This window comes from Pseudorhodoferax sp. Leaf265 (genome assembly GCF_001422365.1).
Classification (GTDB): domain Bacteria; phylum Pseudomonadota; class Gammaproteobacteria; order Burkholderiales; family Burkholderiaceae_C; genus Pseudorhodoferax.
Window position 1 is genome coordinate 279,255 of sequence record NZ_LMMT01000037.1, and the last position, 54,325, is coordinate 333,579.

At 70.7% G+C, this 54,325-nt stretch carries 55 protein-coding genes (1 of these 55 running past the window's edge); 29 read left to right on the plus strand and 26 right to left on the minus strand.

Features of this window, described 5'->3' with window-relative positions:
• Position 1: 1 nt before the first annotated feature.
• From ASF45_RS26805 to ASF45_RS26830, 6 genes are all read left to right on the plus strand, one after another.
• On the plus strand, positions 2-670 hold the full coding sequence (locus ASF45_RS26805) for a response regulator (protein ID WP_056670738.1): 669 nt from the start codon (positions 2-4) through the stop codon (positions 668-670).
• Positions 667-2,010, plus strand: a complete 1,344-nt coding sequence (locus ASF45_RS26810; RefSeq protein WP_056670741.1) for a HAMP domain-containing sensor histidine kinase — start codon at positions 667-669, stop codon at positions 2,008-2,010. Before ASF45_RS26805 ends, ASF45_RS26810 begins: the two co-directional genes overlap by 4 nt.
• Before the next feature lie 173 nt (positions 2,011-2,183).
• Positions 2,184-2,828: a hypothetical protein gene (locus ASF45_RS26815; RefSeq protein WP_056670744.1), complete on the plus strand. Its 645-nt coding sequence runs from the start codon at positions 2,184-2,186 to the stop codon at positions 2,826-2,828.
• 107 nt (positions 2,829-2,935) lie between these two features.
• A complete protein-coding gene (locus ASF45_RS26820) occupies positions 2,936-3,322 on the plus strand; it encodes an SDR family NAD(P)-dependent oxidoreductase (RefSeq protein WP_056670747.1) in 387 nt (128 codons plus the stop codon).
• A gap of 26 nt (positions 3,323-3,348) precedes the next feature.
• Positions 3,349-4,212, plus strand: coding sequence for a cytochrome b/b6 domain-containing protein (locus ASF45_RS26825; protein ID WP_056670750.1), 864 nt, complete (start codon positions 3,349-3,351; stop codon positions 4,210-4,212).
• Complete coding sequence (locus ASF45_RS26830; RefSeq protein ID WP_056670752.1) at positions 4,209-4,988, plus strand: molybdopterin-binding protein; 780 nt, start codon at positions 4,209-4,211, stop codon at positions 4,986-4,988. The genes ASF45_RS26825 and ASF45_RS26830 overlap by 4 nt, the downstream gene beginning before the upstream one ends.
• A gap of 335 nt (positions 4,989-5,323) precedes the next feature.
• Here the strand turns inward: ASF45_RS26830 and ASF45_RS26835 are convergent, their stop codons facing one another.
• The 5 genes from ASF45_RS26835 to hpaH form a co-directional block, all read right to left on the minus strand.
• Positions 5,324-5,707: a response regulator gene (locus ASF45_RS26835; protein WP_369802172.1), complete on the minus strand. Its 384-nt coding sequence runs from the start codon at positions 5,705-5,707 to the stop codon at positions 5,324-5,326.
• Between the two features lie 208 nt (positions 5,708-5,915).
• Complete coding sequence (locus ASF45_RS26840; RefSeq protein ID WP_056670755.1) at positions 5,916-6,863, minus strand: fumarylacetoacetate hydrolase family protein; 948 nt, start codon at positions 6,861-6,863, stop codon at positions 5,916-5,918.
• Entirely contained in the window at positions 6,863-7,735 is an 873-nt protein-coding gene (locus tag ASF45_RS26845) for an extradiol ring-cleavage dioxygenase (RefSeq protein WP_056670758.1), read from the minus strand. The genes ASF45_RS26840 and ASF45_RS26845 overlap by 1 nt, the downstream gene beginning before the upstream one ends.
• A 13-nt stretch (positions 7,736-7,748) precedes the next feature.
• Positions 7,749-9,227 (minus strand): aldehyde dehydrogenase family protein, encoded by a 1,479-nt coding sequence (locus ASF45_RS26850; RefSeq protein WP_056670761.1) that lies wholly within the window; start codon positions 9,225-9,227, stop codon positions 7,749-7,751.
• A 16-nt stretch (positions 9,228-9,243) separates the two neighbouring features.
• The gene (gene hpaH, locus ASF45_RS26855; RefSeq protein ID WP_056670764.1) at positions 9,244-10,047 is read right to left on the minus strand and encodes a 2-oxo-hept-4-ene-1,7-dioate hydratase; all 804 of its coding nucleotides are present in this window, start codon (positions 10,045-10,047) and stop codon (positions 9,244-9,246) included.
• Between the two features lie 127 nt (positions 10,048-10,174).
• On the opposite strand from hpaH, the gene ASF45_RS26860 reads away from it, so the two are divergent.
• Positions 10,175-11,149, plus strand: a complete 975-nt coding sequence (locus ASF45_RS26860; protein ID WP_056670768.1) for a LysR family transcriptional regulator — start codon at positions 10,175-10,177, stop codon at positions 11,147-11,149.
• Between the two features lie 120 nt (positions 11,150-11,269).
• Here ASF45_RS26860 and ASF45_RS26865 read toward each other — a convergent pair whose 3' ends face one another.
• From ASF45_RS26865 to ASF45_RS26925, 13 genes are all read right to left on the minus strand, one after another.
• Positions 11,270-11,989: a PA1136 family autoinducer-binding transcriptional regulator gene (locus ASF45_RS26865; protein WP_056670771.1), complete on the minus strand. Its 720-nt coding sequence runs from the start codon at positions 11,987-11,989 to the stop codon at positions 11,270-11,272.
• A 1-nt stretch (position 11,990) separates the two neighbouring features.
• A complete protein-coding gene (gene hchA / locus ASF45_RS26870; protein ID WP_056670774.1) occupies positions 11,991-12,839 on the minus strand; it encodes a glyoxalase III HchA in 849 nt (282 codons plus the stop codon).
• A gap of 296 nt (positions 12,840-13,135) precedes the next feature.
• Positions 13,136-14,119 (minus strand): tripartite tricarboxylate transporter substrate binding protein, encoded by a 984-nt coding sequence (locus ASF45_RS26875; RefSeq protein WP_056670778.1) that lies wholly within the window; start codon positions 14,117-14,119, stop codon positions 13,136-13,138.
• Positions 14,120-14,181: 62 nt separating this feature from the next.
• The gene (locus ASF45_RS26880) at positions 14,182-15,417 is read right to left on the minus strand and encodes an SDR family NAD(P)-dependent oxidoreductase (RefSeq protein WP_369802173.1); all 1,236 of its coding nucleotides are present in this window, start codon (positions 15,415-15,417) and stop codon (positions 14,182-14,184) included.
• Between the two features lie 13 nt (positions 15,418-15,430).
• The gene (locus ASF45_RS26885) at positions 15,431-15,961 is read right to left on the minus strand and encodes a nuclear transport factor 2 family protein (RefSeq protein ID WP_056670781.1); all 531 of its coding nucleotides are present in this window, start codon (positions 15,959-15,961) and stop codon (positions 15,431-15,433) included.
• Positions 15,958-16,332: a VOC family protein gene (locus tag ASF45_RS26890; protein ID WP_056670784.1), complete on the minus strand. Its 375-nt coding sequence runs from the start codon at positions 16,330-16,332 to the stop codon at positions 15,958-15,960. The genes ASF45_RS26885 and ASF45_RS26890 overlap by 4 nt, the downstream gene beginning before the upstream one ends.
• Positions 16,333-16,415: 83 nt before the next feature.
• Complete coding sequence (locus ASF45_RS26895) at positions 16,416-17,189, minus strand: SDR family NAD(P)-dependent oxidoreductase (protein WP_056670787.1); 774 nt, start codon at positions 17,187-17,189, stop codon at positions 16,416-16,418.
• Positions 17,182-19,338, minus strand: a complete 2,157-nt coding sequence (locus ASF45_RS26900; RefSeq protein WP_056670790.1) for an acetate--CoA ligase family protein — start codon at positions 19,336-19,338, stop codon at positions 17,182-17,184. The genes ASF45_RS26895 and ASF45_RS26900 overlap by 8 nt, the downstream gene beginning before the upstream one ends.
• Positions 19,339-19,367: 29 nt before the next feature.
• Entirely contained in the window at positions 19,368-20,129 is a 762-nt protein-coding gene (locus ASF45_RS26905) for an enoyl-CoA hydratase/isomerase family protein (protein ID WP_056670793.1), read from the minus strand.
• On the minus strand, positions 20,126-21,238 hold the full coding sequence (locus ASF45_RS26910; RefSeq protein WP_056670794.1) for an acyl-CoA dehydrogenase family protein: 1,113 nt from the start codon (positions 21,236-21,238) through the stop codon (positions 20,126-20,128). The genes ASF45_RS26905 and ASF45_RS26910 overlap by 4 nt, the downstream gene beginning before the upstream one ends.
• A 190-nt stretch (positions 21,239-21,428) precedes the next feature.
• Positions 21,429-22,625: an acyl-CoA dehydrogenase family protein gene (locus ASF45_RS26915; protein ID WP_056670797.1), complete on the minus strand. Its 1,197-nt coding sequence runs from the start codon at positions 22,623-22,625 to the stop codon at positions 21,429-21,431.
• Between the two features lie 21 nt (positions 22,626-22,646).
• Positions 22,647-23,588: a flavin reductase gene (locus ASF45_RS26920; RefSeq protein ID WP_056670800.1), complete on the minus strand. Its 942-nt coding sequence runs from the start codon at positions 23,586-23,588 to the stop codon at positions 22,647-22,649.
• Between the two features lie 25 nt (positions 23,589-23,613).
• Positions 23,614-24,705 (minus strand): LLM class flavin-dependent oxidoreductase, encoded by a 1,092-nt coding sequence (locus tag ASF45_RS26925; protein ID WP_056670804.1) that lies wholly within the window; start codon positions 24,703-24,705, stop codon positions 23,614-23,616.
• Positions 24,706-25,041: 336 nt separating this feature from the next.
• Between ASF45_RS26925 and ASF45_RS26930 the strand changes: the two genes are divergently transcribed.
• Positions 25,042-25,956 carry a LysR family transcriptional regulator gene (locus ASF45_RS26930; protein WP_056670807.1) on the plus strand — a complete coding sequence of 305 codons (915 nt, stop codon included), beginning with the start codon at positions 25,042-25,044 and terminating at the stop codon, positions 25,954-25,956.
• 1 nt (position 25,957) lies between these two features.
• Here ASF45_RS26930 and ASF45_RS26935 read toward each other — a convergent pair whose 3' ends face one another.
• Together ASF45_RS26935 and ASF45_RS26940 are read right to left on the minus strand one after the other, a co-directional pair.
• Positions 25,958-26,926, minus strand: coding sequence for a tripartite tricarboxylate transporter substrate binding protein (locus ASF45_RS26935; RefSeq protein ID WP_056670810.1), 969 nt, complete (start codon positions 26,924-26,926; stop codon positions 25,958-25,960).
• Between the two features lie 18 nt (positions 26,927-26,944).
• Positions 26,945-27,832: an SMP-30/gluconolactonase/LRE family protein gene (locus ASF45_RS26940; protein WP_056670980.1), complete on the minus strand. Its 888-nt coding sequence runs from the start codon at positions 27,830-27,832 to the stop codon at positions 26,945-26,947.
• Positions 27,833-27,938: 106 nt separating this feature from the next.
• Between ASF45_RS26940 and ASF45_RS26945 the strand changes: the two genes are divergently transcribed.
• On the plus strand, positions 27,939-29,153 hold the full coding sequence (locus ASF45_RS26945; RefSeq protein ID WP_056670813.1) for a CaiB/BaiF CoA-transferase family protein: 1,215 nt from the start codon (positions 27,939-27,941) through the stop codon (positions 29,151-29,153).
• 131 nt (positions 29,154-29,284) lie between these two features.
• Positions 29,285-30,250 carry a tripartite tricarboxylate transporter substrate binding protein gene (locus ASF45_RS26950; protein WP_056670816.1) on the plus strand — a complete coding sequence of 322 codons (966 nt, stop codon included), beginning with the start codon at positions 29,285-29,287 and terminating at the stop codon, positions 30,248-30,250.
• 226 nt (positions 30,251-30,476) lie between these two features.
• On the opposite strand, the gene ASF45_RS26955 is transcribed toward ASF45_RS26950, so the two are convergent.
• Complete coding sequence (locus ASF45_RS26955) at positions 30,477-31,142, minus strand: PEP-CTERM sorting domain-containing protein (protein ID WP_056670818.1); 666 nt, start codon at positions 31,140-31,142, stop codon at positions 30,477-30,479.
• A gap of 19 nt (positions 31,143-31,161) precedes the next feature.
• A complete protein-coding gene (locus ASF45_RS26960; RefSeq protein WP_056670821.1) occupies positions 31,162-33,333 on the minus strand; it encodes a phosphocholine-specific phospholipase C in 2,172 nt (723 codons plus the stop codon).
• Positions 33,334-33,762: 429 nt separating this feature from the next.
• On the opposite strand from ASF45_RS26960, the gene ASF45_RS26965 reads away from it, so the two are divergent.
• The 4 genes from ASF45_RS26965 to ASF45_RS26980 are packed head-to-tail and all read left to right on the plus strand — an operon-like array spanning position 33,763 to position 37,060.
• Positions 33,763-34,731, plus strand: coding sequence for a ferritin-like domain-containing protein (locus ASF45_RS26965; protein ID WP_369802174.1), 969 nt, complete (start codon positions 33,763-33,765; stop codon positions 34,729-34,731).
• A gap of 59 nt (positions 34,732-34,790) precedes the next feature.
• A complete protein-coding gene (locus tag ASF45_RS26970; protein WP_082551295.1) occupies positions 34,791-35,720 on the plus strand; it encodes a ZIP family metal transporter in 930 nt (309 codons plus the stop codon).
• Positions 35,721-35,753: 33 nt separating this feature from the next.
• The gene (locus ASF45_RS26975) at positions 35,754-36,401 is read left to right on the plus strand and encodes a sigma-70 family RNA polymerase sigma factor (RefSeq protein WP_200932218.1); all 648 of its coding nucleotides are present in this window, start codon (positions 35,754-35,756) and stop codon (positions 36,399-36,401) included.
• On the plus strand, positions 36,398-37,060 hold the full coding sequence (locus tag ASF45_RS26980; RefSeq protein ID WP_056670823.1) for a ChrR family anti-sigma-E factor: 663 nt from the start codon (positions 36,398-36,400) through the stop codon (positions 37,058-37,060). Before ASF45_RS26975 ends, ASF45_RS26980 begins: the two co-directional genes overlap by 4 nt.
• Positions 37,061-37,088: 28 nt before the next feature.
• Here the strand turns inward: ASF45_RS26980 and ASF45_RS26985 are convergent, their stop codons facing one another.
• Positions 37,089-37,769 (minus strand): alpha/beta hydrolase, encoded by a 681-nt coding sequence (locus ASF45_RS26985; RefSeq protein WP_056670826.1) that lies wholly within the window; start codon positions 37,767-37,769, stop codon positions 37,089-37,091.
• Positions 37,770-38,080: 311 nt separating this feature from the next.
• Here ASF45_RS26985 and ASF45_RS26990 point away from each other — a divergent pair, with 311 nt between their 5' ends.
• Both ASF45_RS26990 and ASF45_RS26995 read left to right on the plus strand, forming a co-directional pair.
• Positions 38,081-38,320: a hypothetical protein gene (locus tag ASF45_RS26990; RefSeq protein ID WP_056670829.1), complete on the plus strand. Its 240-nt coding sequence runs from the start codon at positions 38,081-38,083 to the stop codon at positions 38,318-38,320.
• Between the two features lie 24 nt (positions 38,321-38,344).
• Positions 38,345-38,875, plus strand: coding sequence for a DUF1003 domain-containing protein (locus ASF45_RS26995; RefSeq protein WP_056670832.1), 531 nt, complete (start codon positions 38,345-38,347; stop codon positions 38,873-38,875).
• Positions 38,876-38,920: 45 nt separating this feature from the next.
• On the opposite strand, the gene ASF45_RS27000 is transcribed toward ASF45_RS26995, so the two are convergent.
• Positions 38,921-41,341 carry a catalase gene (locus ASF45_RS27000; RefSeq protein WP_156473191.1) on the minus strand — a complete coding sequence of 807 codons (2,421 nt, stop codon included), beginning with the start codon at positions 41,339-41,341 and terminating at the stop codon, positions 38,921-38,923.
• 158 nt (positions 41,342-41,499) lie between these two features.
• On the opposite strand from ASF45_RS27000, the gene ASF45_RS27005 reads away from it, so the two are divergent.
• The gene (locus ASF45_RS27005) at positions 41,500-42,138 is read left to right on the plus strand and encodes an isochorismatase family cysteine hydrolase (protein WP_056670838.1); all 639 of its coding nucleotides are present in this window, start codon (positions 41,500-41,502) and stop codon (positions 42,136-42,138) included.
• 83 nt (positions 42,139-42,221) lie between these two features.
• On the plus strand, positions 42,222-42,356 hold the full coding sequence (locus ASF45_RS36870; RefSeq protein WP_255357811.1) for a hypothetical protein: 135 nt from the start codon (positions 42,222-42,224) through the stop codon (positions 42,354-42,356).
• A gap of 111 nt (positions 42,357-42,467) precedes the next feature.
• Here ASF45_RS36870 and ASF45_RS27010 read toward each other — a convergent pair whose 3' ends face one another.
• Positions 42,468-43,196: a sulfite exporter TauE/SafE family protein gene (locus tag ASF45_RS27010; protein WP_056670841.1), complete on the minus strand. Its 729-nt coding sequence runs from the start codon at positions 43,194-43,196 to the stop codon at positions 42,468-42,470.
• A 264-nt stretch (positions 43,197-43,460) separates the two neighbouring features.
• Between ASF45_RS27010 and ASF45_RS27015 the strand changes: the two genes are divergently transcribed.
• The 11 genes from ASF45_RS27015 (at position 43,461) to ASF45_RS27065 (ending at position 54,090) form a co-directional block, all read left to right on the plus strand.
• Positions 43,461-44,486, plus strand: a complete 1,026-nt coding sequence (locus ASF45_RS27015; RefSeq protein WP_082551296.1) for a sulfonate ABC transporter substrate-binding protein — start codon at positions 43,461-43,463, stop codon at positions 44,484-44,486.
• 21 nt (positions 44,487-44,507) lie between these two features.
• Entirely contained in the window at positions 44,508-45,467 is a 960-nt protein-coding gene (locus ASF45_RS27020; protein WP_056670844.1) for a sulfonate ABC transporter substrate-binding protein, read from the plus strand.
• Positions 45,468-45,496: 29 nt separating this feature from the next.
• The gene (gene ssuD, locus ASF45_RS27025) at positions 45,497-46,684 is read left to right on the plus strand and encodes an FMNH2-dependent alkanesulfonate monooxygenase (RefSeq protein WP_056670847.1); all 1,188 of its coding nucleotides are present in this window, start codon (positions 45,497-45,499) and stop codon (positions 46,682-46,684) included.
• A 15-nt stretch (positions 46,685-46,699) separates the two neighbouring features.
• On the plus strand, positions 46,700-47,557 hold the full coding sequence (ssuC, locus tag ASF45_RS27030) for an aliphatic sulfonate ABC transporter permease SsuC (RefSeq protein ID WP_056670850.1): 858 nt from the start codon (positions 46,700-46,702) through the stop codon (positions 47,555-47,557).
• 168 nt (positions 47,558-47,725) lie between these two features.
• A complete protein-coding gene (locus ASF45_RS27035) occupies positions 47,726-48,694 on the plus strand; it encodes an aliphatic sulfonate ABC transporter substrate-binding protein (protein WP_056670997.1) in 969 nt (322 codons plus the stop codon).
• On the plus strand, positions 48,691-49,476 hold the full coding sequence (locus ASF45_RS27040; protein WP_056670853.1) for an ATP-binding cassette domain-containing protein: 786 nt from the start codon (positions 48,691-48,693) through the stop codon (positions 49,474-49,476). The genes ASF45_RS27035 and ASF45_RS27040 overlap by 4 nt, the downstream gene beginning before the upstream one ends.
• A 26-nt stretch (positions 49,477-49,502) precedes the next feature.
• Positions 49,503-49,718 carry a molybdopterin-binding protein gene (locus tag ASF45_RS27045; protein WP_056670856.1) on the plus strand — a complete coding sequence of 72 codons (216 nt, stop codon included), beginning with the start codon at positions 49,503-49,505 and terminating at the stop codon, positions 49,716-49,718.
• A 41-nt stretch (positions 49,719-49,759) separates the two neighbouring features.
• Complete coding sequence (locus tag ASF45_RS27050) at positions 49,760-50,644, plus strand: MurR/RpiR family transcriptional regulator (protein ID WP_056670858.1); 885 nt, start codon at positions 49,760-49,762, stop codon at positions 50,642-50,644.
• A 184-nt stretch (positions 50,645-50,828) separates the two neighbouring features.
• The gene (locus tag ASF45_RS27055; RefSeq protein ID WP_056670861.1) at positions 50,829-51,674 is read left to right on the plus strand and encodes a nidogen-like domain-containing protein; all 846 of its coding nucleotides are present in this window, start codon (positions 50,829-50,831) and stop codon (positions 51,672-51,674) included.
• Positions 51,675-51,970: 296 nt separating this feature from the next.
• The gene (locus ASF45_RS27060) at positions 51,971-53,419 is read left to right on the plus strand and encodes an MFS transporter (protein WP_082551297.1); all 1,449 of its coding nucleotides are present in this window, start codon (positions 51,971-51,973) and stop codon (positions 53,417-53,419) included.
• Positions 53,420-53,430: 11 nt separating this feature from the next.
• Positions 53,431-54,090 carry an aspartate/glutamate racemase family protein gene (locus tag ASF45_RS27065; RefSeq protein WP_056670864.1) on the plus strand — a complete coding sequence of 220 codons (660 nt, stop codon included), beginning with the start codon at positions 53,431-53,433 and terminating at the stop codon, positions 54,088-54,090.
• On the opposite strand, the gene ASF45_RS27070 is transcribed toward ASF45_RS27065, so the two are convergent.
• Positions 54,087-54,325 carry the 3' end of an anti-sigma factor domain-containing protein gene (locus ASF45_RS27070; RefSeq protein WP_056670867.1) on the minus strand. Its footprint extends 469 nt past the window's final position, so the window shows 239 of its 708 coding nt (coding positions 470-708); the start codon falls outside the window, past its right edge; the stop codon is at positions 54,087-54,089. The two genes, ASF45_RS27065 and ASF45_RS27070, sit on opposite strands and share 4 nt — an antisense overlap.

Here is a 54,325-nt window from a genome sequence, read left to right on the forward strand (position 1 = left end):
CATGCGTGTACTGCTGGTCGAGGACGACGAGATGATCGGGCAGAGCCTGCGCGAGGCCCTGACGCGCCAGGGCTGGTCGGTGGACTGGGTCAAGGACGGCCTGCTGGCCCAGAGCGCCCTGGCCGACGGGGGCTATGCCTGCGTGCTGCTGGACCTGGGCCTGCCACAGCGCGATGGTGTGGAGGTGTTGCGCCGCGCTCGCGCGGCCGGCGAGACCACGCCGGTGCTGGTGCTGACAGCGCGCGACGGACTCGACGACCGCGTGGACGGCCTGGACCTGGGCGCCGACGACTACCTGGTCAAGCCCTACGAGCTGCGCGAGCTGCTGGCCCGCATGCGTGCCGTGATCCGGCGCCGCGATGGCGCGGCGCAGTCGCTGATCGGCGAGGAGGGCGTGCTGCAGCTGGACCTGGGCACGCGCGAAGTGCTGGTCGGCGGCGTGCGCTCGCAACTGTCCGCCCGTGAATTCGCGCTGCTGCACGCGCTGATGGAGCGATCCGGCGCCATCCTGTCGCGCGAGCAACTGGAGGACCGCATCTATGGCTGGGGCGAAGAGGTGAGCAGCAACGCGGTGGACGTGCTGATCCACGGCATGCGCCGCAAGCTCGGGCCGGACACCATCCGCAACGTGCGCGGCCTGGGCTGGCGTGTGGTGGCGCCCTCGCCATGAGCTGGCTGTTCGGCGCCGGCCGCATGCGCTCGATCCGCGGCACCCTCATGGCCTGGCTGGTGCCCACCTTCCTGGCGGTTGCGCTGGCCTCCGCGGGGCTGTCGTACCGCATGGTCACACACATGGCGGCCGGTTTCCTGGACGACCAGATGGTGCAACTGGGCGACGCGATGGCCCGGCAGGGCCATCCCGGCCAGGCGCCGGAACTGGGCGCCGAAGGCGTGCACGGACGCGGTCTGTACGTGCTGCAATTCTTCGGCGCCGACGGGCAGCCCCTGATGGCGTCCTGGGACGGTGTGGTGGCGCGGCGCATGCCGCACCCGGGCCTGCAGGACCTCGAGGACGGCGGGCAGCGCTGGCGGATCTACGCCGCCGCGACGCGGGATGGCCAGATGGTCCAGGTGCTGCAGAGCGGCAGCTTTCGCGCCAACCTGGCCTTCGGCCGCGCTGGCGAAGCCGCCTTGCCGGTGCTGGTCCTGCTGCCACTGTCGATGCTGGTGCTGTGGGGCGTGGTGCGTGCCATCTCCAGCCGGCTGCGCGGCATCGGGCAGCAGGCGGCGCAGCAGGACGCGCAGAGCATCGCCGAGCTGCCGCTGGAGCGCGTGCCCGAGGAGATCCGCCCGCTGGTTGCGTCCTTCAACCACCTGCTGGCGCGGCTGCGCGACAGCTTTGCCGCGCAGCGCCTGTTCGTGCAGGACGCAGCGCACGAGTTGCGCACGCCGATCGCGGCGGTCGGGCTGCAGCTGGAGAACCTGCGCGAAGACCTGGCCGCGGGGCCGGCGGCGCAGCACTTCCAGCAGCTGGAGGCGGGTGTTGGCCGCGCCAAGCGGCTCGTGGACCAGTTGCTCAGGATGTCGCGCCAGGAGGCGGCCGCGGCGGACAGCAGCGCCAGCGTGGATGTGCAGGCACATGTACGCGAGAGCATCCACACGCTGATCGCGCTGGCGGACCAGCGCCGCATCGACCTGGGCCTGGTCGCGCCCGAGGGCCTTAAGCCGCTGCGGCTGGGCTGCAGCGCCGGCGACCTGCGCAGCGCGCTGGACAACCTCATCGAGAACGCGCTGCGCTACACACCAGAAGGCGGCGTGGTGGACGTGCGCCTCGTGCACGCAGCTGGCCGCACCGTGGTGGAAGTGGTCGACACCGGCCCCGGCATCGCACCCGAGTTGCTGGGCCGGGTGTTCGACCGCTTCTACCGCGTGCCCGGCAGTGCCCCGGGCGGCAGCGGCCTGGGCCTGGCCATCGCGCAGGCCGCGGCGCAGCGCTGTGGCCTGAAGCTGAGCCTGCACAACCGGGACGACCGCAGCGGACTCATCGCGCGGCTCGAATCTGCGGGCTGAGGTTCGGCTAACGCCGGGCTAAGAAATCCCTAAGCGTCCGCTAAAGGGCGCTCCCTACAGTGAGAACCACGGTGATGCAGCCCCGCATCACCGCACCGCGGTGCCATCGAGGCCATGGCCTGGTGGCGCCGCGCCTCACCCATCTGCGACCCCGGTCGCACAGGAGAAAACCCATGCACATCGAACGCCACACCAAGTCCCTCCACCGCGTGCTCGCCGGTGCGCTGCTCGCCCTCGGTACGTTCGCCAGCCTCGGCAGCGCCGTCGCCGCCGAGCCGGCCGCGCGGAAGATCCGCGTGCGCGGCACCGTCGTCGCGCTGGCCGGCGAGCAGCTGCAGGTCAAGGCGCGCGAGGGCAACGCCGTCAGCATCGCGCTCAAGCCGGGCTGGTCCGTGGCCGCGGTCGCCAAGGCCAGCGTCAACGACATCAAGCGGGGCGATTACGTCGGCATCGCCTCGCTGCCCAAGTCGAAGGGCGGCGACGGCGCCCTGGAAGTGCTGATCTTCCCGCCGCAGATGAAGGGCCTGGGCGAAGGCAGCTTCGGCTGGGACCTCCAACCCAACAGCTCCATGACCAACGCCACCGTGGCCGATGCGGTCAAGTCGGTGCAGGGCAGCGTGGTGACCGTCAGCTACCACGGCCAGGACAAGAAGATCTCCATCCAGCCGGACACACCGGTCGTCACGCTGGCACCGGCCACGGCCGAGGACCTCCAACCCGGGGCCGTGGTCTTCGTGCCCGCCGAGAAGGCCGCAAACGGCGTCATCCGTTCCGGCCAGGTGATCGTGGGCAAGAACGGCGTCGTCCCGCCGATGTGATCGGGCTGGCCGGCCGGCATGCGCTGTGCCCCGGCTGGCCTGTTGCGCTGCACTCCTCCTGTTCCCCAACGCAATCCAACTGTCGAACCATGCTTTTGAATTCAGACATGCACGGCAAGGTCGTGGCCATCGCCGGCGCGTGTAGCCCTGCCGGCGCGTGCACTGCACGGTCGCTCGCCACCAAGGGCGCCATGCTGATGCTGGGGGACCAGAGCCTGTCCGAGTTGCACGCGCTGGTGGCCCGGATCGCAGAGGAGGGCGGATGCGCGCAGTACCGCGCCGCAGACCCGGCGCGCCAGGCCAGCATCGACATGCTGGTCGACCACACCCTTGATGCCTATGGGCGCATCGACCTGCTGTTGAACCTCGGTGCGGAGCTCGGCCAGCCGCTGGTCGAGCGAGCTGGCATCGGCCGCGGCCGCGCGAGGCCTTCAGCACAGTCCACGACCAATACGATGGATTCACCTCCACGGCGTCGCCTGCTTCAGTCCTAGGCCACGACCGTCCCGAAACGATTGCCATGCATCCTCCTCCAGTGCCCCATGCCGTGGCCCACGCGCTGCCGGCCCGGCGCCAGTTCATCCGGCGGCATGCGCTAACCGTGCGCATCACCCACTGGCTCAACGTGTTGTGCCTGTCCTTCCTGCTGATGAGCGGGCTGCAGATCTTCAACGCGCATCCGCGCCTGTACTGGGGCAAGTACGGCGCCGATGCGGACCGGTCCTGGATCGCCATCGGCGCCACGCAGCAAGGCGATGCCGCGCAGGGCTTCTTCGAGATCGGCCCATTGCGCATCGAGACGACGGGCGTGCTCGGCGTCTCCGACAAGAACGGCACGGCGACCGCCCGGGCATTCCCGGCCTGGCTCACGGTGCCGTCCTACCACGACCTGGGCGCGGGCCGGCGCTGGCACTTCTTCTTCGCCTGGCTGCTGGTGTTCAACGGGCTGGTCTATCTGGTGCACGGGTTCTGGCGGCGGCACTTTCGGCGCGATCTGCTGCCCAGCCGCGACCAGATGGCGCCGCGCCACCTGTGGCAGGAGATCCGCGACCATGCGCGCCTGCGCTTCGCCCAGGGCAACGCCGCGCGGCGCTACAACGCGCTGCAAAAGCTGAGCTACCTGGCGGTGGTTTTCGGGCTGTTGCCGATGGTGGTGCTCACCGGGCTGACGATGTCGCCCGGCCTGGATGCGGCGTTCCCGTTCCTGGCCGACCTGTTCGGCGGCCGGGCCTCCGCGCGCAGCCTGCACTTCATCAGCGCCTTCCTGTTGTTGCTGTTCGTCGCCGTGCACGTGGCGATGGTGATCGCCTCGGGATTCTGGAACAACCTGCGGTCCATGCTCAGCGGCCGCTACGCGATCACGCACGACGGAGGAAAGACATGAGCGCAACCCACTTCTCACGCCGCCGCCTGCTGATGGGACTGGCCAGCGCTGCGGGCGCCCTGGCGCTCGCGGGCTGCGACGGCCTGGCCCAGAACGCGCAGGTGGACGGCGTGTTGCGGCAGACGGAGAAGCTGACCCTGCGCGGCCAGCGCCTGCTGCTCGGCCGGCATGCTCTGGCGCAGGAGTTCAGCGAAGCCGATCTCTCGCCGGTGTTCCGAGCCAATGGCACGCAGATGCCGGAGTCCGATGCATATGCCCAGCTGCTGGAGCGTGGTTTCGAGGACTGGCACCTGCAGGTGGACGGCTTGGTCGAGCGCCCGCAGCGCCTGTCCCTCGCGCAGCTGCGGGGCTTCGCGTCCCGCACGCAGATCACACGGCACGACTGTGTGGAGGGATGGAGCGCGATCGGCAAATGGCAGGGCGTGCCGCTCGGCCTCGTGCTCGATGCCGCTGGCGTCAGGCCTGGCGCACGCTATGTCGTGTTCCACTGCGCGGACGAGCTGGAGCGAACGCTGGACGGCAGCGGCCGCTACTACGAGAGCATCGACCTCATCGATGCCTACCACCCGCAGACACTTCTGGCCTACGCCATGAACGGCAAGGACCTGCCGGTGGCGCACGGGGCGCCGCTGCGGCTGCGGGTGGAGCGGCAGCTCGGCTACAAGCAGGCGAAGTACCTGATGCGCATCGAGGTCGTCGATGCGTACAGCGGCCTGTGGGGTGGCAAGGGCGGATTCTGGGAAGACCGGGGGTACGAGTGGTATGCGGGCATCTGAGCCAGGCTTGTTCATGCCGGCACGTCGATCGTCCAAGCACCTGGCGCTTGCGTGATCGCCATCGGGACTGCGCAGCAAGCGATGGACGTGGCCGCTGTCGTGGGGGCTCGTGGCCGTTCTACCCACCGTGTCAACATCCCTTGCAAGCGCCCCGCGCGCGCATCTGGCGCAGGCGGGCCTTCTACCCCTGCGTCGACGAGCTGGCGGACGAGCGCGGTGGCGAAGACCAGCGGGGGCGCGGCTGATCGCCCACCAGGCCGCCCAGCGGTCTCCGCGCGCTTCCAAACATCCGATCGGGCGCGCGCCGCTCGTCAGAAGGCGGTTGGGTCCTGCATCTAGGCCAGGCCACGGCAGTAGTCCAGAAACTCCTCCAGCTGCGTGGACTTGTCAAAGACCCTGTTCGCTCCTGCATTCATGCAACGCTGGCGGATGTCGGCGGTGGCGTAGTTCGTCAGCACCACAGCGTGTTGATCGGCGCCCCGGTTGGCGATGGCTTTGAGAACGCCGATGCCCGATCCCTGCGTCAAAAACAGATCGATCACCGCGAGCTTCCATGCGGACGGATGCCTGCGCAGCCACGCCAGCGCGCCTGCCTCGTCCTGCGCCGTCGCGACGATGCGCGCGCCGGCGAGGTCTTCCAGGGCCTCGATCAGGCTGTCCCTGATGATCTCCACATCTTCCACCAGGTAGACGGCCAAGGGCATGGGCAACTCGGTCACGGCTTCTCGCATGGTGCGAATGAGTCTGAAGCCGTGTCCTTGCGCAGCTTGTAAGACAAGGCCCTGCGCTGCCCGATGTCTCATGGCACGCCAACGACAGGCATCTCCCACGGCCGACGCGGCCGCCCAGGGCGATCAGCGCGCGTGCACGAGGGCTATACCGGGCTTTGCACGACGCCGCGGCGCAAGCGGCCGGCGCGGTTCGCGCTCACGCCTTCTTCTGGGCCTGGCGCAGGTTGGCCTTCAAGCGTTCGGGGACCCGTTCGTCGAACCCCAGCGCGACGCGCCGCACTTCCGGGGTGTCCGTGGGTGCATGGCCCACGCCGAGTGCCGCCGCGCGCGGTGCGTCGATGCCGACGACCGTGCCGCCGACGCGGCCCAACCCGGTGATCTCGCACTCCACGGTCTGGCCCGGGTCCACGCTGCGCGAATGACAGGGCGTGCCCATCAGGATCACGTCGCCTGCGAGCAGCGTGATGTGCCGCGCGATGTCCGCGATGATGTAGTGCGGCCCCCAGATGGTCTCCTCGCCGATCTGCGCCTCCTGCACCACGAGGCCGTTCACATAGGTGCGCAGCGTCTGTTCGAACAGGTTGACGCCGCGCACGATGCCCGGGCCGATCGGCAGCAGCGTGTCCGCGCCCTTCACGCGCAGCATGCTGCCCTGGTCGGTGTCGCGGAAGTCCTGCAGGCCCATGTCCAGCGCCGGGCAGAAACCCTCGATGCAGTCCCAGGCCTCGTCGGGCGTCACGTTGCGGCAGGTCTTGCCGATGACGACCGCGTACTCGCCCTCGTAGTTGAGGTACTTGCAGTCGGCCGGCTTGAGGATCTGCCCGCCGTGGCCGTTCAGCGCGCTCGGCGGCTTGGTGAAGTAGGTCGGCGTCTCGGTCGGCCTGGGCTTGTTGCGCGTCTCCTGGCTGCGCGAGCTGTAGCTGATGTGCACGGCGATGATCTTGCTCGGCGTGACGGGCGGCAGGTAGCTCTGCGCCTGCGCATCGAGCAGTCGGCCGTCGTCCAGCCGCAGGCGGCCTGCATGGGCGCCTTCCTCGACGATGGTGCCCCAGAAGGCGCTGCCGCCCAGCAGCACGCGGCGGCGTTCCACGCGCGGGCCGCGCAGCACGGCGGGGAGCTCGGTGAAGGGAAATTCGAACTGCATCACGCCTCCGTCGGGAACCACATGTGGATGTTGCCGGTGCCGCGCGCGTTCTCGTAGGCCGAGAGCGGCTCGCCTTTCGCGCGGCAGTCCGCGCCACCGATGGCGCCCAGCATCTGGAGATAGTGGGCGCCGAAGGCTTCCCAGGGCTTGCGCCGGTACTCGGCGTCCCAGCGTTCCAGGATCTGGTCGTGCCGGCCCTCCTGCATCAGCGCGATGGCCTGCTTGTCGCTGGCCAGGTTCTCGGGCGAGGACACATTGCTCTCGTGGAAGATGCGCGGGTGCGTCGGCTTCCAGTCAATGCCGTTGAACCTGTGGGAGAGCGCGCCCGAGGCCAGCAGCACGACGCGCAGGTCGCTGCGGCGAATGGCCTCGCCGATGTGTCCGCCGGAGACGAGGAAGTGCTGCCAGTCGCAGTTCTGGCACGAACTGACCGTCACGACCGGCGTGTCCGACAGTTCCAGGCGCAGGTGCTTCACCAGGTTGATGGTGGCGTAGTGCCGGCCCAGGTCGGGGTGGGCGATGGTGCGGTTGTAGCCACCGCGCTCGCGCGAGACGGCCTCGATCGCCAACGCCAGCGGGGGGTGGCCACGGTAGGCGTAGGGCACGCCGTGCAGGTACCACGGCATCTCGTCGGAGATGTAGGTGCCGCTGTAGCCCTTGCCGCCGTCCACCAGGTGGTAGCCGGTGGTGAACCAGTGGCTGTCGAAGACCACGACCACGTCGGGCCTGGCGGCCGCAAGCTTGTCGCGCAGCCGGGCGTAGCCGGCGATCAGGTCCGAGTCCTCGCCGGCGCCCATGGCGCGGCGGAACTCCTCGCATTGCATCAGGCCGGGGTGGTGCGACACCAGGGCGGCGCCAACGATCTGTCCCATGGAAATTCTCCCGTCAGCGGTGGCTGAAGCTGGCGCGGAAGGGCTTCTTGGGCACCACGACATCCTTGATGTCGCAGAAGAACTCGAAGCTCCAGTCGCCGCCCTCGCGGCCGATGCCGCTGCGCTTGATGCCGCCGAAGGGCGCGGCCAGGTCACGGATGCCGAAGCTGTTGACCCAGATGAAACCGGTGCGCACGCGCTCGGCCACGGCGGTGGCATGTTCGGTCGCGCCGTAGCAGACACCGCCCAACCCGTAGTCCGTGCCGTTGGCCAGCAGGATGGCCTCGTCGTCGCTGCCGAAGGTCTGCAGCGTGAGCACCGGACCGAACACCTCGTTTTGCACGATCTCGTCGGACTGCCGCACGTCCGTCAGCATGGTCGGCTGGAAGTACTGGGCACCGAAAGGATGCGCCGCGCCGCCCCACAGCAGGCGGGCGCCGCCCTCGACGGCGCGCTGCACGAAGCCCTGCACGCGCTCGACCTGGCGCGGATGGATGATGGGGCCGACCTCGGTCGCCGCCTCGCGCGGGTCGCCCACGGTGAGCTTCTCGACGTAGCCGCGCATCGCCGCGGTGAATGGCTCCGCCACCGCGGCGTGCACCAGGAAGCGCGTGCCGGCCAGGCACACCTGGCCGGCGTTGCGGTACATCAGCGCGCCGGTGGCGGCGGCGCCGTCGAGGTCGGCGTCCTCCAGCACGATGAAGGGGCTCTTGCCGCCCAGTTCCAGGCTGCACGGCACCAGGTTGGCGCCGGCCGCCTGGGCGATCCACTTGGCGGTGGGCACGCTGCCCGTGAAGGACACGCGCGCGATGCGCGGGTCGCTGACCAGCCTGGCGCCGGTGCGCGCGCCCGTGCCTTGCACCACGTTGAACACGCCGGGCGGCAGGCCTGCCGCTTGGGCCGCATCGGCCAGCAGCGAGCAGGTCAGCGGCGCCCACTCCGGCGGTTTCAGGATACAGGTGTTGCCGGCCGCCAGGGCCGGGCCGAGCTTCCAGGTCGACAGCATCAGGGGCGCGTTCCAGGGCGTGATGACGACGACCACGCCGGCCGGATCGTGCCTGACGATGTGGTGCGCCTGCTCGGTCTCGATGCGGCGGTTCTGCAGGTCCAGTGCATGCTGGGCGAACCAGGAGATGTTGAGCATGGCGCGCGGCACCACGCCGTGCTGCATGCGCGAGAGCAGCACGCCGGCGTCGTTGCTCTCCAGGCGGCAGAAGGCGTCGGCGCGCTTGCCGATCTCTTCGGCGAAGCGGTCCAGGCAGGGCTTGCGCTCGGCGGCGCTCAGGGCGCTCCAGGCCGGGAAGGCGCGTTGCGCGGCCGCGATGGCGGCCTCGACATGCGCGTCCAGGCCCTCGCTGACCTGTCCCAGCGGGCGCTGGTCGATGGGGCTGGACAGGGCGAAGTGGCTGGCGGATGCGACGCGCTGGCCGTCGATGTAGTGGTCGGGCGAGACGGAGAGGCCGTCGACGACGATGGGCTGGGATGTGGTCAACGCGGACTCCTGCAGATCAGACGAACCTCAGCGAAATGGAACCGAGAGCGCCGTAGTCGGCATGGAACACGTCGCCCGCGGCGCAGGCCACCGGCCGCGTGAACGAGCCGCCCAGCACGGTCTCGCCGGCTGCGAGACCCTCGTCATGCGCCGCCAGCGTGTTGGCGAGCCAGGCCACGCCATTGGCCGGGTGGTTCAGCACCGCGGCGCCCAGGCCGGACTCTTCGACCACGCCGTTCTTGAACAGCAGCGCGCCGGCCCAGCGCCAGTCGACCTGGTCCGGCCGCATCGGGCGGCCGCCCAGCACGATGCCGGCATTGGCCGCGTTGTCGGCGATGGTGTCGAGCACCTTGCGCGGTGCCTTGGTGTCGCGGTCGAACTGCTCGATGCGCGCGTCGATGAGCTCCAGGGCCGGGATCACGTAGTCGGTCGCGTTGAGCACGTCGACGAGACCGAGGTTCGGGCCCTTGAGTGGACGGGCCAGGATGAAGGCGAACTCCACCTCCAGCCGCGGCACGATGAAGCGCGCCGCTTCGACCTCGCTGCCGTCCCGCAGCAGCATGCTGTCCAGCAGCGTGCCGTAATCCGGCTCGGTGATCTGCGAAGCGATCTGCATCGCGCGCGAGGTCAGGCCGATCTTGTGGCCGATGGCGCGGCGGCCCTGCTGCAGTTGCAACCGCACCCATTCGCGCTGGATGGCGTAGCTGTCGGCGATGTCCATGGCGGGGTGGAGCCGCGAGAACTGCGGCAACTGGATCCGGCTGCTTTCGGCCTGCGCGAGGTCGCGCGCCAGGGCCTGGTGGATGTTCGTGGCGAGCAAGGCTGTCTCCGTGGCTGGCGACTGGCAGGGGGCAGTCGCGAAGGGAGCCGGCAGTGTCCAGGGCGCGCATGCCGAGAACAATCAATGGATTCGGGTGAGTTTTCAAGCTGAGCTTGATAATCCAGGCATGCCTTTGACACGCTTCACGCTGCGCCAGATCGAGGCGCTCACTGCCGTCGCGCAGACCCGCAACTTCGGTGAGGCGGCCGAGCAGCTGGGCATGACGACGCAGGCGGTCAGCCAGCTCATCGCCGAGCTGGAGTCCGTGCTGGGGTTCAAGGTCTTCGACCGCACCACGCGCCGTGTGGACCTGTCCAGCGCGGGACGCGACTTCCTGGGCTCGGCCGAGACCATGCTGCGCCATGTCCACGCCGCGGAGCGGGCGGCGGCCGACGTGCGCAACCGCGCGGCTGGCGTGGTGCGCGTCGGCGCACCGCTGGTGCTGGCCAGCTCCGCGGTTCCCGCGGCCATCCAGGCCTACCAGGCGACGCACCCCAAGGTGGTCGTGCGCGTGCACGACCTGGCGGTGGACGCGCTCGTGGACGCGGTGGCCGCGGGCGATGTGGACCTGGCCGTCGGCCCCGACCGCGCAGTGCCGGCCGAGGTGGCGCGCCATGTCCTGTTCGACAGCCTGTGGGTCCTGTGGTGTGCAAGGAACCACCCGCTGGCGCGCCGCGCCCGGCTGCGCTGGGCCGACCTGCACGGCGTGGCCCTGGTCGCCGCGGGGCGGGACCACGAACGCAGCGTCGCGCGCATGCATGCGAGCGCACCGGAAGGCGAGCGGGTCGTGCCCGTGGAGGTGGTCGACAACGTCTCGACGGCGCTGGGCATGGCGGTGCATGGCCTGGCTGCCACCCTGGCACCGGCCTACGTTGGCGTCGTCGCCGAGCCCTTCGGCCTGGTGATGCGGCGCGTGGTCGACCCCGAGACGGTCCGCAAGGTGTGCCTGTACCGACCCGTCGCGCGCGCCGTGTCGCCCGCGACGGAGGGTTTCGCGGAACACCTCGCGGCCTGGCTGCCGGCCTGGTCGCGCAAGGTGCTGCGGGGCGGCGGGCCGCCGGCCCGCTCTTCCTGGCCATCAATGTCCGAGACAGCGCACTAGGGTCAGAGACAAGTTGGGCGGATCCCCGACCCTGAGCCGTGGCACTTGCCTGCCGTTTTGACGGCGATGACAGCGCTGCAAACGCATCGGGTGCGCATGCATTGCCTGCCACGGATGCGTTCAAGCTGCGATCTCGCCATTTCGAATCGCCACACGGATCGCGTGTGCCGTTGTGGCGACGCCCAGTCGTTTGCGAATCCGACGAAGGTGGTTCTCCACGGTGCGTTCGGACAGGCCGAGCGTAGCCGCGATTTCCACCTGCCGCCGTCCGGCGGCCGTCCAGGCCAGAACCTCGCGCTCCCGGTCGGAAAGGGCGCCGATCTCCCCGTCCAGAGACAGCTCCAGCATCGAGCGAGCCGCAAAAAATGCCGTTTCGGCCAGCAATGTCAATGCCAGCCGTGCCTGCGGCGACGCATCGATGCGCTCACCGCCCAGGCTCATCGCGCCTTCCAGTCCCAGAGGGCCGAAAACAGGCACTTGCAGACCATGAATGCCCTGGCCCTGCGGCATGCGGACGACCCGGTACAACTCGCCCTTCTTGCCAGCGGTTTTGGTCCAGAAGAAGGACTCGCGCTTCTCCAGGACATGGCGGGTCATGGGGCAATGCCGGACATAGGTCTCGGCATCGGCCGACACACCCGAGGCGAACCAGTTGCCCTCGACCCAGTAGATGCGCTCGATGACCCCATCCTGTGCGGGGGAGGCCGAGAACAGGACGAAGCGGTCGTATCCCAGGCGGCCGCCGAAGGCGCGGACCGCGTCCTGGATCGCGGCAAGGCTGCGAGCGCCCTCGATGGCCAGCGCGGTCTGGAATGCTGCCTGCGCGATCTCGGCGGCCATGTCAGGCTGCGACTTCCTTGAGCAAGGTCTCGGCTGCGAGTCTGCCCAGCGCATTGCCGGCGAGGGGGCTGTCGCCGGTGATGAGCTTGCGATCGCGGTGCACGGCGCCCGCGATGCCGTCGTTGACGATCTCGAAGCCGAGGGCCTTCAGCCTCTCGCCGAACTTCCAGGTCAAGTGACCCGGCATGTATCCGATGTCGGGCGTCGTGGCGTCGAGCGCGTCAGGGAAGGCACAGATCTTGTAGCCGCGGTAGATGTCGCTGTCTCCGACAGCGAGGAAGGCTGCAGGTCCATGGCACAGGGTGATGACGAATCGGTCGTTGGCGGCCGCCCATTCCAGCACCGCGCCGACATCCCGGCTTTCGGGGATGCCGATCAGCGCGCCATGGCCTCCGGGGACAAAAACAGCGGCGTACTGGTCCAGGCCCTGCCCAAGCAGCGCCGACAAGGTGAACGGCCGCTTGAACTGTGGGTGGTACTTGTCGAAGAAGCCCTTGACCGCCTCGTCTTCGGAAGGCATCGCCCAGTATTCGAACTTGACGGGATTTCCCGAGACGGTGGCCACATCGAAGGCAAAGCCTGCCTTGTCGAGATGGAACATGGGCAGCAGTGTCTCGACCGGGTGGTTTCCGGTGGAGAAGAAGCTGCCGTTGTCGGTCAGCAGGTAGCGTTCGTCCGCCCCGATCATCAGGATCTTCTTGCTGCCTCGGTACGGAGCGTCGTAATCGGCACCGCTGAGATCGGACTTCGGCGATGTGAATTGGCTGAGCGAGTAGCTGGAGGGAAAGAACGCGTTCATTTCCGCGGGATCGGGTTGTGGCTTCCTGTCGGAAGGCTGTTGCGCTGCCATGTGGACCTCTCGGTTGGTTCGAAGGAGGTACGAAGGTACCCAGCACGAAAACCTCGGGCAATGAGGGATTTCCGTCAACGCCGTGGGCGGCACACCTCGTAGCACCTCGGCAAGGCTGGAGAACTCCCAGCTCTCGCACTTTGTCAGCATCGTGCCCCGCTGAAGCCACCAAGCTGGAGGGCGGCTGTCTCAGAGTCTGATGGCGGGGAACACCCGCGCTGCGCGGCGGCAGGCCTGACCCCTGGCTGCGCGACGCCGGTGCCTCCTGCGGGCCGGTCGGCGTCGCGAACGCCGCCTCAATCGATCTTGAGCTGGGCCACGCGGGCCAGTTCCTGCCAGGCCGCGATGTCGCGGCGCACCGTGGCGGCGAATTCGTCGGCACTCTTGATCGGCGGGCGCGGCATGTTCTGCGCGGCGAACTTCTGCACCGTGTCGTCGGTGGCGAGGATGCGGTTCACTTCCTGGTTCAGCCGCAGCACGGTCTCGCGCGGCGTGCCGGCCGGCGCGAAGATGCCGTACCAGCCGTCGGCGTCGAACTTGTAGCCCTGCTCGCTGAGCGTGGCCAGCTCGGGCAGCGCCGGGCCGCGCGACGAGCCTGTGCAGCCCAGCGCCGTGAGCTTGCCCGCGCGGATCTGCGGCACGGGCGATGCGATGTCGACGAAGCCCACGCTGACGGTGTTGCCGAGCAGGTCGTTGACCAGAGGCGAGACGCCCTTGTAGGGCACATGCGGCATGGCCAGGCCGTACTGGGTCTTGATGCCTTCCATGACCAGGTGGCCGGTCGAGCCGCTGCCCCAGGAGCCGTAGGCGAGCTTGTCGGGGTGGGCCTTGGCATGGCGCACGAGGTCGGCCAGCGACTTGAAGCCCGTGGACGGATGCGCGACGAGCAGCACGCCGGCCGAGCCGACCTGGGCCACGGGCTGCAGGTCCTTCAGCGCGTCGTACGGCATCTTGGGCTGGATGATGGGATTGATCGCGATGGCCGAGGAGGGCGACAGCAAGATGGTGTAGCCGTCGTGCGCGGCCTTGGCCACCGTGTCGTTGCCGATCAGTCCATTGGCGCCGGCCTTGTTGTCCACCAGCACGGGCTGCTTGAGCGCCTCGCCGAGCGGGATGGCGAGCAGCCGCGCGAAGATGTCCGAGCCGGCCCCTGGCGGGCCCGGCACGACGAGCCGGATCGGCCGCGCAGGCCAGGCCGGCTGCGCCAGGGCCCGGTTGTGCAGGGCGTACAGCCCTGCGATGGCCATGAGGCCGCGCCGGGAAACGGTGGAATCAAACATGTCGGGTCTCCTTGTCGTGGGTTGGGGAGGTCTGCCGTCGGCAGGCCGTCCGTGTCGGAACGCTAGGCGCCGGCTTGCAGGGCCTGGCCGGTCAGGAACTGCGCCCGCGCGCCGGCCATGTAGTCGAGCAGCGGCAGGCAGGGGTCGATCGCATCGCCCGGCGCCAGCGCGTTGATGCGCAGGCCATGGGCGCCCCATTCGGCGGCCAGCGTGGCCACCAGCATGTGGGTGGCGGCCAGGTCGCCTGCATGCTCCCAGGGCGTGGCGGCGTCGGGCCGCGGCAGCAGCAGCGTGAGGCTGGCGCTGTGCGCATGGCGCACGCGGAAGTGGCGGGCCGATGCGCGCACGGTGGCCAGCAGCGCGCCGGGTGCGGCGTCGAGCGCGGCGCCGTCGACCACCGCGTCATAGGCCTCGCCGCCGGTTCCGGTGGCGAGCGCCTGGAGGCTGGCCTGCCAGTGCGGCGCGCGCACGTCGTGGATCGCCAGCCGGGTCGGCAGACCGAAGTGCCGCGGCGCATGCCGCGCGGCCGGCAGCGCCTGGCTGCCGCCGCAGACCGAGGAGCCACCGTCGAGCACGAGCAACTGGCCCGTCAGCGCGCGCGCACCGGGGCTGGCCAGGAAGCACAGCGCCTCGGCCATGTCAGCGGGCTCGGCCATGCGGCCCAGCGGGATCTTGCCCACGGCCTGGGCCGGGTGCAGACGGCCGCTGTCGATCAGGCCCTGCACGAGCTCGGTGCGCACGAAACCGGGGGCCAGCGCGGTCACGGTCCAGCCCGGCCGGGCGCGGGCCAGCGCACGGGTCTGGGCGATCACGCCGGCCTTGCTGGGGCTGTAGAGCCCGCGCCAGGGGATGGCGCGCAGGCCCGCGCCCGAGGCCACGTTGACGATGCGCGCGGCGGGTCGCAGCCGCTCGGCCAGGGCCTGCACGAGGCGGGCCGGCGCATGCAGGTTCAGCGCGAGCAGGCGTGCGGCCGTGCCGTCCTCGTCGCCGGCCAGCGCCTCGGCACCGCCGGCCGACAGGCCTGCGTTGTTGAGCAGCGCATCGAGCGGCGGCAGGTCCTGCGCCAGCGCTGCGATGCGGGCCGGGTCGGTGAGGTCGGCGGTGCGGGCCAGCGGCGCCGCGCTGCCCACGGGCCAGTCGGCCTGCAGGCGCTGCAGGCCGGCCGCGTCGGCATCGACCAGCACACAGCGCCAGCCGGCCTGCGCCAGGCGCAGCGCGGTGGCGCGGCCGATGCCGCCCGCGGCGCCCGTCACGAGGGCGGTGGGCAGGGTGTCGTTCGAGAGAGGGGCGCAATGCACGGCGTGTTCGGGTTCAGCCGGCGCGCACCGCGCCGAGCAGGCCATAGATGGTGTCCATGGGCGCAGCGCAGCCGACTGGCTGGCGCAGGCCGAACAGCGCGGCGCTGTCCTGCGCGGCCTCGGGCCGCGTGCGCTCCTCGATCCAGTCGTAGACCACGGTGCGCGCAGCCACGCGCCATTCTCCTGCGCGGCGCTCGAAGCGGTCGGCGTAGCGGCCGCACAGAAAGGTTTCGCGGTCCGGCCGTGCCGCCGTGGCCTGCAGGGCGAAGAAGTTGCTCTCCACCGCGGCGCGGTCGCCGTGCAGTTCGATCAGCACGTTGGTGATCTGGTGCACGCGGCGGCCGCCCTGGCGCATGCGGGCCAGGGCCTGGTCGATGAAGCCGCTCGCGCTGCCGTTCCAGGCCCCGTGACAGTCGCGCGCGTCCTCCCAGTAGGCCGAGCGCAGCGCGGCCTCGTCGCAGCGGTCGATGCCGCGGCAGTAGCGGTACAGGCAGTCGCGGATCGCTTCGCGGTCGAGCAGCGCCTGCAGGCTGTCCGCGCTCATGCGACCTCCGCCGGCGCGCGCCGGAACAGCTGCACCACATGGCCCTCGGGGTCGCGCAGCGACAGCACGGCGCCATGGCTGCCCATGTCCCGCAGGCCCATCACCTCGCCCCCGGCGGCCGCGATGCGCTGCTGCGCACCGTCGAAGTCGTCGACCTCGAACACCAGCACGGCGCCGGAGGTGGCGGGTGCAGCCTCCTCGCGACAGGCCAGCGACACGTTGCCGCCGCCCACGCCGTACTGGAACCAGCGCTCGCCGTCCTGGAACCTGAGCTGCAGGCCCAAGGCCTGGCTGTAGAAGTCGTGCAGCGCGCCGGGCCGTTCGGCCACCAGATAGACGTTCTGCAAACGCTTGGGTGCGACTGCGCTCACTGGTGCCCCCACGCTCCCCGCTGCGCGAGGTTCGCTGCCCCCCGACGGGGCGCGAGCTTGCTTGGGGCGGCCCGCCGCGGCGCTCACAGCGATGTCTCCGAGGCGCCGCCGTCGAGCCGGATGGTCTCGGCGTTGACGAAGCGCGCGGCATCGCTGGCCAGGAAGCAGATCGCGTCGGCGATGTCTTCCACCGTGCCGAGCCGGCCCAGCGGCGTGCGTGCGATGCGCCGCGCGTCGAGCTCGGCATTGCGGTGCTTGGCCGTGCCCTCGGTCGGCACGGCACCGGGCGCCACGGCGTTGACGCGGATGCGCCGCGCGCCGAGGTCGGCCGCCCCCGCGCGCGTGAGGCCCAGCACGCCGGCCTTCAGGCCGCTGTAGACCACCGAGCGCATGGCCGACTTGAAGCCTGCAATCGAGGCCACGTTGACGATGGCGCCGCCGCGCTCTGGATCCATGGCCTCGGCTGCGGCCTGCATGCCCCAGACCACGGACTTGAAACCGATCTCCACCATGCGGTCCATGACCTCGGGTGTGATCTCGGGCAGCGGCTGGTAACGCACCCAGGCCGCGTTGTTGACCAGCACATCGAGCCGGCCCGCTTCGCGCGCCAGGCGCTGCACGGCGGCGTGCATGCCTTCGCGCGTGGACACGTCCTGCGCGATGCCGATGGCCTGGCCGCCGGCCGCGCGGATCTCGGCCACGGTCGCGTCGACGAACTCGGGCTTGAGGTCGTTCACGCCCACGGTGGCGCCGAGCGCCGCCATGGCGCGCGCCGTCGCGCGGCCGATGCCGTGGCCGGCGCCGCTGATGAAGGCCACGCGGCCGTGCAGCGTGCTGGCTGCGGGGGTTTCAGACATGTTGTTCGGTCTCCTGGGTGTGCTGGGCAGGCGCGTGGGGTACCAGCAGGGCGTCGAGCGCGAACGCGCCCTGGTCCTGACTCAGCACCACCAGCGGGTTGATGTCGATCTCGGCCACGCTGTCGGCATGCGCCGCGGCGAAGCGCGACAGGCTGGCCACGGCGCGCGCGGCGGCCGCCACATCGGCCTTGGCGCGGCCGCGTGCACCGTCCAGCAGCGGGAAGCTCTTGAGCGATCGCAGCATGGCCTCGGCCTGGGCTTCGCTGACGGGGGCCGTCTGCAAGGCCACGTCCTGGAACACCTCGGCGTAGATGCCGCCCAGGCCGACCATGACCATGGGGCCGAACACCGGGTCCTTCTTGGTGCCCAGGATCAGCTCGGTGCCCTGCGGTGCCATCTGCGCCACCAGCACACCCGTGATGCGGGCCTGCGGCGCGTTCTGCGCCACGCGCGCCAGCAGCGCGTCGTACTCGGCCTCGAGCTGGGCGGGCGTGCGCACGCCGACCACCACGCCGCCGACCTCGGTCTTGTGCGCGATGTCGGGCGAGACGATCTTGAGCACCACCGGAAAGCCGATGTCCTGCGCCGCAGCCAGTGCGGCCGCGCGCGTGGCGGCCGTGGCCTCGCGCAGCACGGGCAGGCCGGCGGCGGCCAGCGCGGCCTTGGCCGAAGCCTCGTCGGCGAACGCGCGGGCGTCCAGCGGCGTGGCGGCCGTGGTCCCGGGCGCGGCTTCGTGCGGCGCGCCGGCCTGCCGGCCCACGCGCACGAGCGCGGCGAGCGTCGCGCAGGCCGCGTCCAGGCCCTCGACCGTGGGATAGCCCAACGCGTGCAACTGCTGCGCCACCTCGCGCGGCGCGCGGCAGCAGACCAGCAGCGTGCGCGCCGGATGGGCTTCGCGCAGCCGGCGCAGCGCCGCCAGGAACACGTCGCGCAGCCGCGGCATGTTGAAGGCGTTGGCCGATTGCAGGAGCAGCGCGTCGCAGCTGTCGTCCGCGGCCACGGCATCCAGCACCTCGGCCAGCAGCTCGGGCCGGCTCGAGACCTGGGCCGTCATGTCCACCGGGTTGGCGGGCGAGGCGAAGGGCACGGCGGCCAGGATGCGCGCGCGCGTGGCGGCCTGCAGCGGCGCCAGCGTGAGGCCCTGGGCGCTGGCCGCGTCGGCCAGCAGCACGCCGAAGCCACCCGAGGCCGTCAGCACGGCCACGCGTTCGCCGCGCGGCGCGCGCTGCACGCCGACGACCGAGACCGCCAGGCCGACTTCGATGAGCTGCTCGATGCTGGGCACGCGGACCGCGCCGGCGTTGCGCAGCACCACGTCGAACACCGCGTCGGAGCCGGCCAGCGCACCCGTGTGCGAGGCCGCGGCCGCGCTGCCCGCGTCGGACACGCCCACCTTGAGCACCACCACGGGCTTGCCGGCCTTGCGCGCCAGCGCCAGCGCGCGCACCAGGCGCGGGCCGTTGCGGCAGGTCTCCATGCAGCACAGGATCACCGAGGTCACGTCGTCCAGCGCGAGCGCCGCGATGGCGTCGGCGATGTCCACGTCGCACTCGTTGCCCGTGGTCAGCAGCCGGCTGATGCCGGCGCCGCGCTCGGCCGCCACGCGCATCGCGTAGCTGCCCAGGTTGCCGCTCTGCGAGACGATGCCGACCGGGCCGGCGGCCGGGAAGCCGGCCTCCAGCGCGACCGAGAAGGTGGCGATGCTTTTCTCGTGCACGCCGATGGCGCCCAGGCAGTTCGGCCCCACGATGCGCATGCCCGAGGCGCGCGCGATGTCGCCGATCTGCTGCTGCAAGGCCTGGCCGGCCGCGCCCATCTCTGAGAAGCCCGAGCTGATGACCACGGCCGCGCGCACGCCGCGCGCGGCGCAGTCGTGGATGGCCTCGGGCACGCTCTCGGGTGGCGCGGTCACGACCGCGAGGTCGGGCGTCTCGGGCAGTTCGGCCACGCTGGCGTAGGCGGGAAGCGACTGCACCGTGCCGCCCCTGCGGTTGACCGGGTAGATCGCGCCCGCGTAGCCGTAGCGTTGCAGGAACTGCAGCGGCCTCCCGCCGATCTTGGTGCTGTCGTCGGAGGCGCCGATCAACGCGATGGACCGCGGGTTGAACACGGCCTCCAGGCCACGGCCCACGTCGTGCTCTGCCGTCATGCCATGCTCCTGCTCTGCAAGCGCGCCATTCACTTGCCCTTGTAGACCGGAGCGCGCTTCTCGAGGAAGGCCATGCGGGCTTCCTTGGCGTCCTCGGTGCGCGACAGCGCCATCGTGATGTTCTGCTCGAAGCGGTAGCCGTCGCGCTGCGGCATCAGGTCCATCATGTTGGCGGCCTGTTTGGCATAGGCCAGCGCCAGCGGGCTCTTGGAAGCCAGCTCGCGTGCCAGTTCCATGGCCGCTGGCATGAGCTGCTCGGCCGGCAGCACCTCGTCGAGCACGCCGCGGCGGTACAGCTCGGCCGCGGACACGCGCATGCCCGTGAAGAACATGCGCCGCGTGTAGGAGCGGCCGAACATGGTGCGCAGCATGGAGACGCCGCCGGCCAGGCCGACGTTGATCTCGGGCATGGCGAAGGTGGCGTCCTCGGAGGCCAGGAAGATGTCGCACGAGGCCATCAGGCCGAAGCCGGCGCCCAGGGCCGGACCGTTGACCGCGGCAATGACGGGCTTGGCGCATTCGCGGATCGCGTTGCCGGTTTCGCGCGTCCAGCGGTTGTGGGCGAGGAAGTCGCCGGGCTTCTCGGGATCGGGCCGGTCCTTGAGGTCGGCGCCCGAGCAGAAGAACTTGCCGGTGCCGGTCAGCACGGCCACGCGCACGTCGCTGCGCTCGGAGACCTCGTCGAAGGCCTCGATCAGGCGCATGCGGGTTTCGCGGGCGAGCGCGTTGACGGGTGGCTTGTCCAGCCGCACGACGGCGATGTGGTCGGAAACTTCGAGGTGGATGCTCATGGTGCGCTCCTGGACAGAAGGGGTTGGGACGTGGCGGCGGCGTGCGCATGCAGGTGCATGGCGTGGTGCAGCCGGTCGCCGTAGCGGAACTCGGAGGCCAGCAGGCGCTGCGCGAGACGGGTGGCGAGCACCTCTTCGCTCATGCCCATGCCACCGTGCATCTGGATCGCGGCCTCGGCGCAGGCGCGCGCCGTCTCCGCCAGCGAGAGCTTGGCCAGGCGCAGCGTGCGGCGCAACGCCGGGCCGGCGCCGCCGCTGGCCTGGTGTTCGTTGAGCGCGTGCACGAGCAGGCCGCGCGCGCCAAGGAAGCGCACGTACATGTCGGCCGTGCGGTGGCGCAGCACCTGGAAGCTGGCCAGCGCCACGCCGAACTGGCGCCGCTCCTGCAGGTGCGCCACGGTGCGCTGGATCAGTGCGGCCAGTGCCGCGACCGTGTCGGCCAGCGTCAGCACGAGCGCGGCGTTGTCGGCCTGCTCCAGCGCGGCCTGGGCCGCGGCACCGCGCGCCAGGCAGGCGCCCTCGGGCAGGGCCAGCCGGTCCAGGCGCACATCGACGGTCTCGCGGCCTTCCATGCTGCGGTAGCGCGCGGCCGACGCCGGCAGGCGCTCGCGTTCGACGAGGAACAGCGCGGGCTCGCCGTCGTCCAGCAGCGCCGGCACCAGCGCATGGCTGGTGTCCGCCGACAGCTGCGTGCCGCGCACCAGGCCCGTCAGCTCAAAGCCGATGTCCAGGTGCCGCGCCGTGACGGCCGGCTGGTCCAGCGGGTCGGCCAGAGCGGTCAGCGGCGCGATGTCCACATCGCCCTCGCACAGGGCTTGCAGCCAGCGCCCGGCCACATCGGGCGCGGCGGCCTGCAGCAGCAGCGGCACGACGGCGCAGCGCTCGACCACGGGCAGCTGCACGCCGTGCATGGCCAGGCCCTCGACGATGGCGGCCAGGTCGGCCACGCTGCCGCCCACGCCGCCGGCGGCCTCGGGCACCAGCGTGCAGGCCCAGCCCATCTGCGCGATCGCGTCACCGGCCTGCGGCGCGGCGGCCTGGTCCTGCGCATAGCGGCTCGCCGCGTCGAGCAGCATGCCCGGGAACAAAGGGGGAAACGAAGTCGTCATTCAGTTCTCCAGACGATGGCGCGTCACCCGCAGGGAACGGCACCGTGCTGCAAGCAGCGGTTCGAGAGGCCGCGGAGCAGGCCATGCCAGTGGACGCTTTGGCCCGGGCTCTGCCCGGCCGCTGGCGGCGCCCCTGGAGGGGGATGGGATGTCTACACGCAGTGAGACATCCAAACGGGGTCGGTTCAATTCATGCTCCGAAGAGTTCGTTGGCGATCACGGTGCGCTGCACTTCGGAGGTGCCGCCAGCGATGGTGCGGGCGCGCGTGAACATGTAGTTCTGGATCCAGGTGGCCTCGGGCACGCCGGCGGTCTCGCCGTCGCCGCCCTCGGCCAGGAAGCGGTGCGCGGCATCGGGGCCCACGGCGTCGAGCGCGATGGTCGTGAGCCGCTGCGCCACGTCGGCGCAGGTCAGCTTGATGGCCGAGGGCTGCACGCCGAGCGGGCGCTGGTGGATCAGGTCGTCGGTGGCCTGGGCCATCAGCACGCGCGCGCCCTTGGTGTCGGCCTCGCAGAGCAGCAGCTTGTGCAGCAGGCCGCTGAAGTCGCGCCGGCCGGCGGCCTGGCGTGCTGCGTCCTCGACCAGGCGCGTGACCTGGCGGCGCACGAGTTCCAGCCGCGCCACGTTGGCCGGCGGCAGGCGTTCGCGCTCGAGCAGGTACTTGGCGCAGGTCCAGCCCTTGCCGGGCTCGCCGATCAGGTTGTCGGCGCGCACGCGCACCTCGTCGAAGAAGACCTCGTTGAGGTGGTGCCAGCCGTCGATGCTGCGGATCGGCCGCACCGTGACGCCGGGCGTGTCCATGGGCACGAGGATCAGCGAGATGCCTTCCTGCTTCTTGGCCTCCCTGGAGGTGCGCACCAGCATGTAGACCATGTTGGCTTCGTGCGCATGCGAGGTCCAGATCTTCTGGCCGTTGATGACGTAGTGCTCGCCGTCCAGCCGCGCGCTGGTCTGCAGGGAGGCGAGATCCGAGCCCGAGCCGGGTTCGGAGTAGCCCTGGCAGTACCAGTCCGAGCCGTCCAGGATGCGCGGCAGGAAGCGCGCCTTCTGTTCGGCCGTGCCGAAACGGATGATGACGGGGCCGATGTGGCCCAGGCCGTGGTGGTACAGCGGCGGGCAGTCGTTCTCGGCCATCACCTCCTCGAAGACCAGGCGCTGGCGGATGTCCCAGCCCGTGCCGCCGACCTCTCGGGGCCAGCCGGGTGCGCCCCAGCCCTTGTCGTTCAGGATCTGCTGCCAGCGCTGGTACTCGCGCTTGGTGACTTTCTGGCCCGCGGCCACGACGGCTTTGATCTCGGGCGGACAGGCGCTGCGCGCGAAGGCCAGCAGTTCGCGGCGGAAGGCCGCGAGGCCTTCGTCCTCGCCGCGGGCGGTGTCGTCGGACATGGTGTCTCCTGGTGTGTGGGGTCAGGCGCCGCTGCGCAGCGTCGTGATGAGTTCGTCCAGCGCGGCGGCGGCCCGGTCGGCGTCGTGCGCGCGCAGCTGCTGCACGATGCGCCGGCGGATCGGGTACAGGTCGGGCCGTGGCCGCACGGACAGCACATGGGTCATGCGCTCGCGCAGCACGGTGCCCATGGTCTGGGCCATGAGCAGCAGCGCGGCGTTGTGGCCGGCCGTGGCGATGGCGGCGAAGAAGCGGCTGGCCGAATCGATGCGGTCGGCCAGCTGAGCGGTGTCGGGGTGCTGCTCGATGGCGTCGACGGCGGCTTCGATGGCGTCGACCTCGGCGTCGCTCGCGCGTTCGCAGGCCAGGCGCAGCAGCGTGCCGTACAGCGTGCGGTAGGCCTCGTCGATGCCGGCCTGGTCGAGCTGGCCCTGCACGACGAGCTTGCGCAGCGATTCGGCCAGCATCATGTAGGCGCCGCGGTAGAACACGAGCGCGTGGTCGCTGCCGCCGCCGCCCATGTGGCGCACTTCGCCGATCAGCACGTCGTGGTCGCCGGCCTCGTGGCAGGCGTAGCTGCTGCACTCGAAGCTGGCCAGGCAGTCGTCGATCACGGGCAGGCCCAGCGCGCCGCGGTGCCAGCGCACGCCCTCGAACTTGTCCTCGATCCTGCTGGAGGCGAAGCGGCCCGACAGCGCGTCCTGGCTCTGCGACAGGATGTTGATCGCGAAGCCGCGGCCGGCCGTGAAGGCCGCGCGCAGGCTGCTCTGCTTGCGCAGGCTGAACAGCACCAGCGGCGGCTCCAGCGAGACCGAGCTGAAGGAGTTGCAGGTCAGCCCCACGGGCCGGCCGTCGGCCGCGCACGTGGTGATGACCGCCACGCCCGTGGGAAAGCAGCCCAGCAACTGGCGGAACTGCGCCGGCTCGATGGCATGGACGGGTGGTTCGGCGGTGGCGCTGGTCATGGCCAGGTCTCGCGTGCGCGGGGCGTCAGGCCGCGGCCAGTTCGGCGGCGGGTGCGGCGACGTGCGGCGGGTCGTTGGCGATCTCCTGCTGCACGGTCGGGATGATGACCTTGGCCCACAGCGCCAGCTGCTTGAGCATGGTGGGGTGGTCGAAGTCGCCCATCTGGGTCTGGAAGCAGTAGTGCACGGGCTTGAGCGTGCGGATCTCGTGGACCACGCGTTCGATCACGGTGTCGACCGAGCCCACCGGCAGCAGCGCGCGCGACTCCTCGATCGTGGGCTCGCCCTCGACGATGCCTTCCTCGACCTGGTAGTCGTCGGCGATCTGGGCGGTGCGGCGCTTCAAGCTGACCGCGATGCGGCGCTGGTAGCGCGAGCACTCCAGGTAGGCGTCGACCTCGGCCTTGTTGTCGCTCGCGTAGGCGGCGCGCAGCAGGCCGACCGGCACCTGGGCCGGGTCCTTGCCTTCGGCGTGCGCCACCTTGTCGATCAGGCTGCGCGTGGCGTGCAGCTTTTCCAGGCCGCCGTCACCGCCGGAGACGAAGACATGGTGGCCGCCGCGCACGGCGCGTGCGACGAAGGCCGGGTCCACGCTCGTGATCCAGGTCGGCGGCATGGGCTTTTGCACGGCGCGCTGGCTGATCGCGCTCATGGGCTGCTGGTAGAACTGGCCGGCGTAGCTGAACTTGGGCTGCTTCAGGCCGAGTTCCAACATGTCCAGCATCTCGAAGGTGCGCTGCTTGGCCGTGTCCAGCGAGACGCCGAAGCGCTCGAACTCGAAGTGCTGGTAGCCCGAGCCGATCCCCAGGTTCAGGCGGCCGTCGGACAGCTGGTCGACCATGGCCACGTCGGCGATCAGGCGGGCCGGGGTGTACAGCGGCGCCACCACGATGCCGGTGCCGAGCCGGATCTTCTTGGTCACGGCCGCGCAGTGGGCGATCATGGTCAGCGGCGACGAGCACATGCCGTAGTTGCTGAAGTGGTGTTCTGCGTACCATGCGGCGCCGAAGCCGAGCTCGTCGGCCACGCGGGTCTGCTCCACTGCATCGCGGAGGATCTGGTACGAGGTCTTATGCTTGTTGCGCTGCTGCATCAGAATGAAGATTCCGAAATCCATCACGGGCTCCTTGTTGCGATTGGCTTGCAACGATCTTAGGAACGGAGCCACCGCGCGGCGCACCATGCTGCGCACAGCTTCTTTGCAACTTCTGAGATGAAACCACCCCCGTTTGGACTTCTCACTTCGTGTAGAAGTCCCATCCCCCCTCAAGGGGGCGCACCCGGCGGCCTGGCAGAGCCAGTTCCGCGGCTGCGCAGGCATGGCCTGCTCCGCGGCCTTCTGAACCTTTGCTTGCGCGCCGGTGTCGTGCCCTGCGGGTGGCGCGCCAGCGCAATGGACAACTGAAATGAGACAAGCCGGTCGCGGCCGTGCGGCGCACCGGGCACAAGGACCATGAAAGCACTCGATTCGCTACGGATCTTCGTGATCACCCAGCGCAAGGGCAGCCTGTCGGCCGCGGCGCGCAGCCTGTCGCTTTCGCCGGCCACGATCTCGCGCCGCATCAGCGCGCTGGAGGAGGAGCTGGGCGTGCAGCTGGTCGACCGCACCAGCCGCAATCTCAAGGTCACCGAGGCCGGGCAGGCCTTCATCGGACATGCCGAACGCGTGCTGGAGACCATGGCCGAGGCCGAGCAGGCCGCACGCGATGCGCGCCAGCGGCCCGAGGGCCGGCTGCGCATCCACTCGCGCACGCAGATCGGCATCCGTGTGATCGCGCCGCTGCTGCCGCGCTTCGCGCAGCAGTACCCCGACATCCAGGTCGAGTACGAGCTGTCCGAGCACCCGGTCAACATCGTCGAGCAGGACTTCGACATCGACATCCGCACGGGCGAGTCGAACGACTCGGGCTTCGTCATCAAGCGGCTGCTCAGCAGCGACGAGGTGTTGGTGGCCAGTGCCGCGTTCGCGCAGCGCCATGCGCGCATCCAGCATCCGAACGACCTGGCTCGCCTGCCGTGCCTGACCTACCGGCGCGAGCACGAAGCCACGACCTGGAAGTACATCGACGCCGAGGGCGCGCAGCAGGAACTGGCGATCAAGGGTGTGCTGAGTTCCAACAACGGCGAGGTGCTGCGCCTGGCTGCGATGGGCGGCATGGGCATCGCGCTGCTGTCCGAGTCGGCCGTGCGCGCCGACATCCGCGCTGGCACGCTGGTGCGGCTGCTGGCGGACTACCGCTTCGCGGTGCGCCAGTTCTCCAACGGCGTGTTCGCGGTGTTCCGCCAGCACCGCACCCTGCCGCTCAAGGTACGGGCCTTCGTGGACTTCATGGCCGAGGCCTTGCGCGAACCGGCCGCGGGCGGCTGAGCTACTCGACCTCGATCTTCACGCCGCTGTCGACCAGGGCCTGGAGCTTGCGCGACTCGGCGCCCAGGAAGGCCGCGAACTGCTGTGGCGTGCCGGGCGAGAGCTGCAGGCCGGTCTCGGCGATGGCGGCCTGGACGGCAGGGTCCGCCAGCGCCGTGCGGATGTCGGCATTGAGCTGGTCCGCGATGGGCTGCGGCGTGCGCGCGGGCAGCAGCATGCCGTACCAGGTGGCGTAGAGCAGGTCCACGCCGAGCTCGCGGAAGGTCGGCACCTCGGGCGCCGCGGGGTGGCGCTGCGCCGAGGCGATGGCGATCGCACGCAGAGCGCCGTTGCGCGCCAGCGGCATCGAGGAGGTGCCGTCGAAGATGCCGTCGACCACGCCCGCGATCACGTCGTTCTTGGCCGGTGCCGCGCCGCGGTAGGGCAGGTGCAGGATCTTGGCGTCGATGGCGCGGCCCAGCAGTTCCAGCGCGATGTGCGGGCTGGAGGCGTTGCCCGAGGAGGCGAGCCGGAGCCGGTCGGGGCCGGCGTGGGCGCGCTCCACCACGTCCTTCAGGCTCTTGAGCGGCGAGCGGCCCGAAACGAACAGGATCAGGCCGTTGGCGCCGATCTGCACCAGCGGCTTGAGCGCATCGGCCTTGTACGGCATGGTGCTGCGCAGGATGGGGTTGGAGGTGTAGGCGTAGGCCGTGAACAGCAGCGTGTGGCCGTCGGGCGCGGCATGGGCCACGAACTGCGTGCCGATCAACGTGCCGGCGCCGCCGCGGTTCTCCACCACCACGGGTTGGCCCCAGAGCTGGGACAGCTTGTGGGCCAGCACGCGCGTGTGGCCGTCGGTCGGGCCGCCGGCCGTGTAGGGCACGACGATGGTGACGGGCCGCGTCGGGAAGCGGTTCAGGGCGCGGCCGGTTCCGGCCAGTGCGAGCAGCGTGGCGCCGCCCAGGCTTTGCAGCATCTGGCGCTTGTGCATGGTGTCTCCTGTCGTTGTTCAGTCCGGTTGGCCGAATGTGCAAGTCGGCAGGCCCGGCGCCGGCAGCCCGTCGACAGCGAACAGTCCGCCGTCCTGCGGCCGCGTGCCGGCCAGGTGCACGCTGCGCGAGATCGAGGTCACGTAGGCCGTGGCCAGCTGCGGCCCGCCGAAGCAAAGGCTGGTGGGGTGCGTGGCCGGCAGCGCAACGCGCCGTTCCAGCCGCCCGTCGGGCGCGAAGCGCGCGAGTTCGCCGGTGCGCACGAGCACGGCCCACAGATGGCCTTCGGCATCGACCGTGGCGCCGTCGGGGCCGGAGCCCAGCGCCTCGGTCTGCGCGAACACGCGCCGGCGCGCGAGCGGGCGCTCGGGGTGGTAGTCGAAGGCCCAGATGGTGCGTGCCGTGCTGTCGGCCACGTAGAGCGTCTGCCCGTCGGGGCTGAAGCAGGGGCCGTTGGTCAGCGCGAAGCCCTCGGCCAGCTGCTCGAGGCGGGCGTCGGGGCGCAGCCGGTACAGGCCGCCGAGCAGCGGGGCATCGGCCGCGCGGTTGTAGTGCAGCGTGCCGGCAATGAAGTTGCCCCAGGCGTCGCACTTGCCGTCGTTCAGGCGCAGGTCGGGGTGTTCGCTGTCGATGTGGGCCAGCGTCGTCAGTTGCCGCGTGCCGAAGTCGTAGCGTGCGAAGCGGTGCTGCAAGGCCACGACCACGGCGTCGTCGCGGCAGGGCGCGACCGAGCCGACGGGGGCGGGCAGGCTGTGGGCCTCGCGCTGGCCCGTGGCGGGCCACCAGCGGTGCAAGGTGCCGGCCAGCGCATCGATCCAGGCCAGGGCCTGCGTGCGCGCATCCCAGCAGGGGCTTTCGCCGAGCCGGTCCAGGCTGTCTCCGATCCGGATGGTGTGCATCTCGCTCATGGCGGCCAGTGTGGCCAGATTGGCGCGCGCCGCCAGCGAACGGGCGCAAAGCTGCTTTGCAGCTCCTGTCGCCATGGCGGTGTGGGCGGCTCCTAGAGTTGCCGGCATGACCTTGCCCCCTCACTCCCCGCCGCCCCTGGAGGGCATCCGCGTCGTCGAACTCGGCAACTACATCGCCGGCCCCGGCACCGCCATGGTGCTGCGCGACCTTGGTGCCGAAGTCGTCAAGATCGAATCGCTGGAGGGCGACGCGGCGCGCAGCACAGGCCCCTTCGGCATGGCCATGCTGCGCGCCTACAACCGCGACAAGCAGTCGATCGCGCTGGACCTGCGCCAGCCCCAGGGCCTGGCCGTGGCGAAGCGCCTGATCGCGCGCGCCGACGTGGTGGTGCAGAACCTGCGCCCGGGTGCCATGGAGTCGCTGGGCCTGGGCGCCGATGTGCTGCGGGCCGCGCAGCCGGCGCTGGTCCACGTCTCGATCGCGGGCTTTCCGGCCGGCGCGCCCTCGGCCGCACGGCCCGGCTACGACATTGCCGCCCAGGCCGAGAGCGGCATGATGTCGGTGACCGGCGAGCCGCAGGGCCTGCCGCAGAAGGTGGGCGCCACCATCATCGACGCGGCCACCGTGCAGGTGGCGGCCCAGGCCATCCTCGCCGCGCTGCTGCGCCGCGTGCGCACGGGCGTTGGCGAGACGATCCGGCTGTCGCTGCTGGAGGTGGCCTTGAACCTGCAGTTGCCCAACTGGAGCGACTACCTGGTGCGTGGCGTGGAGCCGCAGCGCAGCGGCGACGGCCAGCCCATGGCCGCGCCGGCGGCCGACATCTTCGCCACGCGCGACGGCATGGTGGTGGTCTCGGCCTATGTGCAGGCGCACTGGGTGCGGCTGTGCAACTGCATCGGCGCGCCCGAACTCGCCAGCGACCCGCGCCTGGCCACCAACGAACTGCGCGTGGCCAACCGGGACGCCATGAAGGCCGCCGTGGGCGCGCGGCTGGCGCTGCTGGGCACCGACGCATGCGTGGACCTGCTCACGCGCAACGCCATCGTGGTCGGTGTGGTGCGGCGCTACAGCGATGCGCTGCGCAGCGCCGACTTCCAGGCCAGCAGCATGCTGATCGAGGCCGGCGCCAACGGCGCCGTGCCCGGCTACCGCAGCTTCGGCCTGCCCTACGAGCTGGCCGACACGCCGCGCCCGCCCAGCCAGGCCGCGCCGGCCCATGGCGCGCACACGCTGCAGGTGCTGCGCGAGGCCGGCTACGGCGCGGACGAGATCGCCGCGCTGCAGGCCGGCGGCGTGGTGCGGACCCCGGCCGCGTCCTGAGACGTGCACGACCTGGAAAGCAGCTTTTCACTCTTTGCAGCGCAGGCGTCGATTCCGCGCCTAAGCTGGCCGGGCATGGCGCAGCGTGGACGCCGCCCACCGACAGACAACGAGACAACGAAGGAGACACCATGACCATTCGCCGAACCCTTGCCGCGCTGGCCCTGGGCCTGTGCGGCGCCCTGGCGGCCGTCCCGGCCCTGGCCCAGCAGACCACCCGCATCGTCGTGCCGTTCGCGGCCGGCGGCGGCACAGACCAGTATGTGCGCCTCTTGGCGGCCGAGCTCGGCAAGCACGGCCTGCAGGTGATCGTGGAGAACAAGCCGGGCGCCAGCGGCATCGTCGCGGCCGACCACGTGGCGCGCTCGCGGCCCGACGGGCTGACCGTGCTGATGAGCTCGATGAGCATCCTGGCGACCAACACCGTCCTCTACGACAAGCTGCCCTACGACCCGATCAAGGACTTCGCCTCGGTCTCGCAGATCGCCTACCAGCCGGCGATCCTGGTCGGCCGGCCCGACCTGCCGTACAAGAACATCAAGGAGATGGTGGCCTACGCCAAGGCCAACCCCGGCAAGATCAACCGTGGCTCGCCGGGTGCCTCGATCCTGACCAACCTCGCGCCGCTGGCGTTCGAGCAGCAGGTCGGCATCCGCACCATGCACATCCCGTTCAACGGTGACACGCCAGGCCTGCAGGCGCTGCTGGGTGGCCAGATCGACGTGCACGGCACCTCGATCACGGGGCCGCTGCCGCACATCAAGGCTGGAAAGATGATCGTGCTGGGCGTGATGGACAGCAAGCGCCTGCCGCAGGTGCCGGATGCGCCGACCTTCAAGGAGCAGGGCTACGACATCGAGGCGCTGCTCGCGTACGCGCTGTCGGTGCCGGCGGCCACGCCCAGGGACGTGGTCGAGCGGCTCAACCGCGCGGTCAACCAGGTCATCGCCGACCCCGAGTTCGTGGCGCGCGCCCGCGCCATGGGCATGGAGCCGCGCGGCGGCACGCCGGAGGAACTGAACCGCTTCATGAAGACCGAGTCCGAGCGCTGGATCCCGTTGCTGCAGAGCCTGAACCTGCCCAAGCAGGGGCAGTGAGGAGACCCTCGGGTTTCCAGCCCCTCGCGCAGGCGAGCGGCGATGACATCGGGCACTGGCGGCAGGGCGCGGGGTGCGCCGCGCCGCGCGAAGCGGAGGGCTTGATCACCGCTTGCATCCTGCGAAGAAGCGGACCAGGCGCGCGGAACGTCCTGGGCGATCCCCAGGACGCTGCCGGCTCCCCGGCCTCGCGCCCGGGCCGGCACGCGCAGACGCCAGCGAACCCTCAGCGGGCCCGGCGGCGGGCCCAGCCCAGGGCGCCCAGGCTCAGCAGCAGCAGTGAGGCCATGCCCGGTTCGGGCACCTCGCCCGCAGGCGCTTCCAGCACGAAGGCCAGGTTGTCGGCATAGCCGTCGTTGTCGCCGCCGCCGTTGCGCTCCATCGACAGCCAGAACGCCAGCGAACTGGTGCCCACCGGCAGCAGGCCGTCGGTCTCGCGGTAGAACAGGCCGGTCTGGTTGTTGCGGTCGGCAGCCGTCACGGCGCCGATGGCAGCGCCGCCGATCTCGGCGCCGAAGGCATCGAGGAACTGCACGTAGAACAGCGCGTTGTCCGTCTGGTTGCTCCAGCCGCCGAGCCAGCCGCTCAGCGAGTAGCTGATGGACTGGGTCGTGGCCGTGCCGAAGTCCAGCGCCTGGTAGCCGACGGCGTAGGCGCCGGTGCCCGTGAACATCTTGGCGCCGCGGTCGTCCGGCCCCGGCTGCGTGGGCAGCACCCAGTTGCTGCCATAGCTGACGGACTGGATGTTGCCGTAGGTGTCGTAGCCGCTCCATCCGGCGGTGCCGGCCTCGGCATCGCCGTTGACGACCAGGTTGCTGCCATAGACGGCAGCCGCCTGGCTGCTGCAGGCCACGGCGAGCAGGGCCGTGGCAAGAAGGTGTCGAAAGTTCATTGCAGGAAATCCTTGGGGTTCAGTTGATGCGGAACTGGTCCAGCTGGGCGGCGCCCTGCATCGCGGGGTCGCTGATCGAGGGCAGGCCGTTCTCCAGGTGGCCGGCAAAGCGGCGCAGCCAGGTCGGTGCGCCGTTCACGCGCAGGCTGTAGTCGTACCAGTGCGAGCTCGTGCCCAGCGGCAGCCGCAGGCTGCTGCGCGAGCGCGCCACCACGCGCACCTCGGGCAAGGTGTTCGTGTAGTACTTGTTGGCCGTCAGCTGGAAGGTGCAGGGCTGGCCGCCGTTGTTGACGAGTTCGAGCACGAGTTCGCCCGTCGCGCGTTCGGCACGCACGATCACCTCGGGCAGCGCCGCGCCGCTGGCACGCCGCACGTCGCCCGTGATGTGGCGGTGAAAGCCGTTCGGCCCCAGCACCCAGAGGTCGTAGGCGGCGCTGGCGGCCCAGCGGCCCTGCAGCTGCTTGCCGGCTTCCACGGTGTAGCGGCGCGGCACCTGGTCCAGCGCCAGGCGGTCGTAGACATGGAACACGGCACCGGCTTCCCCGGCGTTCTCGAACGTCAGCAGCACGGCACCGGTCTCGACCTGGGCCTGCACCTGCAGCTCGTAGGGCAGCGCGCGCGCGGGACGCACGCCGGCGGCCTGCACCGGTGCGGCGAGCGTGGTCGGCGTGGCGGGCACCTTGGTGTTGGGCAGCGCCAGCGATTGCGCGCGGCGTGCGGCCGTGGCCGGCAGCAGCTGCATGAAGCCGTTGTCCTCGGGGTTCACGAAGTCGAAGCAGGACAGCAGGTTGCCCGAGACGGCCCGGCGCCACGGGCTGATCAGCGGCTCCTGCACGCCGAAGCGCGCCTCGATGAAGCGCAGCACCGAGCTGTGGTCGGCCACCTGCGAGTTGACCCAGCCGCCCTTGGTCCAGGGCGAGACCACGTACATGGGCACGCGCGGGCCCAGGCCGTAGGGGCGGTTGATGGTGCGGGGGTCCGCGCCATTGAGCACGTTGTGGTATTCGCCCGTGGTGTCCACGGTCGAGGCGCCGGCCAGCTGGGCCTGTGCAGGGTTGGCGTTGTAGGCCAGGTACGAGGGCACGGCCGGCGGCGGCATGTGGTCGAAGAAGCCGTCGTTCTCGTCGAAGTTGATGAGCAGGACGGTCTTGCTCCAGACCTCGGGGTTGGACGTCAGGGCGTCCAGCACGCGGGCCGTGTAGTCGGCGCCCGAGGCCGGGCTCGAGGGCCCCGGATGCTCGGAGCCTTCAGCGGTGGCGACGATCCAGCTGACCTGGGGCAGCCGGTCGGCCAGCACGTCGGCCTTGAGCAGGTCCAGGTCGCGCGTGCTGACGCCACGGTCGCGCAGGGCCTGCGAGTAGCCCGGGCGCAGGTACCAGGCATTGCGGAAGCTGCGAAAGCCGGCCAGCGGGTTGTCGGTGAAGTTGTCCGCCATGTTCTGGTAGACCTGCCAGCTGATGCCGGCGGCCTGCAGGCGTTCCGCGTAGGTGGTCCAGCGGTAGTCGGTGTTCTGGTCGGGGTTGAAGCTGTCCCGGCTGTTGTCGGTCGACGGGCCGCCCGCGACGGACAGCGGATCGTTGTGGCCGGTCCACAGGAACAGGCGGTTGGTGTTGGTGCCGGTCTGCGTGGCGCAGTGGTAGTGGTCGCACAGCGTGAAGGCGCGTGCCAGGGCGAACTGGAACGGCAGGTCGCCCTCGGCGTAGTAGCCCATCGAGTGGTTCTGCTTGGCCGCGCACCAGTCGTTCATGCGGCCGTGGTCCCAGGCCAGTTGCGCATCCAGCCAGGAGTGCGGCGTGCCGGCCACGCGCATGACCGGGAAGTCCTGCTCGGTGTTGAGGCGGAACGGTGCGATGGGCTTGCTCGTCGGCCAGTTCGGGCGGCCCGGCACGGGCGCGCCGCCCACCGTCTGCTGCACGAACACGGACTTGCCGCTGAACAGGTTGGGCCGGTCCTTCACGGGGATCGGGAATGGATCGCCGAAGCCGCGCACGCCTTCGAGCGTGCCGAAGTAGTGGTCGAAGCTGCGGTTCTCCTGCGTCAGCACGACGATGTGCTCGACGTCCTGCAGGGTGCGCGTGCGCTGGTTGGCGGGCAGGGCCAAAGCGCGCTGGATGGCCGGCGGGAAGCTGGCCAGCACGGCGCTGGCGCCGCCGGCCTGTGCCAGGGTGCGCAGGAAGTCGCGGCGGCTCATGGCTGCGCCTTCGTGCGCGGGAACGCAAAGTTGGAGGAGTGCATTGTTGTGAGGTTCCAGTCGATGGGGTGCCGCCGGGCGCATGCGCCGGTCAGGGCGAAGGCAATGTAGGCAGCGACCGTGAACACCCGATGACATGCGCCTCGGACGCCCGCACCGGGCGGCACCGCATGGCCGCCGCGGCGCGCGCCGGGCCGAGCGCTTCGCATTGCCGGCCGGTGGCCGCTGACGATGTCGGCGCCTCGTCCTACGCGGCGGCTTCGGTCCGCATTCCGCGATCGTCCGTATCAGGCAGTGATCGGGTGTGCTGCCTTCGCCTTGCGGCGTGGACCAGGCGGGCATTTGGTTGCGCCTGCGCAGCCGCGCAGGTGCCCACCCACGGTGGCGCCATGCCGATACCGGCGCGCGGCCACCCTACAGGAGCAAGCCATGCTGGGTCACTTTCTGACGCGGGAGCAGGTCGACGGGATGACGATGCGGCGCGCCGAGCGGCGCGCCTTCTTCCGCAAGACGAGCGGGTTCGCGGTCGGCGTGGCGGGGGGCGGCATCCTCGCCGCCTGCGGCGGGGGCTCGGGCGATTCCAACGCCCAGGCCAACGAGGTCTCCGATGCCGACGTGCTGAACTTCGCGCTGAACCTGGAGTATCTGGAGGCGCAGTTCTACGCCTACGCGGCCACCGGCGTCGGCCTTCCGGCGGCGCAGCTGACCGGCACGGGCATGCAGGGGGCTGTCACCGGCGGGCGCGCGGTGAGCTTCACCGACCCGGTCGTGCGCCAGTACGCCAAGGAGATCGCGCAGGACGAGATCGCCCACGTGGCCTTCCTGCGCCAGGCGCTGGGCTCGGCCGCGGTGGCGCAACCGGCCATCGACATCGGCGCCGACCCGAATGGTGCGTTCTCGAGCGCGGCGCGCGCGGCCGGGCTCGTGGCCGCCGGCCAGGCCTTCGATCCCTACGCCAGCGACGAGAACTTCCTGCTCGCCGCCTTCATTTTCGAGGATGTGGGCGTCACGGCCTACAAGGGGGCCTCGCCGCTGATCCAGAACAAGACCTTCCTGGAGGCCGCCGCCGGCATCCTGGCGGTGGAGGCGTACCACGCCGGGCTGGTGCGCACCGCGCTCTATGCCAAGGGCGTGGCCGCGCCGGCGCTGCGCACGGCCACCGACGCAATCTCCAACGCGCGCGACAGCCTGGACGGCGGCAGCGATGTGGACCAGGGCGTGAGCGGCGCCGATGACCGCTCCAACATCGTGCCCACCGATGCCAACGGCATCGCCTTCAGCCGCAGCCCCGGCGATGTGCTCAACATCGTCTACCTGAACCCGGGCGCGGTCACGCGCGGCGGCTTCTATCCGGCCGGCGTGAATGGCGCGCTGGTGCTGAGCAGCGCACTGGCCTGAGCCCCGGACCGGCCCCGCGCATGCGGGGCTGGCTGTTTCCATCCGCACGAGGACGCACCATGGAATTCCTGCACAGACCCCATGCACCGCATGCTGCCGCATTGCCACGCGCCGACGGGCTGCGCTGGCGCTGGCGCCATCTCACCGGGCTGGCCATCGTGCTCGGCGCGCTGACGATCTGGACGCAGCAGTTGCTGCAGGCCCCCTGGCTGCAGGGCCCCGGCGTCTCGGGCGCCCTCATGGGCGGCAGCATGGCGGCCCTGGCCACGGCGCTGGGCACCTTGCCGGTGCTGCTGTCGCAGAAGTTCTCCCAGCGCAGCCACGACACCATGCTGGGCTTCGGCGCCGGTGTCATGCTGGCGGCCAGCGCCTTCTCGCTGATCATCCCGGCCCTGGCCGCCGCGAAGGAGCAGGGCGCCGGCAGCTGGGGCGCGGCCGGCACCGTGGGCCTGGGCATCGGGGCCGGTGCCTTGCTGCTGTTGCTGGTCGACCGCGTCGTGCCGCACGAGCACTTCGTCAAGGGCCTGGAGGGGCCGCAGGCCCGGGCCATGAAACGGGTCTGGCTGTTCGTGCTGGCCATCGCCGTGCACAACCTGCCAGAGGGCCTGGCCATCGGTGTGGCCTACGCGGGAACCGATCCGCTCGGCGCGCTGGCCCTGGCCACCGGCATCTCGATCCAGGACGTGCCCGAGGGCATGGTCGTCGCGCTGGCGCTGCGCGGCGTGGGCTATGGCCGGGTCCGATCGGCGGGGCTGGGCGTGCTGTCCGGGCTGGTGGAGCCGGTGGCGGCCGTCTTCGGCGCGGCCGTCATCGGACTGTCGGCCAGCCTGTTGCCCTGGGGCCTGGCGGCGGCCGCGGGCGCGATGCTCTACGTGATCAGCCACGAGATCATTCCCGAGTCGCACCGCGCCGGGCATGAGCGCTGGGCCACCTGCGGGCTGATGCTGGGCTTCATCCTCATGATGGTGCTGGACACCGCGCTGGCATAGCACCGGCGAAGCAGCCAACCGCGGCAGCCGACCATGGCCGATGCGCAGCACCCGGTTCCGCCACGCGTGCCGCCCGCGGCGCAGGCCCCGCTGCAGCTGGTGTCGCCGCAAGGCCTGGCCGTCGAGCAGCAGTTGCTGGCCTGGATGCAGGCGGTGGCCGAGCTGGCCGACCGCCATGCCTTCGCCCAGCTGTTCGCGTTCTACGCGCCGCGCGTGAAGGGCCAGCTCATCCGGGCTGGCACCGAGCCTTGCCTGGCTGAGGAGATCGCGCAGGAGGCGCTGCTGGTGCTGTGGCGCAAGGCGGCGCTGTTCGACGGCGCGCGGGCGAGCGTGGGCACCTGGCTGTTCACCATCGCCCGCAACCTGCGCGTGGACCGCCTGCGCGGCCAGGGTTCGGCGCTGCTGCGTGCCGATGCGGCCGAGCTGGACGATGTGGCCGACGAATCGCCGCACATGGACGAGCGCCTGCACACCGCGCAGCTGTGCGCCCGCATGCGCGCGGCCTTGCGCACCATGCCGGCCGAGCAGGCGCGCGTGCTGCGCCTGTGCTACTTCGAGGACCAGCCCCACAGCCGCATCGCCGACACGCTCGGCCTGCCGTTGGGCACCGTGAAGTCGCGCATGCGCGCGGCGCTTGCGCATCTGCGCCGCGCCCTGCAGGATGGCGGGCCCGCGCCATGACACGCATCACCCACCATCCTTCCGACGCCTTGCTGCTCTCGCATGCGGCGGGCCGGCTGCCGGTCGGGCTGGCGCTGGTCGTGGCCGTCCACGTGGAGCGCTGCGCACGCTGCGCGGCCTATGTGGGAGCGCTGGAGGCCGCCGGCGGCGCGCTGCTGGACGAGACGCCGCCGGCCGCCATGCACGCCCTGGCGCTGGATGAGGCCATGGCCCGGCTGGACGCACCGCCTGCCGGGGCGGCGCAGCCGCCGGCCTCGCAGGGCCCGCCGCCGCTGCCGCAGGGCCAGGCCTGGCCAGCGGCGCTGGCCGGCAGCCGGATCGCGCCCTGGCGCTGGATCGGTCCTGGCATGCGCTACAGCCGTGTGCACCTGGCCGGCGAAGACGCCGTGGCCGTGTTCCTGCTGCGCCTGGCGCCGGGCAAGTACCTGCCGCAGCACGCCCACAGCGGGCGCGAGTTCACCCAGGTGCTGTGCGGTGCCTTCCACGATGGCCGGGCCCAGTTCCATGTCGGCGATTTCGATGCGCCAGGCCGCGGCGTGCAGCACCTGCCTGTGGTCCAGTCGGCGGGCGAGTGCGTGTGCCTGACGGCCGTACAAGGACGACTGCAGTTCGACTCGGTTTACGGCCGGCTGCTGGGGCAGTTGGCCGGCTTGCGCTGAAGGCGTACGGGGTCCTGGGCGCCGCCGCTCAGGCACGGCCCATCCGCGCGTTCAGCCACTCGACCACCACGTTGTGGTATTCGCGCTGCCAGGCCGGCCGCGTCAAAGCATGGTCGGCGTCGGCCAGGGTGTGACGTGTCAGCGAACGCGCGCGGCGAAAAGCGCCCGCATAGCTGGCGATCAGCTGCGGCGGAATGGTCTCGTCCTGCCCGGAATCCACGAGCAGCACGTCGCCCGTGAACTGGCTGCAGCACCACAGCGCGCGGTTCTGGTCGGGCGCCAGGGGGCTGGAGCGGTAGGCCCGCAGTCCCTGCGCATCGAGCTGCTCCTTGGGTGTGCTCCAGCCGCTGTCGGGATAGATGGCGGGGGAGCGCAGCACCAGCAGCCGCGCCGGCTTGGCCGCGGCGAGAAAGGTCGCCATGTAGGCGCCGAAGCTGAAACCCAGCAGGGCCAGGCGGCTGCGCGCGACACCGCGCACGGCGGCCAGGTTCATGTAGTCCTCCAGAACGCGGTGCAGGGCCTGGTCGCAGTTGATCCGCGCGCGCTGCTCGGCCGGCCAACCGGCATCGGGGATGTCGGCACGCAGGCACAGCCATCCCGACGGGGCGAGCTGGGCCTGCAAAGCGTCGAACTGTTGCCGGCCGTCGTCGTCCCAGCCGGGCAGCACCAGCAGGGCGGGCGATTTTCTGGCGCTTTGGGCGGCGGGCACGGGCGGGTTGGTCGTCGGAGCGGTTGGCTGCAAGAGGACAGCGGTGGAACTGCCCACGGTTGTACGGAACCGGGGCCGGCGCGCGCTGTGGGAAAGCCGCTGTGCCATGCGTCGTCCAGCAGGCTGACCGCATCGGCCGGGCGCGTCGCAGCACTGGCATGGCGCCGCGGCCGACGCCGCCCACATCCCCTTTCCGACACCGCGCCCGCCCCCGCACTGCGTACAACCAGATGCAGTGGGCCACTGTGCATGCTCCGGTGTGCGGCCCCTGTGTCCGTGAGATCGCAACACCACAACCTGAGGTAGAAGACATGGCGCATTCCAATGGCCTGGGCATCCGCAGCAAGCAGCCCGACGGACCGCAAGTGGACGAAGCCGAGCGCAAGGTCGGCGCCGTGCTGCAGGAACTCGAAGACCACAGCGATGTGGACGTCAAGGACATCGACCTGGAGGAGGTGGTGGACACCGACGCCCAGAACCGGCCGGTGGTCAAGAAGGCCGTGGACATCCAGGCCGAGCAACGACCGAAGAAGAAGGGCTGGGCCAGCTGAGGCGCTGCGTGCCTGCCGACTGCGATGTCCCCATCCACTTACCGCGATCCGGGCACGGCCGAGGAGCTCACGGCGCACAACGTGCGCGCCATGCGCCACCTGGACGATGCGGCAGCGCGGCATGAGACTTCGGCCGACCGGGCCGCGGCGCGCATCGCCAACTGGTGCGGGCGCATCCAGTTCGTCTGGCTCCACGTGGCCTGGTTCGGCGGCTGGATCGCGTTCAACAGCCTGCCCATGCTGCCGCACTTCGACCCCTATCCGTTCACCTTCCTGGTGCTGGTGGTCTCGCTCGAGGCGATCTTCCTGTCCACCTTCGTGCTGATGAGCCAGAACCATGAGATGCGCACCACCGAGCGGCGCAACAAGCTGGACCTGCAGATCAACCTGCTGACCGAGCAGGAGAACACCAAGGCGCTGCAGCTGCTCGCGCGCATCGCCGAGAAGCTCGGCGTCGAGGACGCATCCGGCGGCCTGGCCGCGCTGGACCAGGCCACACGGCCCGAGAACCTGGCGCGCCAGATCGACCAGGCCTACCCCGAAGACCGCCGGTGAGACGCCGGCCGCAGCCTGGCGTTGCGGCGGCGCGGTGTGGTGGCGTCAGACCCGCGGCGGATCGGTCTCGCGCTCGGGATGGCGGTGCCGCGCCACGGCCTGCGCGAAGGCCTGGAGGGCCGCCTCGCCATCGCCGTCGCCCGGCACCAGGCCGGGGTCGGCGCTGCCGTCCGGCAGTTCCCAGGGAATGCCGGCCTGCTCCAGCAGCGTGCGGGCATCGGCGGGCACCAGCAGTGTCTTGCCGTGGCGGTACTGCTCCTTGACGAACTCCAGCGCCAGGCCGTTGGCGGCCAGCGCAGCGATGGCGTCCTGGCCCTGCGGCAGCACCACCGCGTCGAACAGGAAGCCCGGTTCGTTCTCGAGCGAGGCGTCGGCCTGGACCGTGGCGCCGTCGGCCGCGGCGATGGCGCCCACGTGCGGGCCCACGATGCGCGGCGCGGCGCCCTGGTCGGCCAGCGCCGCGGCCTGGGCCAGCAGCAGCGCCCCGTCCACGCCGTCGGCCGCCAGCAGCGCGACCATGCGCGCGCGGATGCCCATCTCGCCCGGGCGGGCCAGCAGCGACAGCGCGGGCGATGTGCGCACCTCGGGCTTGGCAGGCTTGGCCAGAGCGCGCGGCAGCGGCTCGGGCAGCGCCGGCATGCCCAGGCCCTGGGCCACCTGGCTGGCCAGCGCGTCGGACACGTTGCGCAGCGAGGCCACCATGCGCTCGCGCACGGCCGGCACCGTGAGCTTGGACAGCTCGAAGCGGAAGGCGGCCGCGATGTGGGCCTGTTCCACCGGGCTCTGGCTTTCGTAGAACAGCGTGGCCTGGGTGTAGTGGTCGGCGAACTTCTCGGGCTTGGCGCGCACCTTGCCCTGTTCCTCCTTGGCCGCGATGCGCGCAGGCACCGAGACGAAGCCCTGCACGGCACCGGCCTGGAACGGGCAGCCGCCGGCCAGCGAGTTGGGCTCGTAGGCCACGCGGCCGCGGTGGATGGCCTGGCGGTGCATGCCGTCGCGCTGGTTGTTGTGCACGGGCGCGACCGGGGCGTTGATGGGGATCTCGTGGAAGTTGGGCCCGCCCAGGCGCGAGATCTGCGTGTCCACGTAGGAGTGGATGCGGCCGGCCAGCAGCGGGTCGTTGGAGAAGTCGATGCCCGGCACCACGTGCGCGGTGCAGAAGGCCACCTGCTCGGTCTCGGCGAAGAAGTTGTCGGGATTGCGGTTCAGCACCATGCGGCCCACGGGCAGCACGGGCACCAGCTCCTCGGGAATGATCTTGGTCGCATCCAGGATGTCGAAACTGAAGCGCTCGGCGTCCTGCTCGCTGAAGATCTGCACACCCAGTTCCCACTCCGGGTAGTGGCCCGATTCGATGCGTTCCCAGAGGTCGCGCCGGTGGTAGTCCGGATCGGCGCCCGAGATCTTCACGGCTTCGTCCCAGACCAGCGAGTGCGTGCCGTACTTCGGGTTCCAGTGGAACTTGACGAAGACCGATTGGCCCTCGTCGTTGACGAAGCGGTAGCTGTGCACGCCGAAGCCCTGCATGGTCGCGTAGCTGCGCGGGATGCCGCGGTCGCTCATGGCCCACATCAGCATGTGGGTGGATTCGGGCATCAGCGAGACGAAGTCCCAGAAGGTGTCGTGCGCGCTGGCCGCCTGCGGCATGGCATGGTGCGGCTCGGGCTTGACGGCATGCACGAGGTCGGGGAACTTCATCGCATCCTGGATGAAGAACACCGGGATGTTGTTGCCCACCAGGTCCCAGTTGCCCTCGTCGGTGTAGAACTTCACGGCGAAGCCGCGCACGTCGCGCGCGGTGTCCTTGGAGCCGCGCTCGCCGGCCACGGTGGAGAAGCGCACGAACACAGGTGTCTGCTTGCCGGCCTCGCGGAACGGCGCTGCCTTGGTGTACTGCGTGAGCGGCTCATAGCACTCGAAGAAGCCATGCGCGCCCGAGCCGCGCGCGTGCACGATGCGCTCGGGGATGCGCTCGTGGTCGAAGTGCGTGAGCTTCTCGCGCAGGATGAAGTCCTCCAGCAGCACCGGCCCGCGCAGGCCGTACTTGAGCGAGTTCTGGTTGTCCGCGACGGGAACGCCCTGGTTGGTGGTCAGGCGCTGGCCGGTGGAGTCCACGCGCACGCGGTCCAGCGGCGCAACGGTCGGGTTGCCGCCCTCGGGCGCCACGCCGCCGGTCTTGTCCGAGGCGTTGGCTTCGGACAGCGTGCTGGCGCCGGGCAGGCGCGAGGGTGGGGCGATGCTGACGCCGGGCTTGGGCGCCACGCCGTTCGCGAAGCCATGCTCGTCGGGCTTGGTCGGATTGGACCGCATGCCTGCGGCCAGCGCCTGCACCTCGGCCTTCTGGCGGGCTGCGGGGTCGGCGAGGTCGCCGGCCGGGCCTTGTGCGGGGCCGCTGTCGGTGTGGTGGGCGGCGGCTGGGGCGGTGCGGGCGCGCGCCGGAGCGGCGGGCTTGGGAGACTTGGCCATGGTGGTGTGCGTGGGGTCCAGGGGTGGTGGTGCGGCGACATTGCCGATTCAGACACGCTAAGAACACGGCCCGCCGCGTGGTGTAGGACGTGGCGACGGTCTGGGATGCGCGCACCGCCGACGGCAGCCTCCCTGCATCGCGGCCTAGGCTGCGACGCATGCTGCACTCCAGACCCACGGCGGATGCCGAACCCGCGTTGCGCGCCACGCCGCTGCCGCATGCCGCGCGCGTGCTGGTGCTCGTGGACTTCATCAATCCACTGAACTTCCCGGGTGCCGAACGCCTGGTGCCCGGCGCGCTGCGGGCGGCGCGCGCCACGGCCAGGCTCAAGCAGCGCCTGGCCCAGGCCGGCGTGCCCGCCATCTATGCCAACGACCACTACGGCACCTGGCATGCCGAGTTCAGCGACGTGCTGCGCGCCTGCCAGGCGCTGCCCGGCCCGCGCGGCCAGATTGCGCGGCTGCTGGCTCCGGCGCCGCAGGACCTGACCATCCTCAAGCCGCGCCATTCGGCCTTCTTCGCGACACCGCTGGACCTGCTGCTGCGCGAGATGCAGGCGCGCGAACTCGTGCTCGTGGGACTGGCGACCGACATGTGCGTGCAGCTCAGCACGGCCGAGGCCTACATGCACGGCTACAGCGCCTGGGTGCCCTCGGACTGCACGGCGGCCGAGACGCCCGAGGCCAAGCGTCGTGCCTTGCGCCACATGGCCACCGTGATGAAGTGCAGCGTGCGCGCCTCCACGGCGCACGGCGCGTCGGCGCGCGCGGGCCGGGTGACCGCCCCAGCGACTTGAGCGCGGAAGGAGAAGACGTCTGCAGGGGCTTTGCGCTCCTGTCCGACGTACCGGGGCCGCCGGCGCCTGCGACGCTCCGTGGCATGAACGCTTCCCAGAACCCTCCCGGCGCCGTGCCCACCTCGTCCAGCCGCAACCGCCACGCCAGCAAGCGCACCTTGACCGTCGGCGCCGTCGTCGTCGCCTTCCTGCTGTTCGCGGTGTTCGTCCCGTGGTGATGCGGCCACCGGTGCTGCGGTGCTGCTTGCGCAGGAGAGCCCGCACTGGCGCCTGACCGCTGGGGGCGGCTGTGGCCTGGCTTGAGGCGCGGCTGCGGTCTGGCGGCCGGTCTAGCGCCAGGCGGCAGCCAGCAGCGCCAGACCGGAGAGCAGCAGCAGCGCGTCCAGCAGGCGCTGGAACAGCGCCGCGGGCAGGCGCAGCACGAAGGCCTTGCCGGCGAAGGTGCCGGCCATCAGCGAGGCACCCACGATCAGGCCCTTGGCCAGCACCGCCCAGGGCAGGCCGCCGAGCTGCGCGAAGGCCAGCGACTTGGCCACGTACAGCAGCAGCGCGCTGGCCGCTTCGGTGCCGATGAAGCCGCCCTTGACCAGGCCATAGGCCGAGAAGGCCGGTACGCTGAGCGGCCCGGTCGACAGCACGAGGCCCGTCAAGTAGCCGATGGCGGCGCCGGCCACGGCCAGTTGCCACAGCTGCAGCCGCCACTGGCGCCGCTGCAGCCAGTGGCGCAGCGGCACCACGAGCACGAAGAACAGGCCGAGCGCAATGTCCACGGCCTGGGCCGGCATGGCCCACAGCGTGCGGGCGCCGAGCGCTGCCGCCGGAGCGCCCGGCAGGGCGTAGGCGCAGACGGCGCGCCAGTCCACCAGGCGCCACCAGGCCAGCACGCGCGCCGCATTGCCCACGACGGCGGCCACGGCCATGATGGGCACGGCCTGCTTGGGGCCGAAGGCGTGGACCAGCACCGGCAGCAGCATCACCGACGAGCCGGTGCCGACCACCCCGCTGACGGCCCCTGCGACCAGCCCCACCAGCAGCACCGCTGCGTAGCCATCCAGCATCCTGTGTCACTCCCTGGCCGGCGATTGTGACGCGCGGGCGCCGCCGGCTTGCCCCCAGGTCCTGTGGACAACACTGTGAAGAACGGTTGGGCAGCAGGCGCAGGCCCAGCAATGGCGCGGCCTGCGACGGATTGCCCAATCGCTGGGCAGTGGATGGCGCGGTTCGCTTGCTCGGAAAACGCATAAGCACGCGCAGATTGATTCGTTCTCTTCGCGCACCCGGCTCCGGACACTGGCGACACCAACCCCGCCGGAGACCCGTCCATGCTGCCCCATCCCGCCGCGCCAGCCGAAGCGCCCACCCCCGAAGTCCCGTTCTGGCGCAGCGCGCTGCGCCATTTCGGCGCGGCCTTGTTGGCCGTGGCCGTCATCGCGCTGGCCGTGGGCCTGCTGTCCATGCCCGTGAAGGCGCAGACCCGGCCCGAGCTGCGCATCGGCTACCAGAAGTCCGCCAGCCTGTTCGTGCTGCAAAAGGCCCAGGGCACGCTGGAAAAGCGGCTCGCACCGCTGGGCTTCGGCGTGAAGTGGGTGGAGTTCCCGGCCGGCCCGCAGCTGCTGGAAGGGCTCAACGTGGGTGCGGTCGACGTGGGCTACGTGGGCGAGGCGCCGCCGATCTTCGCGCAAGCCGCTGGCGCCAAGTTCGTCTACATCGGCGTCGACCCGGCCGCGCCGCGCGCCGAGGCCATCCTCGTCACGAAAGATTCGCCGATCCAGAGCGTGGCCGACCTCAAGGGCAGGAAGGTCGCGCTCAACAAGGGCAGCAACGTGCACTACCTGCTGGTCAAGCAACTGGAGAAGCACGGTCTGAAGCTGGCCGACATCCAGCCCGTCTACCTGGCGCCGGCCGACGGCCGCGCCGCGTTCGAGAGCAGGAACGTCGACGCCTGGGTGATCTGGGACCCGTTCCAGGCCGCGGCCGAGAAAGCCACCGGCGCCCGCGTGCTGGCCGACGGCACGCCCGGCGTGGTCAACAACTACCAGTACTACCTGGGCGAGCGCGGCTTCGTGCAGAAGAACCCCAAGGTCGTGCAGGCGCTGTTCGCCGACGCGGTGGAACAGGGCATCTGGCTCAAGAAGAACCTGCGCCAGGCGGCAGAACTCATCGCGCCGCTGCAAGGCCTGCCGGTGGACGTCGTCGAACTGGCGCTGTCCCGCTACGAGTTCAACGTCCAGCCCATCACCCGCGAAGTGGCGGCCGACCAGCAACGGATCGCCGACACCTTCCACGCGCTCAAGCTGATCCCCAAGCCGATCAAGGTCAGCGAGGCCGTGGTGTTCGCCCAGGACTGATCCCTTCCAGAAAACCGAGACATGACTTCCATCTCCCTTGCGCGCCGCCGGCTGGTCCAGGCCACGGCAGCGGCTATCGCCCTGCCCACGTTCCGCGCGTTCGCGCAGGCGCCGCAGCGCACGCTGCGCATCGGCCACCAGAAGGGCGCGCTCAACGTGCTCAAGGGCCGCGGCACGCTGGACAAGCGTCTGGCGCCGCTGGGCGTGGCCATCAAGTGGACCGAGTTCACGGCCGGCCCGGTGCAGCTGGAGGCGCTCAACGTCGGCTCGATCGACTTCGGCGACGTGGGCGAGGCTCCGCCGATCTTCGCCCAGGCCGCGGGCGCCCCGCTGGCCTACGTGGCCGCCACCGTGCCGCGCCCGGCCTCGGAGGCGGTGCTGGTGCCCGCGCAGTCGGCCGTCCGGAGCGTGGCCGACCTCAAGGGCAAGAAGATCGCGCTGAACAAGGGCAGGAACGTCCATTACTTCATCGTCAAGCTGTTCGAAAAGCACGGCCTGGCGTACGGCGATCTGAACCTGGTCTACCTGCCGCCCGCCGATGCGCGCGCGGCCTTCGAGAAGGGCTCGGTCGACGCCTGGGTGATCTGGGACCCGTTCCTGGCCGCCGCCGAAAAGACGCTGGGCGCCCGCGTGCTGGCCGATGCGCAGGGCGTGGTGGGCAACCGGGCCTACTACTTCTCCTCGCTGGACTATGCGGCGAAGAACGCCGATGTGCTGGCCGCCGTGACCGAGGAGATCAACGCGCTGGACCGCTGGTCGGAGGCCAACAAGGACGCCTTCGCGGGCGAACTGGCCACGCTGCTGGGCCTGCCCAAGCCGGTGCTGGACCTGTCGGTCGGCCGCAGCCGCTACGGCACGACGCCGATCACGCGCGCCATCCTCGCAGAGCAGCAACAGATCGCCGACACCTTCCACGCATTGAAGCTCATCCCCAAGCCGATCAAGGTGCTCGAGGCCGCCGCCCCCGGCATCGCCGCCTGATTCCGTTCCCCACCACTGTCCCCACAGCCATGCAAGTCTTCTGGTTCCTCCCCACCCACGGCGACAGCCGCTACCTGGGCACCGGCGAAGGTGCGCGCCAGGTCGATCTTTCCTACCTGCAACAGGTGGCCGGCGCGGCCGACCGTCTGGGCTACGAGGGCGTGCTGATCCCCACCGGCCGCTCCTGCGAAGACCCCTGGGTCATCGCCTCCAGCCTGGTCGGCGCGACGCAGCGCCTGAAGTTCCTCGTGGCCGTGCGGCCCGGCCTGCACCAGCCGGCGCTGGCCGCGCGCATGGCCGCCACCTTCGACCGCCTCTCGGGCGGGCGCCTGCTCGTGAATCTGGTCACCGGTGGCGACCAGGGCGAGCTCGAAGGCGACGGCGTGTTCCAGGACCACGCCACACGCTACGAGCAATCGGCCGAGTTCATCCGCATCTGGCGCGAGATCCTCGCGCGCAGCCATGGCACGGACACCTATGACTTCGCGGGCAAGCACCTGAGCGTGAAGGGCGCGCGGCTGCTGTACCCGCCGGTGCAGAAGCCGCATCCGCCGGTGTGGTTCGGTGGCTCCTCTCCGGCCGCGCAGGACCTGGCGGCCGAGCAGGTCGAGGCCTACCTGACCTGGGGCGAGCCGCCGGCCGATGTGGCCGGCAAGATCGAAGCCGTGCGCACGCGCGCGGCGCAACAGGGCCGCAAGCTGCAGTTCGGCATCCGGCTGCACGTGATCGTGCGTGAGACCGAGGAGGAAGCCTGGGCCGCGGCCGACGCGCTGATCAGCCGGCTCGACGATGCCACGGTGGAGCGCGCCCAGGCGGTGTTCGCCAAGATGGATTCGGTGGGCCAGCAACGCATGGCCGCGCTGCACGCCAAGGCGCGCGCCCAGGGCGGCGCCCACAGCCGCTCGCGTGCGGCGCTGGAGATCAGCCCCAACCTGTGGGCCGGTGTCGGCCTGGTGCGCGGCGGTGCCGGCACCGTCCTCGTGGGCAGCCCACAGAGCGTGGCGGCACGCATCCAGGAGTACGCCGAGCTCGGCATCGAGACCTTCATCCTGTCGGGCTACCCGCACCTGGAAGAGGCCTACCGCTTCGCCGAACTCGTGTTCCCGCGGTTGCCGCTGCGGCTGCGCGAGCGGCTGGCCGGCGGCAACGTGACGGGACCGTTCGGCGAGGTCGTGGCCAACCTGGATGCGCCGGCGCGGCTGGCTTCCCAGAGCTGAGGCGAGGAAAGCGCGATGAGCACGCTGAGTTCCGAGATCCGCGAGCCGCAGGTCACGCCGCTGCCGGACGTGACGGACCCACCCGAGCGCAGCGAAGCACCGGCCTGGATCGCCGGCGCGGCGCGCCAACTGCTGCCCTGGCTCGTGCCGGTGCTGCTGATCGTGGTCTGGCAGGCAGCCTCCAGCCTGGGCTGGCTGTCCACGCGCGTGCTGCCCGCACCCGTCGACGTGGTCACGGCCGCCTGGACACTGACCGCCTCGGGCGAACTTTGGACGCACGTGAAGGTCAGCGCCGGCCGCGCGTTGCTGGGCCTGGCCATCGGCGGCGGCCTGGGCCTGCTGCTGGGCCTCTTGACGGGCTCGGTCAAGTTCTTCGAGACCCTGCTGGACTCCACCATCCAGATGGTGCGCAACATCCCGGCGCTGGCGCTGATCCCGCTCGTGATCCTGTGGTTCGGCATCGACGAGTCGGCCAAGCTGTTCCTGATCGCGGTGTCGGTGTTCTTCCCCATTTACCTCAACACCTTCCATGGCATCCGCAACGTCGACCCGCAGCTGATCGAGATGGGCCGCACCTACGGCCTGTCGCGCTGGCAGCTCTACAAGGAGGTGATCCTGCCCGGCGCGGTCTCCTCCATCCTCGTGGGCCTGCGCTTCTCGCTGGGCCTGATGTGGGTGATCCTGATCGTGGCCGAGACCATCTCGGCCCAGGCCGGCATCGGCTACCTGACCATGAATGCCCGCGAGTTCCTGCAGACCGACGTGGTGCTGGTCGGCATCCTGCTCTACGCGCTGCTCGGCAAGCTGGCCGACCTGCTGGCGCGAGGTCTCGAACACTGGTGGCTGCGCTGGCACCCCGGCTATGCACGTTGACCTCCCCCGTTTGGATGGCTCACTGCGTGTAGCCATCCCATACCCCCCAGGGGCGCCGCCAGCGGCCTGGCAGAGCCAGTTCCGCGGCGTCTGCTGGCTTGGCCTGCTCCGCGGCCTTCTGACCCGCTCCATGCAAGCCTTGCATTGAACGACCTGAACCCGAGTTCCATGACGCATAGCATCTCATTCCAACGCCGCACGCTGCTCGGCGCCGCGGCCTCGCTGGCCGCTGGCGCGGCCTGGGCCCAGCCCGCACCGGCCACCGTGCGCATCGGCTACCAGAAGTCGTCCACGCTGACCGTGGTGCTCAAGTCGCAGGGCACGCTGGAACGCCGGCTCGCGCCGCTGAACGCCAAGGTCAGCTGGCACGAGTTCACGAGCGGCCTGCCGCTGCTCGAAGCACTGAACCTGGACAACCTGGACTTCAGCGCCGACGTGGCCGACACCGTGCCGGTGTTCGCGCAGGCCGCCGGTGCGCAGCTGACCTTCGTCGCCCAGGAAGCGCCTTCGCCCACGGCCCAGGCCATCGTGGTGCGTGCGGATTCGCCGCTGCGCAGCGTGGCCGAGCTCAAGGGCAAGAAGGTCGGCTTCGCCAAGGCGGCCGGCGCGCACTACCTGCTGATCGCCGCGCTGGAGCAGGCCGGCCTCTCGTTCCAGGACATCGCGCCCGCCTACCTCACGCCAGCCGACGGGCGCGCAGCCTTCGAGCGCGGCGCCATCGACGCCTGGGTGATCTGGGACCCGTTCCTGTCGGCTGCGCAGCGCCAGTCCCAAGCGCGTGTGCTGGCCGACGGCACGGGCATCGCGAGCTACCAGCGCTACTACCTGGCCAGCACCAGGTTCGCCCAGGCACGCGCCGATGTGCTCGAGGTGGTCTACGCCGAGCTGGCCAAGGCCGGCCAATGGGTCAAGGCCAACCCCGATGCCGCGGCGGCGCTGCTGGCGCCGGTCTGGGGCGTGGACCTGCCCACCGTGCTGCAGGCCAACGGCCGGCGCAGCTATGCCGTGCGCGCCGCCGTGCCGGCGGGCCTCGCGGAGCAGCAGAAGATCGCCGATGCGTTCTTCGCCGAGAAGCTGCTGCCCAAGCGGGTGAATGCCCTCGACGTCCCGCTGTTCAAACCCGGGAGCGCCACATGAGCGAAGGCGGCGTGCGCCTGCAGGCGCACCATCTCACCAAGCGCTACGGCGCGCGCACCGTGCTGCAGAACACGCAGCTGGACATCGCGCCTGGCGAGTTCATCGCCATCGTGGGCCGCAGCGGCTGCGGCAAGAGCACCTTGCTGCGCCTCGTGGCCGGCCTGGAAGAAGCCAGCGGCGGCAGCCTGCAGGTCGACGGCCAGGCCATCGGCGGCCTGAACCCGCAGACCCGCATCATGTTCCAGGAGGCGCGCCTCCTGCCCTGGAAGCGCGTGCTGGACAACGTGCTGCTGGGCCTGCCCGAAGCGGCGCGCCCGCGCGGCGAGGAGGTGCTCGCGCAGGTCGGCCTGGCCGAGCGCGCACGCGAATGGCCGGCCCGCCTGTCCGGCGGCCAGCGCCAGCGCGTGGCCCTGGCGCGCGCGCTGGTGCACCGGCCGCAACTGCTGCTGCTCGACGAGCCGCTGGGCGCGCTGGACGCGCTGACCCGCATCGAGATGCACCGCCTCATCGAAGGCCTGTGGCAGCGCCACCGCTTCACGGCGCTGCTGGTCACGCACGACGTGCAGGAGGCCGTGGCCCTGGCCGACCGCGTGGTGCTGATCGAGGACGGCCGCATCGCGCTGGACCAGCGCATCGACCTGGCGCGCCCGCGTTCGCAGGGTGACGCGGCCTTCGCGGCCATCGAGAAACGCATCCTCGACCGCGTGCTGCAAAAGCCCGCGCTCGAGCAACCCGAACCCGACCGCCTGCACCCCGCGCATGCCCTGCGCTGGGCGGTCTGAACCTTCACTTCATCAGGAGATTTGTCATGAGCATCCAAGCCATCAACGTGCGCAACCAGTTCCGCGGCAAGGTCAAGGAGATCATCCGCGGCGACGTCGTCTCCGAGGTCGATGTCGAGACGCCCTGGGGCATCGTCACCTCCGTCATCACCACGCGCTCGGTCGACGAGCTCGCGCTCAAGCCGGGCTCGGACGTGGTCGCGCTCGTGAAGTCCACCGAAGTCTCGATCGCCAAGCTCTGAACGCGGCGGGGCCGCGCGATGGCTTAGCATCGCCGGCGCCCATGCCTGCCCACGACGACTCTTCCGTCTCCTTCCTCGCGCGCATCCGCGCGCTGCTGGACCAGCTGCCGCCCACCGAGCAGCGGCTGGGCCGCTTCATCCTCGACTTCCCGGGCGAGCTGGCCAGCTACAGCGCCTCCGAGCTCGCCGCCCTGGTGGGCGTGTCCAACGCCAGTGTGACGCGCTTCGTGCAGCGGCTGGGCTATGCCAGCTACGAGGAGGCGCGCCGCCATGCGCGCGACCAGCGCTCGGCGGGCTCGCCGCTGTACCTGGCGCCGCGCCCGGCCGGCACGTCTGGCGGCGGCCTGGCCGCACATGCGCAGGCCGCGCACGACAACATCGCCGCCACCCTGCGCGGCATCGCCGACGCCCAGCTCGACGCGATCGCCCAGGCCATGGTGCAGGCACGTGCGGTCTGGTTCCTGGGCTTTCGCAACAACCGCAACTTCGCGGCCTATCTGCGCTGGCAGCTGGCCCAGGTGCTGCCGCGCACGCAGGTGCTGCCCGGGCCCGGCGAGACGCTGGCCGAGTACGCCGTGGACATCGCCGCGGGCGACGTGCTGGTGGTGTTCGCGCTGCGCCGCAGCCCGGCCGTGGCGGCGGCCTTCGCGCGGCACGCCGCGCAGGCAGGCGCCCAGGTGGTGTTCGTGACCGAACCTTCGTCGGCCGAGGGGGCCGGTGCGCGCTGGGTTCTGCACTGCCACACGGCCGCGCCCGGGCCCCTGGACAGCCATGTGGCGCCGATGCTGCTGTGCGAGCTGCTGGCCACGCGCGCGCTGCAGGCGGCAGGTGCGGCCGGCCGCCAGCGTCTGGCCGGCGTGGAGGCCGCGCATGCGGCACTGGGCGAGCTGCGCACCGCGCCACGGGGCGACGCCGCTGAACCCTGACGCCACCCCCGGGGGTGCGTCGAAATACCTGACAGCGCGTCATGCCGTGCGCATGATTCGTCACGCTTTTGCGCGAAATTTTCCTGTTGTGTCAAAGACTTGCTGCATTTGGCATGGATGCTGCTCTAAATCCCCAGTTCGATGTTTCGAACTTGGTCTATTTCTTTAACTATTCGGAGATCCCATGCTGTTTTTCAAGCAAGCGGCCGCCGTGCTGGCCCTGGCCAGCGCTGTGGTGGCGCCTGCCGCTTCGGCCGCCGTTGTCACGCTTCCCACCTCGGCGCTGAACGCATCCAGCGGCGTCTACACGCCCAATGGCTACTACACCAACAACATCGGCCAGGTCGCCGTCATGACCGGCGGGGGCGCCACGCCCAACATCGGTGGCGCGGACGGCCGCAATGACGACGGCTACATGGCCCTGAACCTGGGCTTCAGCTTCACCTTCTTCGGCCAAACCTACACCAGCCTGTTCCTCAACAACAACGGCAACGTGAGCTTCGGCAGCGGAATCTCGGCGTACGTGCCTTCTGGCCCGACGGGCGCCGACGCACCCGTCATCTCGACCTTCTTCGGCGACGTGGACACCACCGGCCCCGCATCGGGCGTCATGCACTACAGCCTGAGCGCCAACCAGCTGGTCGTGACCTGGGACCAGGTCGGCTACTTCGACAGCAAGGACGACCTGCGCAACAGCTTCCAGCTGGTGCTGCGCAGCAACGACTACGTGCTGCCCGAAGGCGAGGGCCAGATCGGCTTCTTCTACGGCAACATGGACTGGGAGCAGACCGACACCAGCCAGACCGCCGCCGTCGGCTTCGGCGACGGACAGGGCAATGCCGTGGTGATCGCCGGCTCCAACACGCCGGGCATGAACGACGTGGTCGACGGTCAGTACATCTGGTTCGACCCGAACCTGCGTCCGGTGGAGCCGCAGGAACCCGGTGAGGTGCCCGAGCCGGCCTCGCTGGCCCTGGTCGGCCTGGCGCTGGCCGGCCTGGCTGCCAACCGCCGCCGCACGAAGGCCTGAGCGCCCGAAGGCCCCGCCTCCAGGCACGCGCCTGGACGGGGCCGGCAGCCGCGGCCCGCGGCTGCCAGAGCGCGGCTGGCCTGCCGCGCCACCTGGGGCCCGGCGCCGGCTCCAGCACCTCCGTCCTCCTCCGTCAGCAAGGCCCGGGTTTGTCCGGATGTTTGTGAAAACCTAATTTCACAAACAATATGGTCTGAAAAATGCTTTTCAGAACCAGTGCCCCGTAGCGGGCACCACGCGGGTGCGGCCCAGGCGGCCGGCAGCCCTTCAGCGCAGGCAACACGGAGGTATCCACCATGGCCGGAGAAGCAATCATCTCGGCGTCAACGCCCAAGACGGCGCAGATGCACCAACTCGAATCGGCGCTCGAGCAGATCGGCGTCACGCGCTCGCACAAGAGCATCATCTTCCTCGTGGTCTGCGGCGTGCTGTTCGACGTGTTCGAACAGAACGCGGTGGGCCTGGTCGGCCCGCTGCTGCGCCAGCACTGGGGGCTGGACGCGACCGACATCGGCTTCCTGAACACCATCACCTTCATCGCCGCGGCGATGGGCCGGCTGGGTTCGGGCTACTGCGCCGACCGGTTCGGCCGGCGCTTCATGCTCAACGTGAACCTGGCGCTGTTCACCTTCGGCGCCATCCTGTGCGCGCTGGCGCCCAACTACGCGGTGCTGGCGGTCGGCCGCTTCATCGTCGGCCTGGGGCTGGGCGGCGAGATCACCACCGCGGTGACCATGCTGGCCGAGTTCTGCTCGTCCAAGTTCCGCGGCACGGCCGTGGGCCTCATCAACGTGGGCGGCGGCGGGCTGGGCAACATGCTGGCGCCGGCCTTCGCGCTGGGCGTGTTCGCGCTGTTCCCGGGCGAGAACGCCTGGCGCTGGCTGTTCGGCTGCCTGGTGCTGCCGGCGGTGTTCATCGTGTTCTACCGCCGCTTCGTGCCCGAGACGCCGCGCTACCTGCTGTCGCAGGGCCGGGTGGAGGAGGCCAACCGCGTGCTGTCCATGCTGGCCTCGGGCAAGCTCGCCAATGCGCAGTACCCGCTGCACCAGTACATCACGGCCGGTGCCGAGGCCAGCGCCGCGCCGGTGCGCAAGACGCGGCTGGCCGACATCTTCAGCGGCGGCTACGCGCGGCGCACCATCGCGGTCGGCGTGGCCTCGTGGATGACGTTCGGCGCGCAGCTCTCGGTGCTCACGCTGATGCCCACCATCCTGGTGGCGCAGGGCTACTCCATCACCAAGAGCTTCGCGTTCACGATCGTGATGCAGAGCGGCAGCCTGCTGGGCGCCATCGCGGCCTCGGTGCTGGGCTACAGGTTCCCGCGCAAGCGCGTGCTGACCTGCGGGGCCATCGCGGCCTGTCTGGCGGGCCTGGCCTTCGGCAACCTGACCTCGAGCGTGGCCATGGTGCTGGTGTTCGGCGCGCTGTTCCAGTTCTGCGTGCTGACGCTGAACACCTCGATCTGGATCTACGCGCCCGAGCTCTACCCGACGCGCATGCGCGGCCTGGGCACCTCGTTCCTGCTGGCGCTGGGCACGGTGGGCGGCGCGCTGTCGCAGCTCCTGGCCGGCAAGATGTTCGACCTGCATGGCGTGGCCGGCATGTTCGGCATGATCGCGGCCATGTACGCCATCTTCGCGTTGGCCGTGCAGTTCGCGCCCGAGACCTATGGCAAGTCCATCGAGGAGGAGGCCGATGCCGGCGCGCCGGACCTCGTCCTGCAACCGGTGCAGGCCGCGCGTTGAGAGGGGCAGGCATGGCGCGCACGGTGCTGTTGATCAACCCGAACACCTCGGCCGCGACGACCGCGATGATGGCGCAGCTGGCCCGCGCGGCGCTGCCGCCGGCGCTGGACCTGCGCAGCGCCACGGCGGCGCGCGGCGCGTCCATGATCACGAGCGACGCCGAACTCGCCACCGCCGTGGACGAGGTGCTGGCCATCGGCATGCGCGAGGCCGGCCACGTGGCTGCCATCGTGGTCGCCGCCTTCGGCGACCCGGCACTGGCCGTGCTGCGCGCGCGCGTGGCCGTGCCCGTGGTCGGCATCGGCGAAGCCTCGATGCAGGAGGCCGCCGACGGTGGGCGGCGCTTTGGCGTGGCCACCACCACGCCAGGGCTGGCAGATTCCATCGCCCAGGCCGTGGCGCGGCTGGGCCTGTCGGCGCAGTTCAGCGGCACGCGGATTCCCGAGGAAGACCCGCTGCGCCTGGCGGCCGACCCGAACCTGCAGGACCGGCTGCTGGGCGACGCGGTGCACGCCTGCATCGCGCAGGACGCGGCCCAGGCCGTGGTCATCGGCGGCGGCCCGCTGGCCCAAAGCGCCGAACGGCTGGCCGGGCGCTTCGGCGTGCCGGTCATTTCGCCCGTGGCAGCGGCCATGCGCCGCGTGGCCGCGTTGCTGGCGGCGACTGCCTAAAGCCGGACGGAGCGGCCCACGAACAGGATGGGCCCGGTGGGCAGCCCGGTCGGCGAGCCGCCCTGCGGCTCCAGCGTGAGCTCGAACAGCTGCTGCTCGCCCAGGCCGGGCGAGCGCGCCACGGGCAGCTCCAGCCGGGTGCCGGCGTCCACCAGGCCCAGCGAGGTCGGCCGGTCCGCTCCTTGCGGCTTGGTCCAGAACTGCAGCGACTTGCCGGCCGGCACCGCGGCGCCGG

What these genes read in the sequence shown, in the direction of transcription:
- ASF45_RS26895 (WP_056670787.1), bottom strand. Translation starts at nt 17,189, where the DNA reads ATGTCTGAAACCCCCGCAGCCAGCACGCTGCACGGCCGCGTGGCCTTC.
- ASF45_RS26860 (WP_056670768.1), top strand. Translation starts at nt 10,175, where the DNA reads ATGCCTTTGACACGCTTCACGCTGCGCCAGATCGAGGCGCTCACTGCC.
- ASF45_RS26990 (WP_056670829.1), top strand. Translation starts at nt 38,081, where the DNA reads ATGGCGCATTCCAATGGCCTGGGCATCCGCAGCAAGCAGCCCGACGGA.
- ASF45_RS26955 (WP_056670818.1), bottom strand. Translation starts at nt 31,142, where the DNA reads ATGAACTTTCGACACCTTCTTGCCACGGCCCTGCTCGCCGTGGCCTGC.
- ASF45_RS26845 (WP_056670758.1), bottom strand. Translation starts at nt 7,735, where the DNA reads ATGGGACAGATCGTTGGCGCCGCCCTGGTGTCGCACCACCCCGGCCTG.
- ASF45_RS26930 (WP_056670807.1), top strand. Translation starts at nt 25,042, where the DNA reads ATGAAAGCACTCGATTCGCTACGGATCTTCGTGATCACCCAGCGCAAG.
- ASF45_RS26945 (WP_056670813.1), top strand. Translation starts at nt 27,939, where the DNA reads ATGACCTTGCCCCCTCACTCCCCGCCGCCCCTGGAGGGCATCCGCGTC.
- ASF45_RS26805 (WP_056670738.1), top strand. Translation starts at nt 2, where the DNA reads ATGCGTGTACTGCTGGTCGAGGACGACGAGATGATCGGGCAGAGCCTG.
- hchA (WP_056670774.1), bottom strand. Translation starts at nt 12,839, where the DNA reads ATGGCAGCGCAACAGCCTTCCGACAGGAAGCCACAACCCGATCCCGCG.
- ASF45_RS27060 (WP_082551297.1), top strand. Translation starts at nt 51,971, where the DNA reads ATGGCCGGAGAAGCAATCATCTCGGCGTCAACGCCCAAGACGGCGCAG.
- ssuC (WP_056670850.1), top strand. Translation starts at nt 46,700, where the DNA reads ATGAGCACGCTGAGTTCCGAGATCCGCGAGCCGCAGGTCACGCCGCTG.
- ASF45_RS26925 (WP_056670804.1), bottom strand. Translation starts at nt 24,705, where the DNA reads ATGGATTTCGGAATCTTCATTCTGATGCAGCAGCGCAACAAGCATAAG.
- ASF45_RS27005 (WP_056670838.1), top strand. Translation starts at nt 41,500, where the DNA reads ATGCTGCACTCCAGACCCACGGCGGATGCCGAACCCGCGTTGCGCGCC.
- ASF45_RS26970 (WP_082551295.1), top strand. Translation starts at nt 34,791, where the DNA reads ATGGAATTCCTGCACAGACCCCATGCACCGCATGCTGCCGCATTGCCA.
- ASF45_RS26820 (WP_056670747.1), top strand. Translation starts at nt 2,936, where the DNA reads ATGCACGGCAAGGTCGTGGCCATCGCCGGCGCGTGTAGCCCTGCCGGC.
- ASF45_RS26905 (WP_056670793.1), bottom strand. Translation starts at nt 20,129, where the DNA reads ATGAGCATCCACCTCGAAGTTTCCGACCACATCGCCGTCGTGCGGCTG.
- ASF45_RS26995 (WP_056670832.1), top strand. Translation starts at nt 38,345, where the DNA reads ATGTCCCCATCCACTTACCGCGATCCGGGCACGGCCGAGGAGCTCACG.
- ssuD (WP_056670847.1), top strand. Translation starts at nt 45,497, where the DNA reads ATGCAAGTCTTCTGGTTCCTCCCCACCCACGGCGACAGCCGCTACCTG.
- ASF45_RS26840 (WP_056670755.1), bottom strand. Translation starts at nt 6,863, where the DNA reads ATGCAGTTCGAATTTCCCTTCACCGAGCTCCCCGCCGTGCTGCGCGGC.
- ASF45_RS26980 (WP_056670823.1), top strand. Translation starts at nt 36,398, where the DNA reads ATGACACGCATCACCCACCATCCTTCCGACGCCTTGCTGCTCTCGCAT.
- ASF45_RS27010 (WP_056670841.1), bottom strand. Translation starts at nt 43,196, where the DNA reads ATGCTGGATGGCTACGCAGCGGTGCTGCTGGTGGGGCTGGTCGCAGGG.
- ASF45_RS26965 (WP_369802174.1), top strand. Translation starts at nt 33,763, where the DNA reads ATGCTGGGTCACTTTCTGACGCGGGAGCAGGTCGACGGGATGACGATG.
- ASF45_RS26910 (WP_056670794.1), bottom strand. Translation starts at nt 21,238, where the DNA reads ATGACGACTTCGTTTCCCCCTTTGTTCCCGGGCATGCTGCTCGACGCG.
- ASF45_RS26815 (WP_056670744.1), top strand. Translation starts at nt 2,184, where the DNA reads ATGCACATCGAACGCCACACCAAGTCCCTCCACCGCGTGCTCGCCGGT.
- ASF45_RS27055 (WP_056670861.1), top strand. Translation starts at nt 50,829, where the DNA reads ATGCTGTTTTTCAAGCAAGCGGCCGCCGTGCTGGCCCTGGCCAGCGCT.
- ASF45_RS26810 (WP_056670741.1), top strand. Translation starts at nt 667, where the DNA reads ATGAGCTGGCTGTTCGGCGCCGGCCGCATGCGCTCGATCCGCGGCACC.
- ASF45_RS26920 (WP_056670800.1), bottom strand. Translation starts at nt 23,588, where the DNA reads ATGACCAGCGCCACCGCCGAACCACCCGTCCATGCCATCGAGCCGGCG.
- ASF45_RS26825 (WP_056670750.1), top strand. Translation starts at nt 3,349, where the DNA reads ATGCATCCTCCTCCAGTGCCCCATGCCGTGGCCCACGCGCTGCCGGCC.
- ASF45_RS27035 (WP_056670997.1), top strand. Translation starts at nt 47,726, where the DNA reads ATGACGCATAGCATCTCATTCCAACGCCGCACGCTGCTCGGCGCCGCG.
- ASF45_RS27015 (WP_082551296.1), top strand. Translation starts at nt 43,461, where the DNA reads ATGCTGCCCCATCCCGCCGCGCCAGCCGAAGCGCCCACCCCCGAAGTC.
- ASF45_RS26865 (WP_056670771.1), bottom strand. Translation starts at nt 11,989, where the DNA reads ATGGCCGCCGAGATCGCGCAGGCAGCATTCCAGACCGCGCTGGCCATC.
- ASF45_RS26960 (WP_056670821.1), bottom strand. Translation starts at nt 33,333, where the DNA reads ATGAGCCGCCGCGACTTCCTGCGCACCCTGGCACAGGCCGGCGGCGCC.
- ASF45_RS26900 (WP_056670790.1), bottom strand. Translation starts at nt 19,338, where the DNA reads ATGACGGCAGAGCACGACGTGGGCCGTGGCCTGGAGGCCGTGTTCAAC.
- ASF45_RS26830 (WP_056670752.1), top strand. Translation starts at nt 4,209, where the DNA reads ATGAGCGCAACCCACTTCTCACGCCGCCGCCTGCTGATGGGACTGGCC.
- ASF45_RS27045 (WP_056670856.1), top strand. Translation starts at nt 49,503, where the DNA reads ATGAGCATCCAAGCCATCAACGTGCGCAACCAGTTCCGCGGCAAGGTC.
- ASF45_RS26940 (WP_056670980.1), bottom strand. Translation starts at nt 27,832, where the DNA reads ATGAGCGAGATGCACACCATCCGGATCGGAGACAGCCTGGACCGGCTC.
- ASF45_RS26875 (WP_056670778.1), bottom strand. Translation starts at nt 14,119, where the DNA reads ATGTTTGATTCCACCGTTTCCCGGCGCGGCCTCATGGCCATCGCAGGG.
- ASF45_RS26915 (WP_056670797.1), bottom strand. Translation starts at nt 22,625, where the DNA reads ATGTCCGACGACACCGCCCGCGGCGAGGACGAAGGCCTCGCGGCCTTC.
- ASF45_RS26975 (WP_200932218.1), top strand. Translation starts at nt 35,754, where the DNA reads ATGGCCGATGCGCAGCACCCGGTTCCGCCACGCGTGCCGCCCGCGGCG.
- ASF45_RS27040 (WP_056670853.1), top strand. Translation starts at nt 48,691, where the DNA reads ATGAGCGAAGGCGGCGTGCGCCTGCAGGCGCACCATCTCACCAAGCGC.
- ASF45_RS26885 (WP_056670781.1), bottom strand. Translation starts at nt 15,961, where the DNA reads ATGAGCGCGGACAGCCTGCAGGCGCTGCTCGACCGCGAAGCGATCCGC.
- ASF45_RS27065 (WP_056670864.1), top strand. Translation starts at nt 53,431, where the DNA reads ATGGCGCGCACGGTGCTGTTGATCAACCCGAACACCTCGGCCGCGACG.
- ASF45_RS26935 (WP_056670810.1), bottom strand. Translation starts at nt 26,926, where the DNA reads ATGCACAAGCGCCAGATGCTGCAAAGCCTGGGCGGCGCCACGCTGCTC.
- ASF45_RS27000 (WP_156473191.1), bottom strand. Translation starts at nt 41,341, where the DNA reads ATGGCCAAGTCTCCCAAGCCCGCCGCTCCGGCGCGCGCCCGCACCGCC.
- ASF45_RS26950 (WP_056670816.1), top strand. Translation starts at nt 29,285, where the DNA reads ATGACCATTCGCCGAACCCTTGCCGCGCTGGCCCTGGGCCTGTGCGGC.
- ASF45_RS36870 (WP_255357811.1), top strand. Translation starts at nt 42,222, where the DNA reads ATGAACGCTTCCCAGAACCCTCCCGGCGCCGTGCCCACCTCGTCCAGC.
- ASF45_RS27020 (WP_056670844.1), top strand. Translation starts at nt 44,508, where the DNA reads ATGACTTCCATCTCCCTTGCGCGCCGCCGGCTGGTCCAGGCCACGGCA.
- ASF45_RS27050 (WP_056670858.1), top strand. Translation starts at nt 49,760, where the DNA reads ATGCCTGCCCACGACGACTCTTCCGTCTCCTTCCTCGCGCGCATCCGC.